At 62.5% G+C, this 57,671-nt stretch carries 53 protein-coding genes (2 of these 53 only partly in view); 20 read left to right on the top strand and 33 right to left on the bottom strand.

Going from position 1 to position 57,671, the window contains the following annotated elements:
* Positions 1 to 844 carry the 5' portion of an aminotransferase class V-fold PLP-dependent enzyme gene (locus V7650_RS13955; protein ID WP_335656841.1) on the bottom strand. Its footprint begins 455 nt before the window's first position, so only the first 844 of its 1,299 coding nucleotides appear in the window; it begins with the start codon at positions 842 to 844; its stop codon lies off the left edge, out of view.
* Positions 845 to 862: 18 nt separating this feature from the next.
* Positions 863 to 3,250 (bottom strand): TonB-dependent receptor plug domain-containing protein, encoded by a 2,388-nt coding sequence (locus V7650_RS13950; protein WP_335656840.1) that lies wholly within the window; start codon positions 3,248 to 3,250, stop codon positions 863 to 865.
* 148 nt (positions 3,251 to 3,398) lie between these two features.
* Between V7650_RS13950 and V7650_RS13945 the strand changes: the two genes are divergently transcribed.
* From V7650_RS13945 to V7650_RS13930, 4 genes are all read left to right on the top strand, one after another.
* Positions 3,399 to 3,836: a hypothetical protein gene (locus tag V7650_RS13945; protein WP_335656839.1), complete on the top strand. Its 438-nt coding sequence runs from the start codon at positions 3,399 to 3,401 to the stop codon at positions 3,834 to 3,836.
* Positions 3,837 to 3,968: 132 nt separating this feature from the next.
* On the top strand, positions 3,969 to 6,032 hold the full coding sequence (locus V7650_RS13940; RefSeq protein WP_335656838.1) for a TonB-dependent receptor: 2,064 nt from the start codon (positions 3,969 to 3,971) through the stop codon (positions 6,030 to 6,032).
* Positions 6,032 to 7,168 carry a PepSY-associated TM helix domain-containing protein gene (locus tag V7650_RS13935; protein WP_335656837.1) on the top strand — a complete coding sequence of 379 codons (1,137 nt, stop codon included), beginning with the start codon at positions 6,032 to 6,034 and terminating at the stop codon, positions 7,166 to 7,168. Before V7650_RS13940 ends, V7650_RS13935 begins: the two co-directional genes overlap by 1 nt.
* Positions 7,169 to 7,511: 343 nt before the next feature.
* Entirely contained in the window at positions 7,512 to 8,324 is an 813-nt protein-coding gene (locus V7650_RS13930) for a CPBP family intramembrane glutamic endopeptidase (RefSeq protein WP_335656836.1), read from the top strand.
* A gap of 120 nt (positions 8,325 to 8,444) precedes the next feature.
* On the opposite strand, the gene V7650_RS13925 is transcribed toward V7650_RS13930, so the two are convergent.
* From V7650_RS13925 to V7650_RS13915, 3 genes are read right to left on the bottom strand one after another with little or no spacing between them, the layout of a single operon-like run.
* Positions 8,445 to 10,238, bottom strand: coding sequence for a serine hydrolase (locus tag V7650_RS13925; protein ID WP_335656835.1), 1,794 nt, complete (start codon positions 10,236 to 10,238; stop codon positions 8,445 to 8,447).
* A 40-nt stretch (positions 10,239 to 10,278) separates the two neighbouring features.
* Complete coding sequence (locus V7650_RS13920) at positions 10,279 to 11,025, bottom strand: CPBP family intramembrane glutamic endopeptidase (protein ID WP_335656834.1); 747 nt, start codon at positions 11,023 to 11,025, stop codon at positions 10,279 to 10,281.
* Positions 11,022 to 11,543, bottom strand: a complete 522-nt coding sequence (locus tag V7650_RS13915) for a MarR family winged helix-turn-helix transcriptional regulator (protein ID WP_335656833.1) — start codon at positions 11,541 to 11,543, stop codon at positions 11,022 to 11,024. The genes V7650_RS13920 and V7650_RS13915 overlap by 4 nt, the downstream gene beginning before the upstream one ends.
* A 568-nt stretch (positions 11,544 to 12,111) precedes the next feature.
* Here V7650_RS13915 and V7650_RS13910 point away from each other — a divergent pair.
* Positions 12,112 to 13,635 (top strand): fumarate hydratase, encoded by a 1,524-nt coding sequence (locus V7650_RS13910; RefSeq protein WP_335656832.1) that lies wholly within the window; start codon positions 12,112 to 12,114, stop codon positions 13,633 to 13,635.
* An 86-nt stretch (positions 13,636 to 13,721) separates the two neighbouring features.
* Here V7650_RS13910 and V7650_RS13905 read toward each other — a convergent pair whose 3' ends face one another.
* Positions 13,722 to 13,946, bottom strand: a complete 225-nt coding sequence (locus V7650_RS13905; protein ID WP_335656831.1) for a hypothetical protein — start codon at positions 13,944 to 13,946, stop codon at positions 13,722 to 13,724.
* 332 nt (positions 13,947 to 14,278) lie between these two features.
* On the opposite strand from V7650_RS13905, the gene V7650_RS13900 reads away from it, so the two are divergent.
* Complete coding sequence (locus V7650_RS13900; protein ID WP_335656852.1) at positions 14,279 to 14,470, top strand: hypothetical protein; 192 nt, start codon at positions 14,279 to 14,281, stop codon at positions 14,468 to 14,470.
* A gap of 29 nt (positions 14,471 to 14,499) precedes the next feature.
* Here the strand turns inward: V7650_RS13900 and V7650_RS13895 are convergent, their stop codons facing one another.
* The gene (locus tag V7650_RS13895; RefSeq protein WP_335656830.1) at positions 14,500 to 14,637 is read right to left on the bottom strand and encodes a DUF2256 domain-containing protein; all 138 of its coding nucleotides are present in this window, start codon (positions 14,635 to 14,637) and stop codon (positions 14,500 to 14,502) included.
* A gap of 144 nt (positions 14,638 to 14,781) precedes the next feature.
* Here V7650_RS13895 and V7650_RS13890 point away from each other — a divergent pair, with 144 nt between their 5' ends.
* The 8 genes from V7650_RS13890 to V7650_RS13855 all read left to right on the top strand — a co-directional run bounded on the left by V7650_RS13890 (position 14,782) and on the right by V7650_RS13855 (position 25,267).
* On the top strand, positions 14,782 to 15,051 hold the full coding sequence (locus tag V7650_RS13890) for a hypothetical protein (RefSeq protein WP_335656829.1): 270 nt from the start codon (positions 14,782 to 14,784) through the stop codon (positions 15,049 to 15,051).
* 133 nt (positions 15,052 to 15,184) lie between these two features.
* On the top strand, positions 15,185 to 17,269 hold the full coding sequence (locus V7650_RS13885; RefSeq protein ID WP_335656828.1) for a TonB-dependent receptor plug domain-containing protein: 2,085 nt from the start codon (positions 15,185 to 15,187) through the stop codon (positions 17,267 to 17,269).
* 79 nt (positions 17,270 to 17,348) lie between these two features.
* Positions 17,349 to 19,157 (top strand): ABCB family ABC transporter ATP-binding protein/permease, encoded by a 1,809-nt coding sequence (locus tag V7650_RS13880; RefSeq protein ID WP_335656827.1) that lies wholly within the window; start codon positions 17,349 to 17,351, stop codon positions 19,155 to 19,157.
* Positions 19,158 to 19,236: 79 nt separating this feature from the next.
* Positions 19,237 to 21,021: a DNA helicase RecQ gene (gene recQ, locus V7650_RS13875; RefSeq protein ID WP_335656826.1), complete on the top strand. Its 1,785-nt coding sequence runs from the start codon at positions 19,237 to 19,239 to the stop codon at positions 21,019 to 21,021.
* A gap of 92 nt (positions 21,022 to 21,113) precedes the next feature.
* Positions 21,114 to 21,539, top strand: coding sequence for a TIGR01244 family sulfur transferase (locus tag V7650_RS13870; protein WP_335656825.1), 426 nt, complete (start codon positions 21,114 to 21,116; stop codon positions 21,537 to 21,539).
* Between the two features lie 48 nt (positions 21,540 to 21,587).
* The gene (locus tag V7650_RS13865; protein WP_335656824.1) at positions 21,588 to 22,487 is read left to right on the top strand and encodes a sterol desaturase family protein; all 900 of its coding nucleotides are present in this window, start codon (positions 21,588 to 21,590) and stop codon (positions 22,485 to 22,487) included.
* 210 nt (positions 22,488 to 22,697) lie between these two features.
* Entirely contained in the window at positions 22,698 to 23,744 is a 1,047-nt protein-coding gene (locus V7650_RS13860; protein WP_335656823.1) for a phosphatase PAP2 family protein, read from the top strand.
* A complete protein-coding gene (locus tag V7650_RS13855) occupies positions 23,678 to 25,267 on the top strand; it encodes a GMC family oxidoreductase (protein ID WP_335656822.1) in 1,590 nt (529 codons plus the stop codon). The genes V7650_RS13860 and V7650_RS13855 overlap by 67 nt, the downstream gene beginning before the upstream one ends.
* A gap of 16 nt (positions 25,268 to 25,283) precedes the next feature.
* Here the strand turns inward: V7650_RS13855 and V7650_RS13850 are convergent, their stop codons facing one another.
* The 12 genes from V7650_RS13850 to V7650_RS13795 form a co-directional block, all read right to left on the bottom strand.
* Complete coding sequence (locus V7650_RS13850) at positions 25,284 to 26,882, bottom strand: sodium:solute symporter family transporter (RefSeq protein WP_335656821.1); 1,599 nt, start codon at positions 26,880 to 26,882, stop codon at positions 25,284 to 25,286.
* 142 nt (positions 26,883 to 27,024) lie between these two features.
* Positions 27,025 to 28,317, bottom strand: a complete 1,293-nt coding sequence (locus V7650_RS13845; RefSeq protein ID WP_442955302.1) for an ammonium transporter — start codon at positions 28,315 to 28,317, stop codon at positions 27,025 to 27,027.
* 48 nt (positions 28,318 to 28,365) lie between these two features.
* Positions 28,366 to 28,704, bottom strand: a complete 339-nt coding sequence (locus tag V7650_RS13840) for a P-II family nitrogen regulator (RefSeq protein WP_335656819.1) — start codon at positions 28,702 to 28,704, stop codon at positions 28,366 to 28,368.
* Between the two features lie 142 nt (positions 28,705 to 28,846).
* The gene (locus tag V7650_RS13835; RefSeq protein ID WP_335656818.1) at positions 28,847 to 29,677 is read right to left on the bottom strand and encodes a patatin-like phospholipase family protein; all 831 of its coding nucleotides are present in this window, start codon (positions 29,675 to 29,677) and stop codon (positions 28,847 to 28,849) included.
* Entirely contained in the window at positions 29,674 to 29,886 is a 213-nt protein-coding gene (locus V7650_RS13830) for a putative signal transducing protein (RefSeq protein ID WP_335652069.1), read from the bottom strand. Before V7650_RS13830 ends, V7650_RS13835 begins: the two co-directional genes overlap by 4 nt.
* Before the next feature lie 6 nt (positions 29,887 to 29,892).
* On the bottom strand, positions 29,893 to 30,447 hold the full coding sequence (locus V7650_RS13825) for a pyridoxamine 5'-phosphate oxidase family protein (RefSeq protein ID WP_335656817.1): 555 nt from the start codon (positions 30,445 to 30,447) through the stop codon (positions 29,893 to 29,895).
* Between the two features lie 3 nt (positions 30,448 to 30,450).
* Positions 30,451 to 30,966 (bottom strand): CPBP family glutamic-type intramembrane protease, encoded by a 516-nt coding sequence (locus V7650_RS13820; protein ID WP_335656816.1) that lies wholly within the window; start codon positions 30,964 to 30,966, stop codon positions 30,451 to 30,453.
* Between the two features lie 5 nt (positions 30,967 to 30,971).
* On the bottom strand, positions 30,972 to 31,526 hold the full coding sequence (locus V7650_RS13815) for a DUF924 family protein (RefSeq protein ID WP_335656851.1): 555 nt from the start codon (positions 31,524 to 31,526) through the stop codon (positions 30,972 to 30,974).
* 2 nt (positions 31,527 to 31,528) lie between these two features.
* Complete coding sequence (gene tldD / locus V7650_RS13810) at positions 31,529 to 32,956, bottom strand: metalloprotease TldD (RefSeq protein ID WP_335656815.1); 1,428 nt, start codon at positions 32,954 to 32,956, stop codon at positions 31,529 to 31,531.
* Positions 32,957 to 33,004: 48 nt separating this feature from the next.
* Entirely contained in the window at positions 33,005 to 33,214 is a 210-nt protein-coding gene (locus tag V7650_RS13805) for a zinc-finger domain-containing protein (RefSeq protein WP_335656814.1), read from the bottom strand.
* A 47-nt stretch (positions 33,215 to 33,261) separates the two neighbouring features.
* Positions 33,262 to 33,807 (bottom strand): DUF4402 domain-containing protein, encoded by a 546-nt coding sequence (locus V7650_RS13800; protein ID WP_335656813.1) that lies wholly within the window; start codon positions 33,805 to 33,807, stop codon positions 33,262 to 33,264.
* An 87-nt stretch (positions 33,808 to 33,894) separates the two neighbouring features.
* On the bottom strand, positions 33,895 to 34,398 hold the full coding sequence (locus V7650_RS13795; RefSeq protein WP_335656812.1) for a DUF4402 domain-containing protein: 504 nt from the start codon (positions 34,396 to 34,398) through the stop codon (positions 33,895 to 33,897).
* Positions 34,399 to 34,628: 230 nt separating this feature from the next.
* Between V7650_RS13795 and V7650_RS13790 the strand changes: the two genes are divergently transcribed.
* Entirely contained in the window at positions 34,629 to 35,567 is a 939-nt protein-coding gene (locus V7650_RS13790; RefSeq protein WP_335656811.1) for an ABC transporter ATP-binding protein, read from the top strand.
* Between the two features lie 103 nt (positions 35,568 to 35,670).
* Positions 35,671 to 37,263 carry an L-aspartate oxidase gene (nadB, locus tag V7650_RS13785; RefSeq protein ID WP_335656810.1) on the top strand — a complete coding sequence of 531 codons (1,593 nt, stop codon included), beginning with the start codon at positions 35,671 to 35,673 and terminating at the stop codon, positions 37,261 to 37,263.
* Positions 37,264 to 37,267: 4 nt separating this feature from the next.
* Here the strand turns inward: nadB and V7650_RS13780 are convergent, their stop codons facing one another.
* The 3 genes from V7650_RS13780 to V7650_RS13770 form a co-directional block, all read right to left on the bottom strand.
* Positions 37,268 to 37,600 (bottom strand): hypothetical protein, encoded by a 333-nt coding sequence (locus V7650_RS13780; protein WP_335656809.1) that lies wholly within the window; start codon positions 37,598 to 37,600, stop codon positions 37,268 to 37,270.
* Positions 37,590 to 37,766, bottom strand: coding sequence for a hypothetical protein (locus tag V7650_RS13775; RefSeq protein ID WP_335656808.1), 177 nt, complete (start codon positions 37,764 to 37,766; stop codon positions 37,590 to 37,592). The genes V7650_RS13780 and V7650_RS13775 overlap by 11 nt, the downstream gene beginning before the upstream one ends.
* A gap of 109 nt (positions 37,767 to 37,875) precedes the next feature.
* Positions 37,876 to 40,080, bottom strand: coding sequence for a penicillin acylase family protein (locus tag V7650_RS13770; RefSeq protein WP_335656807.1), 2,205 nt, complete (start codon positions 40,078 to 40,080; stop codon positions 37,876 to 37,878).
* Positions 40,081 to 40,241: 161 nt separating this feature from the next.
* Between V7650_RS13770 and clpB the strand changes: the two genes are divergently transcribed.
* Positions 40,242 to 42,824: an ATP-dependent chaperone ClpB gene (gene clpB / locus V7650_RS13765; RefSeq protein WP_335656806.1), complete on the top strand. Its 2,583-nt coding sequence runs from the start codon at positions 40,242 to 40,244 to the stop codon at positions 42,822 to 42,824.
* A 58-nt stretch (positions 42,825 to 42,882) separates the two neighbouring features.
* Here clpB and V7650_RS13760 read toward each other — a convergent pair whose 3' ends face one another.
* Entirely contained in the window at positions 42,883 to 43,155 is a 273-nt protein-coding gene (locus V7650_RS13760) for a hypothetical protein (protein WP_335656805.1), read from the bottom strand.
* A 120-nt stretch (positions 43,156 to 43,275) separates the two neighbouring features.
* Between V7650_RS13760 and V7650_RS13755 the strand changes: the two genes are divergently transcribed.
* Positions 43,276 to 44,304: a hypothetical protein gene (locus tag V7650_RS13755; protein WP_335656804.1), complete on the top strand. Its 1,029-nt coding sequence runs from the start codon at positions 43,276 to 43,278 to the stop codon at positions 44,302 to 44,304.
* 92 nt (positions 44,305 to 44,396) lie between these two features.
* Here the strand turns inward: V7650_RS13755 and V7650_RS13750 are convergent, their stop codons facing one another.
* On the bottom strand, positions 44,397 to 47,417 hold the full coding sequence (locus tag V7650_RS13750) for a TonB-dependent receptor domain-containing protein (RefSeq protein WP_335656850.1): 3,021 nt from the start codon (positions 47,415 to 47,417) through the stop codon (positions 44,397 to 44,399).
* A 517-nt stretch (positions 47,418 to 47,934) separates the two neighbouring features.
* Between V7650_RS13750 and V7650_RS13745 the strand changes: the two genes are divergently transcribed.
* Entirely contained in the window at positions 47,935 to 48,336 is a 402-nt protein-coding gene (locus V7650_RS13745) for a hypothetical protein (protein ID WP_335656803.1), read from the top strand.
* A 36-nt stretch (positions 48,337 to 48,372) separates the two neighbouring features.
* Here V7650_RS13745 and V7650_RS13740 read toward each other — a convergent pair whose 3' ends face one another.
* The 3 genes from V7650_RS13740 to xseA form a co-directional block, all read right to left on the bottom strand.
* Positions 48,373 to 49,245, bottom strand: a complete 873-nt coding sequence (locus V7650_RS13740) for a M23 family metallopeptidase (protein ID WP_335656802.1) — start codon at positions 49,243 to 49,245, stop codon at positions 48,373 to 48,375.
* Positions 49,242 to 49,451 (bottom strand): DUF2093 domain-containing protein, encoded by a 210-nt coding sequence (locus V7650_RS13735; RefSeq protein ID WP_335656801.1) that lies wholly within the window; start codon positions 49,449 to 49,451, stop codon positions 49,242 to 49,244. The genes V7650_RS13740 and V7650_RS13735 overlap by 4 nt, the downstream gene beginning before the upstream one ends.
* Positions 49,452 to 49,535: 84 nt before the next feature.
* Complete coding sequence (gene xseA, locus V7650_RS13730) at positions 49,536 to 51,002, bottom strand: exodeoxyribonuclease VII large subunit (RefSeq protein ID WP_335656800.1); 1,467 nt, start codon at positions 51,000 to 51,002, stop codon at positions 49,536 to 49,538.
* On the opposite strand from xseA, the gene purD reads away from it, so the two are divergent.
* On the top strand, positions 51,001 to 52,281 hold the full coding sequence (gene purD, locus V7650_RS13725) for a phosphoribosylamine--glycine ligase (protein WP_335656799.1): 1,281 nt from the start codon (positions 51,001 to 51,003) through the stop codon (positions 52,279 to 52,281). The genes xseA and purD overlap by 2 nt on opposite strands.
* A gap of 709 nt (positions 52,282 to 52,990) precedes the next feature.
* Here the strand turns inward: purD and V7650_RS13720 are convergent.
* The 6 genes from V7650_RS13720 to V7650_RS13695 all read right to left on the bottom strand — a co-directional run.
* Positions 52,991 to 53,125 (bottom strand): hypothetical protein, encoded by a 135-nt coding sequence (locus tag V7650_RS13720; RefSeq protein ID WP_335656798.1) that lies wholly within the window; start codon positions 53,123 to 53,125, stop codon positions 52,991 to 52,993.
* 139 nt (positions 53,126 to 53,264) lie between these two features.
* Positions 53,265 to 53,447, bottom strand: coding sequence for a CcdB family protein (locus V7650_RS13715; RefSeq protein WP_442955298.1), 183 nt, complete (start codon positions 53,445 to 53,447; stop codon positions 53,265 to 53,267).
* 30 nt (positions 53,448 to 53,477) lie between these two features.
* Positions 53,478 to 53,633, bottom strand: coding sequence for a hypothetical protein (locus tag V7650_RS13710; protein WP_335656796.1), 156 nt, complete (start codon positions 53,631 to 53,633; stop codon positions 53,478 to 53,480).
* A gap of 2 nt (positions 53,634 to 53,635) precedes the next feature.
* Entirely contained in the window at positions 53,636 to 55,624 is a 1,989-nt protein-coding gene (locus V7650_RS13705) for a BCCT family transporter (RefSeq protein ID WP_335656795.1), read from the bottom strand.
* A gap of 110 nt (positions 55,625 to 55,734) precedes the next feature.
* Entirely contained in the window at positions 55,735 to 57,213 is a 1,479-nt protein-coding gene (locus tag V7650_RS13700; RefSeq protein WP_335656794.1) for a UdgX family uracil-DNA binding protein, read from the bottom strand.
* A gap of 4 nt (positions 57,214 to 57,217) precedes the next feature.
* Positions 57,218 to 57,671, bottom strand: partial view of a putative DNA modification/repair radical SAM protein gene (locus V7650_RS13695; RefSeq protein WP_335656793.1) — the final stretch only. Its footprint extends 788 nt past the window's final position; only the last 454 of its 1,242 coding nucleotides appear in the window; the start codon falls outside the window, past its right edge; its stop codon occupies positions 57,218 to 57,220.

Raw genomic sequence — 57,671 nt, 5'->3', positions numbered from 1 at the left:
CAATGTCTGGATCAATCGCCGAGACCCGGCCCTTGCGGATATAGGCGGCGCCAACGCCGAGCGGAGCGCCCATCCATTTGTGCAGGTTCAGACCGACGAAATCGGCACCCAGGCCCGCAATATCGAAATCCACCTGCCCCAAGCTGTGCGCAGCATCGACGATCACATCGATCCCTCGCGCGCGGGCCAGCGCCGCGACCTCGCGCACCGGCAGCTGAAGCCCGGTCCGGTGACTGATATGGGTCAACAGCACCAGCCGAATCTCCGGATGATTTTCAAAGGCCTCGGCATAGGCGTCGATGACATTCTGGTGGCTGGCCGGCTCCGGCAAGGCAATCCTGATCGTCCGAGCCCCGCGCCGCGCCATGCTGGCCTCCAGACTGGCCTGCATGCTGCCATAGTCGAGGTCGGCATAGAGCGCCGCCTGCCCCGGCTTGATCCGGTTATAGCCACCGATCAGCGCCTTCAGCGCCTCGGTCGCATTGCGCGTCAGGACGATTTCATCCTGATCCACGCCGAGAAAGGCGGCAAGCCTGTCGACTACCGAGCGCATGTCGGCGCCCATGCCGCGGCGGGCATAAAAGCTGGTGTCCCGGTTCACCCTTGCCACGGCGTCCTGGTAGGCGGCCAGTACCGGTCGGGACATCATGCCCCAGTTGCCGTTCTCCAGCTGGATTACCGCGTCGGTCACGTCATATTGGGCGGCGATGCGCGCCCAATGGGCTTCATCGCCGGCCAGCGCCCTTCCCTCGATCGGTCCATCCAGGGGTGCCGGCCGCAGGGCGGTGGCGGGGAGCATCGCTGCCCCCGCCACCGCGCCCTGCAGGACGGCCCTGCGGTTCATCCCTGTCCCGCCCGACATTCAGAACTGCACGCCAAGGCGAGCGAAATACTGGCCGCCGTCGGTGTCATAGGGGGCGTTGCGTGAATAGATCAGGCCGCGGCTGGCCTGGAAGGTCGCCTCGTCCGGATAGGTGTCGAACAGATTCTCCGCGCCGACCGTCAGGTTGACATGTTCGCTGAACCGGTAACCGACGGAGAGATCGAACAGCACCGTGGCGCCAAATTCCTGGAAGATGTCCCCCGTGGCGTTGCCGCTGCTGTCGGTCCACGCACCGTAATAGCGGCTGTGCAGCGTCAGGTCGAAATCACCCAGCTGATAGCCCAGCGTTGCCGTGGCATTGTTCTGCGGCAGGCGTTCCTCGAATATCCGCCGCTGGGTTTCGTTGCCGATCGTGCTGCTGGCGCCGCCGGTGACCTTGGTCTTGTTGTAATTATAGGCAATGCTGGCGCTCAGCTTGCCCGGCCCGACCGGTCCGCGATAGGCCAGCACGGCATCGATACCCCGGGTACGGGTGTCGAAGTCGTTGGTAAAATAGCTGACGCTGGTGAACCGGTTGGGGTTCGCGACACCTGCCGGAACGGCGAAGGACGCGGACTGGCCGAAACGGCTATCCACCTTGATCTGGTACAGATCGATGCTGGCGGAAATGCCATTGTCGCCCTGATAGGCGAAGCCGGCGGTGAGGCTTTCCGATTCCTCCGGCCTGAGCGGCTGGGCACCGAGCAGAACGGCCAGCGGATCGCTGGGCGAGAGACGGCCGCGGGTAAACACCTGCAGGGTCACCGTATCGAGGCCCTGACTGGTGTTGGCGGTGTTGAGCTGTGCCGGAGTCGGCGCGCGGAAGCCCGTCGAATAGGTGGCCCGCAGGGCAAAGCCGTCGACCGGCTCGACCCGTCCGGAAAGCTTGTAGTTGAACGTGTCGCCGAATTCGGAATAGTCTTCGTAGCGGGCAGCGGCACCGATGGTCAGCATTTCGACCGGCTGCCATTCGAGATCGAGATAGCCGGCATAGCTGGTCTGGTCGAACGTGCCCGCCTGGATCGGACTGAAACCGGGGAAGCCGTTGGAATTGGGCGCCAGCCCTTCCGCTGCGCCGGGTCCGATGGCGTAGGAGGCCGGATCGCCGGCACCGACCTCGTAGGTCTCCTTGCGGCGTTCGGCGCCGAAGGCGACGTTGACCGGCCGGAAGCCGCCCAGGTCCAGCTGGTAGACGAAATCGGCGTTGAGGTTGAACTCGCGCTGTTCGAGCCGGCCGAGATAGAAGCTCGTCGGGCTGTCGGGGCCGAGCGAGGCATTGAGCGATTCGCTCATATTATATTCGATCCGGCTGCGCCCGGCCGAGGCGCTGAGGTCGTAGGTGAAGCCGCCATCGGCGAGGTCGCCGCGCAGTCCGCCAACGGCCTGCAGATCGCTGAACTCGGTTCCGAAGCGCGGGGTGAAGCCGGTGGGATAGATGCTGAGGAAATTGAAGCCCGGGAAGACCGTGGTATCCTTGAACACGCTGCCGGTGCCGACCGGGTTGCGCCAGTTGAAATCGGTCACGCCATCGCCGTCGGCGCCGGTGCCGAACGCGTAGAATTCGAGGCCGTCGGACAGCTCATATTTCATGTTGAAGGCGCCGCGGATGGTCTGCGTGTCCGGCTGGCCCCAGCGCTGGACCGGGTTGGGGATGGCGAGATCGGGCCGGGCCTCCTGAAGCGCGATGGCGTCGGGGCGCTGGCGGGTTCTGGAGGTCGCCGCGCCGTCGGAAAATTCCGCGGTCACCACCAGGCTGCCGCGGTCGCCCAGCGCCACGCCACCTTGCAGGCCGACCTGATAGCTGTCGCCGTCGTTTTCGTAATATTGCGAATATTGACCGAACATCTGCAGGCCCGGCGTGTCGTCGAGAATGAAGTTGATCACACCGGCGATCGCATCGGACCCATATTGCGCCGAAGCGCCGTCGCGCAGCACTTCGACCTGCTTGACGGCAAGGCCAGGGAATGTGTTGAGATCGGGGGCCTGCGCACCGCGCGAACCGAGCAGGGCGGAACGGTGGTAGCGCTTGCCGTTCACCATCACCAGCGTGTGATCCGGCGACAGGCCGCGCAGGCTGGCCGGGCGGACAAAGGCCTGGCCATCGGCAGCGGGCAGACGCTGGACATTGAAGGAGGGCAATTGCCGGGCGAGCACCGTCGCCAGGTCGGACGAGACAACCGAATCGATCGCGTCGGAGGAAATGATGTCGACCGGCGCGGCGGTGTCGAACTGGGTGCGCCCGATATCGCGGGTTCCGGTCACGATGATCACCTGGCCCGACGCGTCGGAATCGTCGGTCACCGCCGCATCGCCGGCGGACTGTGCATATAGGGGCGAAACGAACGCGGCATTGAGCGCCAGATAGGCGCAACCAGTAAGAAATTTCATGATTTTCTCCAGATTTTGATTGATTGGTCGACCGGCGATCTAGGAGCGCACCGAGACCGGCAGATGACCCTACGAGGTCAGTTTTGTTGCAATGCAAAATAAACTGCGCGCACCGATCGGGAGGGGAAGCCGAGCCGCGATCATAGCGATGGCATTTTGCCGAAAGCCGCATTATGGCGCGGCGATGGATTCGATCCGCGCCCTGATCCGCAACCATGTCGCGCTTGCAGCCGTGCTGCTGGCGGCGGCGCTGCTGCTGAAGATCCTGGTGCCGAACGGCTATATGGTTTCGACCCAGAACATGGTCCTGACCGTCACCATCTGCGCCGATTCCACCGGCGAGCAGATCGAGCGCCGGATATCGATCCCGATGGAGGACAGCGACGGCCAGCACCAGAGCAGCGCCAAGGGGGAATGTCCCTATACGGCGCTGACGATGAGCGGCGTGACCGGTCCCGGCATGGCGCTGCTGGCGCTGGCGATCGCCTATATTCTTGCGCGCGGGCTGGCCCCGCTGCAGCTGGGCACGCTGCTCGAGACAGCGCGGCTGCGGCCGCCGCTGCGGGGACCACCCGAGGCTGCCTGACGCAGCCGGACGGTCCATCGCCCTGCCTGCCATCGGCCGCGGTTCTCCGCGCCGATAGCCGACTGGCATTCGATCCGAAACGGCTGCGCGTCACCGCCCAGCCCCATTCATTTCCGGATCAGGAATTCCATCATGAAAATATCTTCTCTTGCGCTTGCCGCAGGCCTGTTAGGCACCCTCACCTCCACCCCGGCCTTCGCCGGCGCGCCCGACCCGTTGGCCAGCACAGCGACCCCGAAACCCAGGCCAGCCGCCCAGCAGGCCGATACCAGCTTTTCCGTCGGCGAGATCGTCGTCACCGCCAGAGGCATGGCGGGCAGCAGCGACAATGTGCTGACCTCGGTCGACCGGATGGGCGGCGATGTCGCGCAGCGCGCCGACGTCGACAATGTCTACGAGCTGATCGGCCAGATGCCGGGCATCCAGGTCACCGATTTCAACCAGGGCACGACGAGCGGGAAATTCTCGATGCGCGGCTTCAACGGCGAGGGCAATATCAACGCCGTCAAGCTGCTGATCGACGGCATTCCGTCGAACAGCAATGACGGCAACATGCCCTATATCGACGTCGCCTTCCCGCTCAACATTGCCGCGATCGAGGTGGTGCGCGGGACCTCGGACCCGCGCCATGGCCTGCACGCGATCGCCGGCAGCGCCAATATCCTGACCCGTTCCGGCGGCAGCTATGTCGATGCGCGCGCGTCCGTCGGCAGCTATGACACGCTCGAGGGGCAGCTGGTCGCGGGCCTGGAGCGCGGCGCGGTGAGCCAGAATTACCAGATCGCCTACCGCGACAGCGACGGCTATCGCGACCACAGCAGCAGCCAGCGGCTCAGCCTGTCGGGACGCTGGGGGCTGGCGCTGGGCGAGGACGTCCGGCTCGGCGCGATCGCGCGCTATTATGAGGCGGATGCCGAGGAACCGGGCTATCTGACCTTCGCCGACAGCCGCGCCGATCCGCGGATGACCAACGATTATAACATATCCGACGGCGACAGCCGCACGATCCAGCAATATGCGGTGACCCTCGATGCGTCCTTTTCCGACCGGCTCGACTGGTCGGCGATGGCCTATCACAACCGCTTTCGCGACGATCGCTATGTCAAATTCTCCGCCGCCGCGTCGCAGCAGCGCCGGCTGACCGCGGAGGACCATTTCGGCCTGTCGACGGCGCTGCACTGGCACGGCTATCTGTCGGAGATACCGCTGATGCTGGAGGCGGGCGGCAATGTCGAGTGGCAGGACAACCGCTCGGCCCGCTGGCTGTCGGTCGAGCGGGTGCCGACCAGCCAGACCCGCGACCAGCAGTTCGACCTGACGGTCGGCGGCGTCTATGTCCAGGCGATCCTGGAGCCGGCGGCGTGGCTGCGGATCACGCCGGCCTACCGGATCGACCGGGTCGGCGGCGATTTCAGCAACCGGCTGAACGGCAGCGCGGCGCCGATCAACGATTATGGCAGCATCGAGCAGCCGAAGCTTTCGGTCGCGATCCTGCCGGCGGAGGGCGTGACGCTGTACGGCAACTGGGGCAGGACCTTCCAGATCGGGCTGGGATCGGGCGCCTATCTGATCCCGCCGCGGCAGCAGGACCTGGCGCCGTCGATCAACACCGGCTGGGAGCTGGGCGCGAAATATCGGCTGGGCGAAACGGTCGAAGCGCGGGTGGCCTATTGGGAGCAGAGCGCGACCGGCGAAATCGCCCGCAAGCTCAACGACCCGCTGGGCGATTTCGAGAATGTCGGCGCGACCGACCGCAGGGGCGTTGACGTGCAGCTGGGCGTGAAGCCCGCCAGTGGCCTGTCGCTCTGGGCCGCGGTGGCGTGGCAGGAAGCGACGATCGCGCAGCCGCCGGCGGACTCGCCGCAACTGGTCGGCAATGCCATCAACCACACGCCGCGCTGGCTGTGGTCGGGCGGCGCCGAATATGCCCCGTCCGAATCGCTGAGCCTGTCGCTGACCGGGCGCGGGCAATCGTCCTACCACCTGACCACCGCCAACGCCGAGGGCAAGTGGGGAGAGCTGGCGGTGTTCGACGCCGCCGCGCGGTTCCGGGTGAACGAGCGGCTGGAACTCGGGCTGGCGGTGAAGAATCTGGGCGACCGCTATTATGAATATGTCTGGTGGGACGGCAGCCAGACGCTGCACAGCCCGGCCAATGGCCGCAACGTCACCGCCAGCGCCAGGCTGCGCTTCTGATGCGGGTCCGGGGAGACCGGCTGCGGGGCGCGGTCCGCACCGTCCATCTGTGGCTCGGCCTGACGATCGGCGGGCTGCTGGCGCTGCTCGGTCTCACCGGGTCGGTGCTGGTCTTCTACCCGGAGATCGACACGCTCCTGCACCCGGAGATCCAGGTCGCCGGGCCGCAGCATCCGGGAGCGGCACCGGACTGGGACCGGGCGCTGGCAACGGTGCGCGCCGCCTATCCCGGCAAGTCCGGGCCCTGGCGGTTCGAGGTCACCGGAGAGCCGGGCGCGGTTCCGGCCCGCTATTATGATCCGCCCGAGCGCGCCGGCCATGGCTTCCGGCCGATGATGGTCTGGCTGGCGCCGGACGGATCGCGGGTGCTGCGCCGCGACTATTGGGGCGAATATGCGATGACCCTTGTCTACGACCTGCACTATCGCCTGCTGCTCGGAACCACCGGCGGTCAAATCCTGGGCTGGCTGGGATTTGCCATGCTGGCGTTGCTGCTGAGCGGCCTGTGGGCCTGGTGGCCGCGCGGATCGTGGGGCAAGGCGTTGCGGCTGAAACTGCGCGGGCATCCGCAGCGCCGGCTGCGCGACTGGCACAAGCTGACCGGCCTGTCGGGCGGGCTGTTGCTGGTGATCCTGACGGTGACGGGAATCATGCTGGAACTGCCGGAGGAAAGCGATGCCGCGCTCGCCGCCGCCGGGCTGCCGGTCGACCCGATGCCCCACGTCCACCGCCCCCCCGAGCCGTCGGGGCCGCCCCGGCCGATCGCGCAAATTCTGGCCGCCGGCCGCGCCGCCCTGCCCGGTGCCCGGCTGGCCTGGATCGAAACCCCGCCGGCCGGGGGCGGCATGTTTCGGCTGCGGATGCAGGTGGCGGGCGATCCCAGCCACCGCTTTCCGCACAGCTATGTCTGGGTGGACAGCGCCAGCGGCCGCGTCCTGGCCGTGCACGATGCGCAGGCGGCGCGGAGCGGGAGCGTGGTCAACAACTGGATCCACCCGCTGCACGAAGGGTCGGCGGGCGGACTGGCGGGCCGGATTCTGGTCGCGATCTGCGGATTGCTGCCAACGCTATTGCTGGTGACGGGCCTGCTGCGCTGGCGTGGCCGGCGTGGGCGGCTTGGGGCCGCCGGGTTTTGAGAGCGTCGGAATGTTTCGGAACTATGTCCGTTTTGCGCCTTCATTGTCGTCATTACCCATGTCGAAATTTGTTGCTGAAAGTCGACATTCGGCGCGTACTCTTTTGCTCGCGCTCGAATGGCAGCAACTGGGTGGGAAGCTGTCGGTCAGATTTTAGGTCGCGTTCGGCAATGTCTGACACTGTGCAGCAGTTATTGTCAGTCAGCTTTGTCGCCATTTCCAAGCTTACAGGCCGGTCCTGCGGAGCTTGAAACGTAACAAGCAAATAGCACTCGACAGGAGCTATGTTAGTCTAGTAATACACCCAATGACAAAAATCTTAGCAGAACGGCGAGAAGCTTGGATGACAATTTCCATCTTTATTGCCTTATTGTGCGGCCTTAGCGGCCTTGCGCATTTCGCGATCGTCCAACTTAATCCGGCAAGCATCTATGCCGGTGCGCTCATGTGGTGCCCGGCTCTGGCGGCCCTTATTACTTTGAGCATAAGGGGGCGGGCATGGTCTACGCTGCCCTGGAAATGGGGGCACTGGCGCTTCTATTGGCAGAGCTACCTGATACCAGTCTTATATGTCTCCGTTGCTTATGGACTGATCTGGGCGCTTGGATTAGGCGGGGGGCCGAACCGCGAAACCGTAGCGGAATGGACGACCGAGCTTGGTTTTGAGCCCGGAAGCGTATGGGCCCCGCTTCTGGTCATGACCGGCCTTTTGGCGACGGTGCAGCTGATCAAGTCGCTCGGGTCGATCATTGGCGAGGAAATCGGATGGCGCGGGTTTTTCATCTGGGAGCTTCGCAAAGTATTGCCATTTGGCGGTGTCTCCTTGGTCAGCGGCCTCATATGGGCCGCTTGGCACTTCCCGATAATCATTGCCTATGGTGGCGGTGATCCAGCGAGTCAGTTGGGTTGCTTTACCCTGATGATCGTAAGCATGTCAGTCATCATGACTTATTTTACGTTCCGATCGGAGAGCCTCTGGCCTGCCGTCTTCTTCCACGCCGGCCATAATATATTCATCCAAAAAATCTTCACGCCATTGACTGAGCAGAACGAGACAACTGGATTGTGGATCGACGAATATGGCCTGATGGTTCCGATCATAGTGACATTCGCGGCGCTTTTCTATTGGCGGAAAGCCAAAGTAGAAGGCATGTAGCTCAGCGCGGCATTCCATGACATAAAGTCGATATTCGTATTCTTGCGGCATAAGGCAAGCCCCTCGAAACAACCATTCAGCCACTTTATATGAACCACGCGATCGGAAGCCATCCCCTGCTTATCGGGCAGGTTGAGGTATGGCGCGCTGTCCCGATTGAAAGGTCAGCCCCCCATCGCTGTCGATAGCGGCCGACACGTCGGAGTCGCCATGGAGAAAGCCATCGATCCAGAGGTTCCCCTCGGCGGTAACCCATGCGCGCAGGCGAGTAGCCGGCATTTCGACTTCTTGTCCCACGGGTTGTAGCCCGTTGATTTGACCCCCGTCGTCGTAAACGATCCCGATGTCCATTGACCCTCGATCAAAATCGATGCGAACCTCCGCAAAGTCGTCGGTGACGGAATAGACGTGGTGGCGACGATACGCCCCGAACTGCTCGATGAATTGGCTCCAAGTAGCATCCATTGCTCCGGCAGGCACATTGGCAGCCATTTTCTGGCTGAAGTGCTCCGCAAGCCCGGTGTGACCGTTCTTCGCCCAATCAGTAATGGCTTCGGCGGCATCTTCCGCGAGTGGCCCATCTGCGTGAACGAGTTTTGGCAATTGCAAGACCGACCAGCTTCCGTCGGTTTCAAGCCAGATCTGCCCCATAGCATCGGTTTGGAGCGTAAAGATGCGGTCTTCCGGTAGCCGGTAGGGCCCCTCCAGCGTCTGGCCCGTCAGCGACGGAGCAAGGGCCGGGACGGTCGCTGGCGCGTTGCCCGCGACAACGGATGAAACCAACTGTCGCAAATAGGCTTCGCTGTCCGTGATATGATCAAGGTCAAGAGTGCGATTAAGATCTCCGAACACCGCACGATGTTCTGCCGGAGTCAGGACCAGATAGCTGACGGTGCCCGGCATTGTGCCGTCATGGGCGACCTGGCGCACACCGTCGACGTCCCGGACAAGCCAGCCAAGCGCGAAAGATTCGCCGGGATTGCGGGTCGGGGCCACCGGCGTCCACATTCGCTCAAGAGACTCCGGCGCGAGGATGCGGCCCGCCATCAGGGCTTCGCTCCATTTCAGCAGCCCCTCCGGGGTCGCCCGGACACCTGCGGCGCTGAACGTCTGCGATGGATCAATGACAGGGGCAGGCAAGAAGCTGTCACCACGCCGTTCGAACGCTGTCGCATTGGGGTAACCAGATAGGTCTCGGCAAAGGCAAAATTCCTTGGACACCCCGGCCGGTGCCAGCACGAGCGCGTCCAGTGCAGAATAATAGGGCATGCCGGTTGCAACCTCGATGATGCGACCCAGCAGAATATAGCCGGAATTCGAATAGCTGTAGCGTGCGCCGGGTTCGAACAGCAGCGGTGCGGCTGAAAACTGGTCGATCAGGGCGCTTGTGCTGGTCGGCAATGCGAGAACATTGAAATCGAGCGGCTCGTCGCCAAGCCCCTGATCGTTCTTAAGAAGACTGGGCACGCCGCCTGTATGGCTAAGAAGTTGAGCAATCGTCACCCCGGCGAAGGGCCGGTCCGCATATTCCGGGAGATAGTTCGCTACGGTATCCGTCAGATCGATACGGCCGTCCTCGACCAGCCGCATGACCGTCGTAGCGGTCAGGACCTTTGTCACCGATGCCAGTGGGTAGGCAACCTGGGCACCATTGACGATATCGCTTCCGGCTGCCGCAGCGCCGCGCGCGTCGACAACATGCACGATGCCGCGTTCAGCAGTGGCGACAACGCCGGAAAAGCGTCCAACCCGGGCATCGTCCGCGAGATCCGCAGCCGATTCTGCGGCAGCCTGACCCGTTATGCCGGCAGCGAGCAAGATCGCTGAGATGAGAAGGGTAGCCGATCGGCGCAAACGACTCTTTCCCGATGGCAAGCAAGGGGCGCGCTCGGGCAATAAAGGAATGTATTTCATGGAAGATCTCGATGTTTAGATAGGGACAGGAAAGCGGGGGTCAGGTGGCCGGCTGAAGGCCGGTATAAATCAGTGTCAGGCCGACAGTGTTGGCCAAGCCGTGCGACAGGGTGAGTGGCCATAAATTTCGTTTGAAAAACACATAAAGAATGCCAGAAACCAATGCGACGCCGCCAGTCGCGAAAGCACCGCCAATCCCCTGATAATAATAATGCTGCTGCCCGAACAGGACAGCCGGCATGATGATCGCGATGACCAAACCGAATGGTATGCGCGTAAACAGCGTCTCAAACCGTGTAATCAGCAGACCGCGAAACAGCAATTCTTCGGTAAAACCGCCAATGATCCAGGCCACGGCCAGCCAATAGACGAAAGCGGCTGTGTTTCCGGGAAGGCCCGCAAATCTGCCGCTCTTGCTGGGCGCAGCCTGCGCTGCAACATCCCCCAGTGCGCTGCTAATGACGGATTCTAACAAGATGCCGGCAGCGGTGGTTAAGACCAGTGCCACGAATGTCCATACTAGCGTTTTTCGCCAGCTTGGAAGTTGTTTTAGGCCAAGGTCAACCCAGCTCTCACCACTTTTCCGCAGGCGCCAACTCGCAACGGCGAGCGCTGATAACAAGGATATCGGACCTGCATAGGTCCACAGCGTTTCAACGCTCAACAAAGCATATTTCAGGATCAACATTGTCCCAAGGACAAGACCTATATCGATTGCCGCTTTTTGCGCGGCCTTGTCTACCGTGTCGTTGGGAAGCTGCTTTGTTCTGGAAGAGGCGATTTTCATGATATTTCCAGATTGTCTGGATTATTCACAATGCGCGAGGATCGCCGGGAATTGATACGTTCAAGGATAGGCGATCGCTCGAGTGCCTCGATGGCCCGCATCGCCATGGCGGCGAGATCGCATTCGATCTCCTCAAACAAGGCAGCGAAAACGTCTGCGACCTGAACCATAAGCTCGGTCAATCGAGTGAACTGATCCGTTCCTTTGGCTGTTAGAACCAGTATTTTTCTGCGGCCATCGTGAGGATCGCTTCTGCGCTTGATCAGCCCTAACTCGATCAGCACGTCTGTGCGCTGTGTGACCAGCTGATGAGGTTGTTCCAACCAGTTGGCGATGTCCGCTGCCGATATCTCACCATGCTCCCCAACCAGTAGCACAATCGAAACCGCTCGTGATGGAACATCTATATTCGCATCGCGGAGCATATCCTCCCCTTGGCTGGCTATAACATCAGTCAAGCGCGTAAACTTGTTGGAAATAAATGCACCGTGAAGCGGATGGGTATCAAGATAAGCCATTTTCGATTTGATCCCTATATATACAATCAATTGTGCAATAGTTTGTATATATAGGGATGTCAATGCACTTCTGCCGGCATTTTCGGCGCTTCCCATATGCCATGTGGCTTTTCCATACTGTCGGCAGCGTCGACTGCTCGCTTGGCAGAGCTAGCTTGTGGAGAAGGCATCATCCGCCAGCATATGAGTTTTCGCAAGACCGACCGATTGGCTGCTTCAGGTTTCAGGAAACGAAGTTACCGTCGGGAATGACCACATATGGGGCGGAAGCAGCCATTGCAAGAAGCTCGATGTTTGTTGGCTGCTTACTGGATTGACGGCCCCATAAGCAGACAGTCGGCAAACGGCCCACTTCGCGCTAACAGATTTCACCCACCCGGGCCCTTGCATAATGCAATGCTGCGGGCCCACTCCATCGGGCAGGATCCGCACCGCAGGATGAACGGACGGAGGCCGGTCGCACAACCCCATTGGCCGGACGCGCGATTTCGCCACAAAAACTTGCCCGGACCGGCCCGATCCGGCAAAGACCCTTTCGACAGCCTTTCGCCGATATTCTGGAGCAACCATGACCACGACCATCAAGACCGCCGACCTGATCGAGAGCGTCGCCGACGCGCTGCAGTTCATTTCCTATTATCATCCGATGGATTATATAAGAGCGCTCGGAAAGGCCTATGAGGCGGAGAAATCGCCGGCGGCGAAGGATGCGATTGCGCAGATCCTGACCAACAGCCGGATGTGCGCCGAGGGGCACCGGCCGATCTGCCAGGATACCGGGATCGTCAATGTCTTTGTCAAATGGGGCATGGACTGCCGGCTCGACGACACGTCGCAGTCGATGCAGGAGATTGTCGACGAGGGCGTGCGCCGCGCCTATCTGCATCCGGAGAACAAGCTGCGCGCGTCGATCCTGACCGACCCTGCCTTCACCCGGCGCAACACCAAGGACAACACGCCGTCGGTGCTGCATGTCGAGATGGTGCCGGGCGATCGCGTCTCGGTGGATGTCGCGGCCAAGGGCGGCGGCAGCGAGAACAAGTCGAAATTCAAGATGATGAACCCGAGCGACAATATCGTCGACTGGGTGCTGGAGATGATCCCGCAAATGGGTGCCGGCTGGTGCCCGCCCGGGATGCTCGGCATCGGTATCGGCGGGACGGCGGAGCGCTGCGTGCTGCTCGCCAAGCAGTCGCTGATGGACCCGATCGACATGGGCCAGTTGAAAGAGCGCGGACCGCAGAGCGATATCGAGGAAATGCGGATCGAGATTTTCGACAAGGTCAACGCGCTCGGCATCGGCGCGCAGGGGCTTGGCGGGCTGTCGACGATCCTCGACGTCAAGATCAGTGACTGGCCCTGCCACGCGGCGGGCAAGCCGGTGGCGATGATCCCCAATTGCGCGGCGACACGGCACGCGCATTTCACGCTGGATGGCAGCGGGCCCGCCTATCTCGAGCCGCCGAAGCTGGAGGAATGGCCGGACGTCAACTGGACGCCGTCATCGGAAGCCAAAAGGGTGCATCTCGACCAGCTGGACGCGGCGGAAGTGGCGACCTGGAAACATGGCGACCGGTTGCTGCTCAACGGCAAGATGCTGACCGGCCGCGATGCGGCGCACAAGAAGATCAAGGATATGCTGGACGCCGGCGAGGAGCTGCCGGTCGAATTCCGGGGGCGGGTGATCTATTATGTCGGGCCGGTTGATCCGGTCGGCGAGGAAGTGGTGGGACCGGCCGGTCCGACGACGGCGACTCGGATGGACAAGTTCACCGACATGATGCTCGAACAGGGCCTGCTGGCGATGGTCGGCAAGGCCGAGCGCGGGCTGGACACGGTGGCCTCGATCAAGAAGCACAGGAGCGCCTATCTGATGGCGGTCGGCGGCAGCGCCTATCTGGTGTCGCGGGCGATCAAGGGATCGAAAGTCGTCGGATTCGAGGAGCTCGGCATGGAGGCGATCTACGAGTTCGAGGTGCAGGAAATGCCGGTGACGGTGGCGGTCGACGCCGAGGGGCAGAGCGTGCACCATCTGGCGCCGCTGGTCTGGCAGGAGAAGATCCGCAAGGAGGGGTTGCTGGAAAAGGCCTGATGGCGCGCACCAGCGGCGCGGCTACCCGGTGCGGAGCATAGAAACGGGCGCTGCCGGCGGGAGCCGGGACAGCGCCCGATCTCTGTTCAGATTTCGCGCCGCGTGGTCGTGGTCGTGGTTTCGCCGACCGGAGCGTCGGGCGATACGTCGCGCGAGCGGGTGCGGTTGGTGGCCGACATCAGGCCGATGCCGATGAGAATGACCGCGCCCACCGCGATATAGGTCGGAGGTGCGCCGAGCAAGAATGCGCCATAGGCAAGGCCGCCGACAAACACGAAAAAGCCGATCATATAAAGCGAAAAAGACGACATCGAAGATACTCCTGTTGCACCAGATTTGGGCCTGGTATCAGACATACGTCTGGCGCAGTCCGAGGTTGCACTAGCCGTGAATCCTTAACAGACCGTCTTTCCATCTGCGGAGCGGCGACAGGGCGGGCACCCCCTGCCCCCGGCCAGCGGGCGCGTGGAAAAGGACCACCGGTACAGTCGCGATCGAACGCCCGTTGCGGCTCCGTGCAACCTTTTGCCGGATCAGCGATTGATCCAAGACTCCGGCAGGGAGTCTTTCTGTAAAGGACGTTCATGTGTTCACGCAGCTCAATCCGCCCATTCCGCTGAAGGTGATCGGCAAGGGTGACGGCATGGCATTTGCAGTGATCGACTATGGCACCGAGCATAATCTGCTCTGGGTCACCGCGATCGATGCGACTGGCGAAATATGGTGTGCACCCAATCCGAAAGTGCGGATGCAGAGCAACTGGAGCCTCGGCCGGTCAGCGCCGGCGGAGTCCCGCGGCGAAGCACCGTCGTCGCCGGAGCTGAAGGCGATCTAGGCCGGGAGCGGCCGCCATGGCCGACGCCGCTATTTGGCAGACCGGCGGCACCGCTCCGAACAATAGAGGACGTTGTCCCAGTCACGGGCCCATTTCTTGCGCCAGGCGAAGGGCCGCTGGCAGACCGGGCAGATTTTTTCGGGCAGGCGGCTCTTATGATGCGCCATTGTTCACCTCGCGCGGCCGCGACCCCGGCAGGATCGGCCTGCATGTCTTGTCAGCCAGATCCATGGGCCGCTCCTTCATCCGTCGGCGGATGATTATTGTTCTGATCAAATGACAATGGCAGCAAATGCGCTTATATCAATGCCATGTATATTTTTATCATATTCGTCTGCGGCATCGCCAATTTCGCGATGCACAAGGCGATGCTGGAGAGCAACCACCCGCTGATCGCCGAGGCCCGCGGCAGCTTCCGCCGGATGCTTGGGCCGCATGGCAGCTATTTTCTCGAGTTTTTCATGCTGGTGGCGGCGATGATCTTCGCCAATATGGACATGCTGAGTGCGGTCATATTCTATTTTGTCTATACCCTCGCCAATTGTGCGGCGGCCTGGGTGCTGTTTTCAAACAAGCGTTGATATGGAAGGGCTTGCCGGAAACTGACCGGACGCCGTTCGTCCGATTACAAATGTAGTTTATCGAAAGCCGGTATCAGCTGATATTTTCGCGCCCTAGCGCCCATGACAGAAAACGAACGGGGAGTATGAGGGCGTGATCAGCAGACGAGCGTTGACAGCAGGCCTGGTTGCCGCGCTGCATTGTTGGCCAGTCGCGGCCCTGGCACAGGATGCGGCGGTCTCGAGCCTTCAGCCGCGGGTCGAAAACGGGCGGCAGGTCTATCTGGCCGAGCAGTTCGCCCGCTTCAATCCGCGCACGGCGCTGGATATGGTGACCCAGGTCCCCGGCTTCACCATCGACACCGGCGACGAGGATGCCCGCGGCCTGGGCCAGGCCGACGAGAATGTGCTGATCAACGGCGCGCGCATCTCCGGCAAGAATATCGACGCCTTCACCTTTCTCGGCCGGATCTCGGCCAGCAATGTTCTGCGGATCGAGATTGTCGACGGGGCGACGCTGAGCATTTCCGGGCTTTCTGGCCAGGTGCTCAACCTCGTGACCAAGGCCTACGAGGGTGCGGGGCTGAACGGCAATTTCAAATGGGATCCGCGCTGGCGGCGCTCGGGCAGCAACTGGTTTGCCGGCGAGGCATCGGTCAGCGGCAAGCTGGGCAAGGGTGATTTCACCCTGTCGGTTGAAAATGATGCGCAACGCAGCGGGGTCGAGGGGCCGGAACGGATCACCGACCGGTTCGGCGGCCTGCTGTTCGAACGCGACGAGGTCGCCCGGTACCGCCAGGACCAGCCCAAGATCAGCGGTGCCTACAGCCGCACCAGCGAGGGGGGAGCGGTCTTCAATGCCAATGCCGCCTACCAGATCTACCGCAAGCGGGAAACGGTCGCGACGGATCGCACGCAAGCCGGGCAGCCGGATATTTTCGAATTTTATTCGAGCAACGAGGACGAGTGGAATGGCGAATTCAGCACGGATTATGAATTTGGCCTGGGCGGCGGCCGGCTGAAGCTGATCGGCCTGCAGCGCTTTGAACATAGTCCGGTCAGCAATTTTTTCGGGCAGACGTTTTTCGATGGCAGCACCCCGCCCAACGGCAGCCGGTTCGACCAGACAACGGATGAGGGCGAGTCCATCCTGCGCGCGGAATATGGCTGGAAAACCGCAGGGGGATCGGACTGGGGCATCAGCGTCGAGGGCGCTTATAATTTTCTCGACAACAAGGGCGCGCTGGCGGAACTCGATGCCCAAGGCGTGTTTCAGCCGGTTCCGCTGACCAATGCCAACAGCAAGGTCACCGAATATCGCGGCGAGGTCATCACGTCTTACGGCCGCCCGCTGTCGGACGCGGTCACCCTTCAGGCGACGCTGGGCGGCGAGTACAGCAAGATCAGCCAGACCGGCGCGAGGGGCGAGAGCCGCTCGTTCGTGCGACCGAAGGGATCGGTCTCGCTGGCGTGGAAGCCGCAGCCGGATCTGGACATCAGCCTGAAGGTCGAACGGCTGGTCGGCCAGCTGAATTTCTTCGATTTCGTCGAATCGGTCGATGTCTCGCAGAACAACGGCAATGCGGGCAATCCCGCGCTGGTACCGCCGCAAAGCTGGCGGGCCGAACTGGAGACGACGCGGAAGCTGGGACCATGGGGGTCGTTGACGGTCAATATCTATGGCGAGCAGTTCAGCGATATCGTCGATTCCATCCCGATCACCGCGACGACCGAGGCGCGGGGCAATCTCGACAGCGCGACCAGCTATGGCGTGGAGCTGACGTCCAGCATATTGTTCGATCCGATCAGCTGGCGGGGCGCGAAGCTCGATTTCACCGGGGAAGTGCGGAAAAGTTCGCTGCGCGACCCGCTTACCGGCATCCACCGGCGGATCAGCGACGACAAGATCTTCACCTATGAAGCGACCTTGCGTCACGATATTCCCGGCAGCGACTGGGCCTGGGGCGCCGGCGTCGAGGACAGGCGCTATTCCGACTTCCTGCGGCTCGACCAGATCACCCGCTTCCGCACCGGAGCGCCCTACAGCTGGATCTTTGTCGAGCACAAGGACGTGATGGGGCTGACCGTCCAGGCCAATCTCGGCAACCTGTTTGGCCACAGCGAGAATTTCACCCGCACCGTCTATGCCAACCGGCGTGACGGACCGATCGCCTTCATCGAGGATCGCAGCCGGCAGTTCGGCCTGATCTACCGGCTCACCGTCAGCGGCAGTTTCTAGGGCCAGGACCCAAGCGTACCGCGCCGTTGCACCAATAGGCGCATGGACTTTCATCGCCGGCATCCCTACATCGGCAGCCATGCCACCTGATTATGCCACCGAGGGCCAGATCGACCCTCCGATGATCCCTACGCTCAAGCGCTTTCTGCCTTATCTCTGGCCCAAGGACGAGCCGGGCCTCAGGATGCGGATCATCGTCGCCGGACTGCTGGTGCTGTGCGCCAAGGCGGCGATCCTGACGATGCCGTTCCTGTACAAGGCGGTGATCGACGGCATGTCGGACGATGCGCTGGGTACCGAGCTGACCGTGTTATTGGCGCTGGTCGCGGCTTACGGCGTGGCCCGCTTCGGGCAGGTGCTGTTCGACAATATGCGCAACATCGTGTTCGAGAAGGTCGGTCAGGAAGCGGCCCGGCGGCTGGCGACCAATGTCTTCACCCATTTGCACAGCCTGTCGCTGCGTTTCCATCTCGGCCGGCGCACCGGCGAGGTGACCAAGGTGATCGAGCGCGGCACCAAGAGCATCGACGTGATGCTCTATTTCCTGCTGTTCAACATCGCGCCGACGGTGGTCGAACTGGCCGCGGTGCTGATCATCTTCCAGATCAAGTTCGGCTTTGGCCTGGTCGCGGCAACCTCGGCGATGGTCGCGATCTACATCATCTTTACCCGCAAGGTGACCGACTGGCGCAACGCGCTCCGGGCGCGGATGAACGACATGGACACGCGGGTAATCGGCCGTTCGGTCGACGCCCTGCTGAACTACGAGACGGTCAAATATTTCACCGCCGAACGGCGCGAGAGCGATCGCTATGACCAGGCGATGCGCGACTGGGCCAATGCTGCGGTCAAGTCGGAGAATTCGCTGGGCCTGCTCAATATCGGCCAGTCGATCATTACCAACCTGACCATGGTCGGGGCGATGGCGTTCAGCGTCTATGGCTGGCAGCAGGGCGACCTGACCGTGGGCGACCTGGTGCTGGTCAACGCGCTACTGATGCAGCTGTTCCGGCCGCTCGACATGCTCGGCATGGTCTATCGCACGATCCGCCAGGGCCTGGTCGACATGGACGCGATGTTCAAGCTGATCGATACCAGGCAGGAGGTCGTCGACAAGCCCGGAGCCAAGCCGCTGCAGGTGTCGGACGGCACGGTGCGGTTCGAGAATGTCGTGTTCAACTATGACGACGACCGCCGCATCCTGCACGGGCTGGATTTCGAGGTGCCGCCCGACGGGACGCTGGCCATTGTCGGGCCTTCCGGTGCCGGCAAGTCGACGATCGCGCGGCTATTGTTCCGCTTCTACGATCCGCAGGCGGGGCGCATCCTGATCGATGGCCAGGACATAGCCGAAGTCACCCAGCACAGCCTGCGCGGTGCGATCGGCATCGTGCCGCAGGACAGCGTCCTGTTCAACGACAGTATCGGCTATAATATCGGCTATGGCCGCGAGGGCGCGACCCAGGCGGAGATCGAGGAAGCGGCGCGCGGCGCGGCGCTCGACGGCTTTATCGCCAAGCTGCCCGACGGCTATGACACGCAGGTCGGCGAACGCGGGCTGAAACTGTCCGGTGGCGAGAAGCAGCGGGTGGCGATTGCCCGGACGCTGCTGAAAAATCCACCGATCCTGATATTGGACGAAGCGACCTCTGCGCTGGACAGCCGCACCGAAGATGAAATCCAGGCGACTCTGGCCAAAATATCGGAGCGGCGCACGACGCTGATCATCGCTCACCGGCTGTCGACCATCACCCATGCCGACGAGATTATCGTGCTCGACAACGGGCGGATTGCCGAGCGCGGCAGCCACCGGCAGCTGCTGGTCAAGCGCGGGCTCTATGCCGACATGTGGAAGCGGCAGGCGGAGGACCAGCGCGAAGTGGCGTGACGGCCAAAGCGGATTACATTTTCGGTCATCGCCGTTTTTCCGGTTTCGCAGGCGGCCATGTCTGGCTAGGGAACAGGGCATGACCGATGCCCTGCTCCCCCTGCTCAAATCCACCTTCGGCTTCGGCGCGTTCCGCGGCATGCAGGCGGCGGTGCTGGAGCGGGTGATGGCGGGGCAGAACACGCTGGCAGTGATGCCGACAGGCTCAGGCAAGTCGCTCTGCTACCAGCTGCCAGCGCTGGCCAACACGGGCACGACAATCGTGATCTCGCCGCTGATCGCGCTGATGCACGACCAGTTGCGCAGTGCCGAGGCGGTAGGAATCCGGGCGGCCACCCTCACCTCCGCCGACGACAATCGGGCCGAGACCATCGCCCGGCTGAAGGCGGGCGAGCTGGACCTGCTCTACGCCGCGCCGGAACGGGCGTCGCAGCCGCATTTTCGCGAATTGCTGGAACAGGCCGACATATCGCTGTTCGCCATTGATGAAGCGCATTGCGTGTCCGAATGGGGCCATGATTTCCGGCCCGACTACCGCCTGCTGCGGCCGCTGCTGGACCATTTCGGGTCGGTGCCGCGGCTGGCGCTGACGGCCACCGCCGACGCCCATACGCGCGAGGATATTCTGGTGCAGCTGGGGATCCCCGCAGAGGGCATGATCCTTGCCGGCTTCGACCGGCCCAATATCCGTTACGGTATCAGTCCGCGGTCAGGGCTGGCGCGGCAGATTGGCGATCTGGTCGCGCGCACGCCGGGGCCGGGCATCGTCTATGCCCAGACACGCGCGGCGACCGAGAAGATGGCCAGCCAGATCGCTGCCACCGGCCGCAGCGCGCGCGCCTATCATGCCGGGCTGCCGCCGGAGGTGCGGCAGAAGAACCAGCATGATTTCGTCGCCTCCGAAGACATGGTGATGGTCGCCACGATTGCCTTCGGCATGGGCATCGACAAGCCGGACGTGCGCTTCGTCGCCCATGCCGGGCTGCCCAAGTCGATCGAGGCCTATTATCAGGAAACCGGGCGTGCGGGGCGCGATGGCGACCCTGCCGAAGCCCATATGTTCTGGGGCGCGGAGGATTTTGCCAAGGCGCGGCAGCGGCTCGGCGAGGTTGACCAGAGCCGGCTGGACAGCGAGCGGACCCGGCTGGCGGCGCTGGGCGGCCTGGTCGAAACCGCCGGATGCCGCCGCGCGGTCTTGCTGCGGCATTTCGGCGAGAACCCGCCGGAGACCTGCGGCAATTGCGACAATTGCCTGAACGCGCCGGAAACCCGCAATGTCACCGAGCTGGCGCGCAAGTTCCTCTCGGCGGTGTATCGCACCGGCCAGAGTTTCGGCGTCACTCATCTCGAGGCGGTGCTGACCGGGCGGCAGGAGGAGAAAATCCTGTCGCGCGGCCATGACAAGCTGTCGGTGTTCGATATTGTCGACGAAGAGGAAGCACCGCTGATCAAGGCGGTGGCGCGGTCGCTGCTGCTGCGCGACGCGCTGCGCAACACCGAGCATGGCGGGCTGATGTTCGGGCCAGACGCGCGCAAGATCCTGAAGGGCGAGCAGGAAATCGCCATCGTCGAGCCGCCGAAGCGGCTATCGCGCAAGGGGCGCGGCGGCGGACCTTCGCTCAATCCCTTTGGCGACCCCCTGTTCGAGGCGCTGCGCAAGAAGCGGATGGAACTTGCCACCGAACTGGGCGTGCCACCTTATGTCATCTTCCACGACAGCGTGCTGCGTGATATGACCGGTTTCAAGCCGCGCAGCCTGTCGGCGCTCGGCGAGCTTCCGGGGATCGGTGCCGCGAAGCTGGAGAAACATGGCGAAGCCTTTCTGGCGGTGATCCAAGAGGTGACCGAAGCGCAGCAGACATGAAATTTTCAGCCGCCCTGTTGTTGCTGGTTTTGTCTGGCTGCAGCGCGGCCACAGCGACCGACACAGACATTCCGACAGAGGAGATCACGAACATGTTCCGGAAAATCAACGACACAATCAGCGTAGCCCCCCAGATAGACCTGGATGATATCGCCGCGGCGAAAGCGGAAGGGGTGACGCTGATCATCAACAACCGGCCCGATGGCGAGGACCCCGCTGCGCCGCAAAGCGCGGATATCGAGGCGGCGGCGCGCGAGGCGGGGATGAAATATATCGCGATACCAATCACCCACAGCGGCTTTTCCGGTCCGCAGGTCGATGCGATGGTCGCGGCGCTCGCCGATGGCGACAAGACCCTCGCCTATTGCCGCTCGGGCACTCGCTCGACGCTGCTCTGGTCGCTGGCGCAGGCGAAACAGGGCTTCGATCCCGACGAGATTTCCCGGCTGGCCGGCAATGCCGGCTATGACATCACGCCGGTGCGGGCGATGGTCGACGCGCTAGCGGCGGGGAACTAATCGCGGCATCTGGACAGGAACTGACATTCGTGTCAATAGTCCGCTATTATGGAAAGCCTGCCATCCCCGACCGACTGGGCGGTCCCGTTCTTCATCATCACCGTCGCCATGGAATGGTGGTGGAGCCGCAAGAACAAAAAGATCCGCTACGAGACCAGGGATGCGCTGACCTCGCTGGCGCTGGGGACGGGCAGCGTGGTCGCCGGTATCCTGACCGGCGGCTTGGTCCTGGCCCTCAGCCTGTGGGTCTATGAATATCGGCTGCTCGATTTCGAGATCAGCTGGGCCAATGCCCTGTGGCTGGTGCCGCTCGCCTTTGTCCTCGACGATCTCGCCTATTACTGGTTTCACCGCACCGCGCACCGGGTCCGCTGGTTCTGGGCGGCGCATGTCATCCATCACAGCAGCCAGCATTATAATCTGACGACGGCGCTGAGGCAGACCTGGACCGGATTTTTCGCGCTCGGCTTCCTGTTCCGGCTGCCGCTGTTCCTGATCGGTTTTCCGCCGGCGCTGATCTTCTTCCTCGCCGGACTGAACCTCGTCTACCAATATTGGATCCATACCGAGGCGATCGACCGGATGCCGCGCTGGTTCGAGGCGGTGATGAACACCCCGTCGCACCACCGGGTGCATCACGCGACCAACCCGCGCTATCTCGACCGCAATTATGCCGGGGTGTTCATCGTCTGGGACAAGCTGTTCGGAACTTATGAGCCGGAGACGGAAGAAGAGGATATCCGCTATGGCATCATCAAGAATCTGGACAGCCACAACCTGCTGTGGGCCGCGTTTCACGAATGGATCGGCATCGGCCGGGACCTGTGGTCGGCACCGTGGCGGTACAAGTGGAACTATCTGGTCAAGCCGCCGGGCTGGAGCCATGACGGCAGCCGCGAAAGCAGCGAGATGATCAAGGAGCGCTGGCAACAGGGCCGCGAGAGCTGAGGATAGCAGAGATTACATTTTTGTGACTATCCTTTCCCCTGAAAAAGGCGCAAGCGCGACATAGAGGGTTGGGACCCCTCCAGACGTGCAAGGGTCGCACGCGGGTCGGGGCATTGGAATCATCTTGAAATTTTCAGACAGCTGCGGCCGCTCCGTGCGTGCGCAGACGATTTGCGGCATCGCCAATGCCTCCTGCGCAGGGCGCGGCTGATGGACATGAGCGACACCCGGGACATCCACATCGACCGCCCGGTGCTGCGGGACCGGATCGTGCCGACCGCCTGGATATTGGGCCTGCTCGGCGGCAGCCTGCTGATCGTCGTTGCGATGATGGACCGGGCCGGCCTCGGCATGGATTTCCTGAAGCCCAGCAATGCAAAATATCTGCTGGCGCTGCTGCTGCTGGCGACGATCCGCTTTAGACTGCGGAATCGGTCGACGGGCCGCGAACGGGTCGCCCGGGACTTTTGCGAATATGTCGGCCTGTTCCTGTTCATCAGCCTGCTGGGGGCGACCGCGACCTATCCCGCGGCCGCTGCGACCAGCGGTTTTGCCGACGCCGCGCTGGCGCGGATCGACGCGCTGATCGGCTTCGACTGGATCCGGTGGTATATGCTGGTGGTCGACAATCCCTGGCTGCAGACCGTCGGCCGCCTGGCCTATGCCAATATCTACATGTCGCCGGTGCTGCTGCTCGGCGGGCTGGCGCTGAGCGGGGAGCGCGCGCGGGCGCAGCTGTTCCTGGTCAGTTTCTGGCTGGCCGCGCTGGTCACCATGCTGCTGTTCCTCGCCATGCCGGCGGTCGGGCCGCTGGCCTATGTGTGGCAGGGGCCGGTTCCCTATATGCCGACCAGCGCGCTCTATCAGGCTGAACTGCTGCCGATGCTGCGCGAGAACAGGCTGGGCGCGGTCGATCTGGGCGCGCTGCAGGGGCTGGTCTGTGCACCGAGTTTCCATACGGCGGCTGCGGTCATCTATATCGCGATTGCCTGGCAATGCCGCTTTCTGCGCTGGCCGCTGCTGCTGATCAACTGCGCGATGCTGCTGTCGACACCGGTCGAGGGCACCCATTATCTTATCGACATGATTGCGGGCGCCATGGTCGGTTTATTTGCACTGTGCACGACCGGTGCAATACAATATAGCCTCCCCAGATTGCGACAAAAGCAACGGTGGAGAGAGACAGAAATATGGCAGAATTTGACATCATCGTCATCGGCGGCGGCTCCGCCGGCAGCGCCGTCGCGGGACGGCTGAGCGAGGATGGCAAGCGCACGGTCTGCCTGATCGAGGCGGGTGGCCGGAACAATAATTTTCTCGTCAAGACGCCGGGGATGATGCCGTTCCTGCTGAAAAATGCCAACTGGCGGTTCGACACCGTGCCGCAGAAGGGCCTGAACGGCCGCACCGGCTACCAGCCACGCGGTCGAGGGATGGGCGGGTCGAGCGCGATCAACGCGATGGTCTATATCCGCGGCAACCGCTGGGATTATGACAATTGGGCGGCGATGGGCTGCGCCGGCTGGTCCTATGACGACGTCCTGCCCTATTTCAGGAAATCAGAAGGCAACGAGCGCGGCGGTGATGCCTATCATGGCGGCGACGGCCCGCTGTCGGTGTCCGACCAGAAATGGCTCAATCCCGGAAGCCTCGCCTTTGTCGAGGCGGCGCGCAACCTGCAGCTGCCGATTCTCGACGATTTCAACGGCGAGAAGCAGGAGGGCATGGGCATCTATCAGGTCACCCAGAAGGACGGCGAACGCTGGTCCGCCGCGCGCGCCTATGTCGAGCCGGCGCGGGGTCGGCCGAACCTGACGATCCGCACCAAGTCGCTGGTCGAGAAGCTGATCGTCGAGGACGGCCGGGTCACCGGCGTGCAGATCAGGCGCGGGGCCGGCCGCGAGACGATCCGGGCGCGCGGCGCGGTGGTGCTGTCTGCGGGGGCTTTCGGTTCGCCGCATATCCTGCAGCTGTCCGGCATCGGACCGGCGGCGCATCTGCGGGACAAGGGTGTGGATGTGGTGCTCGACAAGCCAGAGGTTGGCGAGAATCTCAAGGACCATATCGACTTTGTCTCCGGCTACCAGACCGAATCGCGCGAGCTGATCGGGGATTCGCTGGCCGGCACGGTGCGCATGGCACGGGCAATCCTGCAGCACCGGATGAAGCGGACCGGGATCATGACGACGCCCTATGCCGAGGCGGGCGGGTTCTGGAGCAGCGGGCCCGAGGTGCCGGCGCCCGATATCCAGTATCATTTCGTTCCGGCGATGCTGGAGGATCATGGCCGCGAGGCGGTCAAGGGTCACGGCTTCAGCTGCCATGCCTGTGTGCTCAGGCCGCACAGCAAGGGCCATGTGCGGCTGAACAGCGACGATCCGACAGCGCCGCCTTCGATTGACCCGAATTTCCTCAATGACGACCGCGATATCGCGACGCTGCGCAAGGGCGTCCGGCACATGAAGCGGATCCTGGAAACGCCGCCGCTGACCGAATTTTCGCCGACCGACCGGCACCCAATCGACATCAACAGCGATGCCGAGCTGGACGCGCTGATCCGGCAGCGCGCCGACACCGTCTATCACCCGGTCGGCACCTGCCGGATGGGTTCGGACGAGGCGGCGGTGGTCGATCCGAGGCTGAAATTCCGGGGGCTGGAAGGGCTTTATATCGCCGATGCGTCGATCATGCCGGAGATCATCAGCGGCAACACCAATGCGCCGAGCATCATGATCGGCGAGCGGGCGGCGGAATTCATCCGGGCGGATCTGGCGGGCTGAGCGGGATCCCCTGCCCTCAGATTTGGAAGAATTGGATGCTTTCAAAGGCGAGTGAAATCAGGATGATAGCCAGCGTGAACAGCGCCAGGCCGGCGGAGACCAGCAGCACGTAGGAGGGCGGCACCTTCCGGGTCTGCAGGGCAACCGTCGCGGCGGCGAGCGGCATCTTGCCGGACAGCAGGGACAGCGCCACGGAGACCGCGAGCGTGACCACCAGTCCGATCAGGTTCCACCACATCCAGAACAGGCCGGGCTGGAACTGCCAGAAGTACAAATTGAGCAGCAGGCCGGCGAGAAAGCCGATATTGGTGCTGAGCACGGTGCGGCGGCGCCACAGGATGGCGATCAGGAAGACCCCGAGCACGGGGCCGTAAAGGGCCGAGCCGACCTTGTTGATCGCCTCGATCACCGTCGCCGATATGTCGCCGGAGTAGAGCGAGAAGAACAGGATCACCGCTCCCCACAGCAGCGCCAGCAGCCGCGCCCAGAGCAGCTCGCGGCGGTCATCGCGGGCGTGGACACCGAAGCTCTTCAGATCCTCGATGGTCACCGCCGACAGCGAATTGACCGCGGAGCTGAGCGTCGACATCGCCGCCGACATGATCGCCACCAGCAGCAGGCCGATCACGCCATTGGGCAGATATTCGATGATGAAATAGGGCATCAGATGGTCGGGGCTGTCCGCGGGAATGCGCGCCATAAAGTCGCTGTTGGCCGCGGCGATCACACCGACCGCCAGACCGGTGATGCAATAGAGCAAGGTCACCGGAAAGCGCAGCAGAGCGTTGGCGACGAGCAATTTGCGGATGTCCCCAAGGCTCCTTGCCGACAGCGACCGCTGTGCCTGGGTCTGGTCGCAGGCATAATAGGAGACATAGAGCACGAAACCGCCGAACAGCATCGGCAGCAGCGCGAATTCGTCGGTGACCAGACCGGCATAGCTCCATTCGACGACCTGCAGGCGCGCCGGATCGATGCTCGACCAGAATGGCTGCCAGCCGCCGATGACCGAGATGGCCGAGGCCAGGCAGACCAGCAGGCCGAGAACGATCAGCACCATCTGGATCGCGTCGGCATAGACCACGGCGCGGATGCCACCGAGAAAGGAATAGAGGATGGTGATCAGGCTGATCGCCAGGATCGACTGGAGGAAGGGAATGCCGAGCACCGCCTCGATGATCAGACCGGTGGCGTAGACCATGATGCCGGTGCCGAAGGCGCGGACGATCTGGAAGGCAAGGCTGATGAAGAAACGGGTCGACCGGCCGATCCGCTGTTCGAGAAAGTCGAAGATGCTGATCACGCCGGAGCGATAGAGCGGCGGCATGATCACGAACATCACCAGCAGCATCGCCAGCGGCACGGCAAATTCGAAGGTCAGCCATTTCAGGCCGCCGCCCTCGCGCAGGCCGACAAAGGCCGGGGCGGAAATGAAGCTGATCGCCGAAAGCTGGGTGGCCATGGTCGACAAAGCGAGGGGAAACCAGCCGATCGCCTTGTTGCCGAGAAAATAGTCGCCTTCGTTGCTTTGCCGGCTGAGCATGATCCCGAAGACCAGCATCGCGGCCAGATAGGCGAGAATTACGAGATAGTCGAAGCCGTTCATGCCGGCCATTCATAGCCCAGTATCGGCAGAAAACCAAAAAAAGGGCCGGGATGCTTGCACATCACCGGCCATGAGTTTTTTGTTCGCAGGAGGAACAAGGTGAGGCGCCGACCGGATTTGGGAGGAGAAGGCCGGCGCCAAACTCGGAATATCAGTAGTTATAGGCGCGCTCTCCGTGTTCGCCGAGATCGAGGCCTTCGCGCTCGACTTCCTCGGTGACACGCAGCCCGGTGACCAGCTTGGCGACGAACATCGCGATCGCGGTACCGATGCCGGCCCAGCCGATCGTGACCAGCACGCCGATGATCTGGGTGACAAGCTGTGCGCCCATCGCGGTGGAACCGTCGCCGGGTCCGCCGAACATCGGCTGGTAGACAATGCCGGTGCCGATCGCACCGACCATGCCGCCGACGCCGTGGATGCCGAAGGCGTCCAGCGAGTCGTCATAGCCGAGCTTGGGTTTCAGGAAGGACACCGCATAATAGCAGACCAGCGAGGCGACCGCGCCAAGGATGATGGCGCCGAACGGTCCGCTGTTGCCGGCGGCGGGAGTGACCGCAACCAGGCCGGCAATCACGCCCGAGCAGAAGCCCAGAGCCGAACCCTTGTGGCCGCTCAGCTTTTCGGCCAGCATCCAGAACAGGGCACCGGAGGCGGTGGCAACGAAGGTGTTGATCATCGCCAGGCCAGCCGTGCCGTCCGCTTCCAGCTCGGAACCGGCGTTGAAGCCGAACCAGCCAACCCAGAGCAGGCCGGTGCCGATCATCGTCAGCGTCAGGCTGTGCGGTGCCATTGGCTCCTTCGGGTAACCCGTGCGGTTGCCGAGGATGAGAGCCGCGACCAGCGCCGAGACACCGGCGTTGATATGCACCACGGTACCACCGGCAAAGTCGAGAGCGCCCATTTCAAACAGCAGTCCGCCGCCGGCCCATACCATGTGCGCGATCGGGAAATAGACGATCGTCAGCCAGACGGCACCGAAGACCATCACCGCGGAAAATTTCATCCGCTCGACCACCGAGCCGAGGACCAGCGCGAGCGTGATCGCCGCGAAGGTCATCTGGAAGGAGATGAACACATATTCCGAGATCACTTCGTCGGAGAAGGTCGCCGCGGTGCTGGAACCGTCGACACCGGCGAGGAAGAACTTGCCCCAGCTGATGAAGGCATTGCCTTCGGGACCGAAGGCGAGGCCATAGCCGTACATGACCCAGATCAGCATCGCGAGACAGGCCGCGGCGCCGATTTGCGTCATCGTCGAGAGCATGTTCTTGGTGCGGGTCAGGCCGCCGTAGAACAGCGCGAGACCGGGAAGGATCATCAGCAGCACCAATATGGTCGCCGTCATCATCCAGGCGTTATTCCCCGGATTGGGCACGGCCGCGGCCGCCTCGACGGCCTCTTGCGCAAAGGCGGGAACGGACATGCCGGCAATCGCCGCCATCCCCGTCACTTTTGTCAAAATTTTTCTCATGAGTATCTGCTTCCCCGATTATATTGCTGTGTCGCCGGTTTCACCGGTGCGGATGCGGACGGCGTCTTCGAGACCGAGCGTGAATATCTTGCCATCACCGATCGATTCCGTACCCGCCGCGGCCTGGATCGCCTCGACCGCCTGAGCCGCGACAGCGCTGCTGCAGGCCACCTCGATCTTCAGTTTCGGCACCATGTTGGTGGTATATTCCGCGCCGCGATAGACTTCCGTCTGGCCCTTTTGCCGACCGAAGCCCTTGACCTCGGTTACGGTCATGCCGGTGACACCGACACCGGTCAGCGCTTCACGAACATCGTCAAGCTTGAACGGTTTGATTATGGCTATGATAAATTTCATTACGCCCCCTATTGTTGTTGCCAAGGGGCTCTTCGCAAGGCCTGTGCCAGAATCGGAAGGCGCTGGAATCAAAGGATTTTGGGAAAATCGGGGCGCTTAAGAAAGTGTAAATTTTGTGCATTGCAGCACAAGTGCTTAATTATTAGGCAGCACGCTCCGCCAGCCGGGTCAAGATTTCCGGGATGATTTTCTCCGCTTCCCGCCGTCCGATATCGATCAGTTCCTCGGCGCGGGTGAAATTCTGGATGTCGATATGGCCGACCTTGGGCGACATCGCGAAATCGGGGGGATCGAGGGCCAGCGAATAGCGGCCGAGGTTGCGCAGCGACAGGCCGATCGAGGCCTTGACGATGGCCAGGCTGTTGGGTTCGCGGTTGCCATGTTCGGCAATGCCCGCCGCAATCGAGCGGTTGAGATAGTCGTCCTGCAGGTTGACCGACAGGCACAAAGCCTCGGGTGCGAGCTCGCGCACCGGCGATACCGGTACCGGCAGCGCCGCGCCGCCGTCGACGAGCAGGCGCCCTTCATGCTGGACGGGCTTGAAAATGCCGGGCAGCGACATCGACGCGCGGATCGCCGGCACCAGATTGCCCGATTTCATCACGATCGTGTCGCCCGTGCGCAGGTCTGCGGCGACCGCAGCGAGCGGAAAGGGCAGATCCTCGAACCGCAGTTCGCCGAATTCGGCCTCCAGCTCCTTTTCGATATTGCGCGCGCCCATCACCGCGCCGCGCTTGAAATGCGGGTCCATGAAGCGCAGCATGTTGCGGAAATTGACGTTGCGGGCCATGTCCTCGAGATAGTCGAGCTTGCCCACCGCATAGCTGGCGCCGGTGATCGCGCCGATCGAGGTGCCGGCGATCGCGGCGATTTCCAGCGGGCTATCGTCGATTGCCCGCAGCACGCCGATATGGGTCCAGCCAAGGCCGGCACCTCCGCCCAGCGCCAGCGAGATCTTGCCGGCGCCGCTCACAGCGAGACGTCCTCTGCCAATATCGCTTTCGCTTCTGCCAGATCCTCGGCCAGCACCATCACCCGGGCGGGCAAAGCGATGCCGGCGCCTTCGACGATGTTCACGCCGCTGTCGAAACAGACCGCGCCGATGCCGGCGGCCTCCAGCCGGCCACGGATGATTTCGGCCTCGACGCCGTGCATGTGGCGGGACAGTTCTACCAGACTCATGACCGCCTATCCGCCAAAATAGCGGTCGGTGGCGCGGGTCGGCAGGCCGTCGATGCTGGTCAATCTTTTGGCCATTTTTTCCCTCCAGGCGTCGGGATCGGCCTGGCGGTGATATTTGACCAGGGTCTGACGCTCGGCTTTCATGTCCATTTGCGGCACGCCCCAGCCGCAGCTGGTCTGCACGCTCTCGATCTGGATGTCGAAAATCTGGCGGGTGCCGGGGAGGATGTCGAAATACCGGGCGAGTTCGTCCCAGCCGGCATCCTGCGGCAGCACCGGCCTGCCGGTGCCGTAGAGCCGCATGATCAGCGCCGGATTGGCGAAATTGTTGAACATGATGGTGATCCGGCCGTCGGCGACCAGATGGGCGTGGGTCTCGTTGCCGGAACCGCCGAGATCGAGATAGGCGACCCGGTCGGGACCGAGCACGCGGAAGGCATCATAGCCCTTGGGCGACAGGTTGATCCGGCCGTCGGACGCCGCGGTGGCGACAAAGAACATCGGCTGCCCGGCGATGAAGGCGACGTGATCGTCGGTCAGTGTCTCAAAAAAATCCGCCATGTGTCACCCTTCCCAGTAAAATGGCCCGCCAAGCAGAAGCTTCCAGACCACGACCAGAAGCCAGTGGATCAGTATCACAGGCCACAGGGACTGCGACTGAATCCTGACATGGGTCAATACAATGCCGAGGATGAACGTAGCAAACAGAAACGACGGCTGCAGGAAAATCGCGGACCAGGGCGGACCGAAGGCCAGCGCCTGAAACGGATGCCAGAGCACGAACAGGGCAATCGACAGCCAGTTGCCCGCGCGTTGCGAAAAGGCCGCGAACCAGGAAAGGAGCAAGCCGCGGAAGACCAGTTCCTCGGCCAGCGCCGGGAGGAAGAACAGGAGGACGGCGGCGGTCAGGGCGGCGGGGATGTCGGTGACTGGATCGAGCGAGAGCCAGCCGCCGAGATATCCCGACAGGGCGACGATCGCCACGGCGGGCAGGACGACCATCGATGCCGATGTCCAGCGGGCGCGGTCCGGCCAGACCGTGAGCGCGCGCCATGTCTGCCGCGCCGCGATGACAGCCATCGTGCCTACCAGCTGGCGCCGTCGTCGATCGCGGCCTGCTCGTCGGCCCGCGTCTGCCGCCCCAGCACCGCGTTGCGGTGCGGGAAGCGGCCGAATTCCGCGATCACGTCGCGATGCTCGTTGGCATATGTCTCGTTGCGGCCGAGCCTGGTGAACAGGGCAACCGACCGGGTCTGCAGCTGCAGATCCTCGGCGTGCATGAAGGGCATGTAGAGAAAGGCGCGCTGCTCCTCGGGAAGCTGTTCATCCAGTTCCAGGGCCACCGCCCGTTCGGCGATCTGCTGCGCCAGATGGTCGGTGGCATAGGCATCGGCGTTGTCCCGGAACATGTTGCGGGGAAACTGGTCGAACAGGATGACCGCGGCGAGCGCGGTTGCCGGCGAGCCGAGAAAGGCATCGGCGGTTTTCGATTTCTCGTCCTGCCAGAGCTCGAGGAAACGTTCTTCGATCTCGCTGTCGACGGCGTCGTTCTTCGTCCACCAGTCATCCGAATTCAGTTCGTCGAACCAGTAGGACAGGATTTCCGCGGTCCAGCTCGTGGGCGCTTCCGGTGCTGTCATGCTCAAGCGGTCCCTCCGACGGTCAGACCTTTTACCAGCAGCGTCGGCTGGCCGACGCCGGCGGGCACGGACTGGCCACCCTTGCCGCACATGCCGATGCCCTCGTCGAGCGCCATGTCGTTGCCAATGCCGGCGACCTTGGTCAGCACGGTGGGGCCGTCGCCGATCAGCGTGGCGCCCTTGATCGGGGCGCCGAGCTTGCCGTTCTCGATCTTGTAGGCCTCGGTGCAGGAGAAGACGAACTTGCCGGAGACGATATCGACCTGGCCGCCGCCGAAGCTTTTCGCGTAGATGCCGTTCTTGACCCGGCTCATCAGTTCCGCCGGATCATCCTTGCCGCCGCGCATGAAGGTGTTGGTCATCCGCGGCATCGGCGCATGGGCGTAGCTTTCGCGGCGGCCGTTGCCGGTGGCCGGCACGCCCATCAGCCGCGCGTTGAGCCGGTCCTGCATGTAGCATTTGAGGATGCCGTCCTCGATCAGGACATTTTCCTGGGTCGGCGTGCCCTCGTCGTCGATGCTGAGCGAGCCGCGCCGTTCGCGGATCGAGCCGTCGTCGACGACGGTGACGCCGGGAGCGGCAACGCGCTGGCCGATCTTGCCGGAAAAGGCGCTGGTGCCCTTGCGGTTGAAATCGCCCTCGAGGCCGTGGCCGATGGCTTCGTGGAGGATGATGCCGGGCCAGCCAGGGCCGAGCAGCACGGTCTGTTCGCCGGCGGGGGCGTCGACGCTTTCCAGATTGACCAGCGCCTGCGCGAGCGCCTCGTCGACGGCGCGGTTCCAGCGCGCTTCCTCGAACAGGTCGTCGTAGAGATAGCGGCCGCCCATGCCGAAGCTGCCGCTTTCGCGGCGGCCGTTCTGCTCGGCGACGATCGACACGTTGAGCCGGACCAGCGGGCGGACATCGGTGGCGACAAAGCCGTCGGGACGGACGATCTCGACGACGCTCCAGCTGCCGGACAGGCCGACGGAGACCTGGGCGACGCGGGGATCGCGGGCGCGGGCGGCGGCGTCGATCTGCTGGCAGAGCGCGACCTTCCTGGCGAAGGGAATGGCTTCCAGCGGATTGGCCTCGCCGTAGAGATGGCGGTTGTTGCCGCGCGGCGGCGGGGCCTTTTCGCCCTTCGCCGGATCGAGCAATTGCAGGGTCTGGGCGGCGCGGCGGATGGCTGCCTCGCTGATCTCGTTGCTGTGCGAGAAGCCGGTCATCTCGCCGGAGACGCCGCGCAGGCCGAAGCCGCTGTCGGTGCTGTAGTCGGCGGTCTTCAGGCGGCCGTCGTCGAAGCCGAAACTCTCCACCGCGCTATACTGGAGATAGAGTTCGCCATCGTCACAGGCCGACAGGCTGCCGGCGACCAGCGCCTTGGCGCGTTCGGGGTCGAGGCCATCGGGACGGTAGAGAAAGGAGCGGGGGTCAAGGGTGTCTATCATCCATTCCATATAGAAATGAATCGGGGGCCTTGCACCCCCTATGTCGGATTATTCTTCCGGCTGTCCGGGCGCAACGTCGGCGGGGCCGCCAATCAGCACGAAGCGCCGGTCGCAATAGCCGCAGTCGACATAGCCCTTTTCGTCAATCTCCAGCCAGACGCGGGGATGGCCGAGCGCGACGCCGCCCGGAATGTCGGTGGCACCATCGCAGGCGTTGCGCTTCTTGGCGGTTCTGAAAATTTCCGGGGCGTCGATCATGGAGCAGCGATTAGCAACGGATCGGGTGCCGCGCAATCCTGGAAATGTCAGTAATAGTTCATCGTGATCGGAAAGCTGCCTTCATAGGCGCCGCCGCGCTGGTTGGCGGCAACGTCGAGCGTGGCGCCGAGCCGCAGCGTGATCACGTTGGTCGAGGCTATGCGGAACAGGCCGGGGAGAAACAGCGGCGTGAGATTGTCGGCCTGAAGGGTGAGCGCGCGCATCGTCATGTTGCCGCCGCCGCCGATGCGGTTCAGCGTGTAGCTGTTCGAGGGGGTGCTGATATAGACCAGCCGATTGCGCGTGCCAAAGCCGCGGAATTCGGCGTTGGAGACGGTGCCGCCCGCCGCCACGACCGAGCCGGTGACGGACCGCGTTCCGGCCGTGCTGACCACCGCGGTTCCGCCCGAGGCGCCGGGAATCAGGTTGCCGAAACTGAGATCCGCAACCGGAACCAGGGACAGCGGGCTGACGACGACGGCGTCGGTGTCGCCGCTGTCGGTCTGCGCGATGGCAACCGGCGCGATCGCCAGCAGCACAAGCAGGAACATCAGGCCGCCAATCAGGCGCGGAAAAATCTGGTCTCTGGTCATCGCAAAAAATTCCTAGATAGAACCTTGTAATTTAACATGTACGCGCTTGGTTAATTTCCCGGTAACGCAGAAAAGGCCGTCGCCGGGCTATTGATAGTCGATACTGATGTTGAAACTGCCGACATAGGCGCCGCCGGCCTGGTTGGGACCGATCGTCAGCCTGCCGCCGAGCTTGTAGACCGCCGACCCGCTGGCACCGAGCGTGCGGTTGCGGGTGCCGTTGCCGCCATCGAGCCGGAACTGATCGACCCGCATCGTGTCGCTGCCGTTGATCCGGGTCAGGTCGATCTGGTTCTCGCTCACCGTCAGCCGGACGGTTTCGAAGGGGGTGCCCTGGGCGATGAAGGTTGCGACCGAGCGGGTTCCGCCCAGCGACGTGGCATTGCCGTTCAGCCGGACGATGGCACCGGTGACCGCGTCGATCCGGAACCGGCTCTGCGTCGTGCCGGCGGCAAAGTCGCCAAATTGCAGGTCGGCATTCTTGCTGATATTGACGCCCTTGTTGAGGACGGTCCTCGTCTGGGCGCTACCGGTGGACGCTTCGGCGGCGGACGCGGGGAAGACAGCTGCAGCGGCACAGCACAGGATCACCGCGCAGCGGTTCCCGAACCCAAAAGCTCGCCTGGAAGAATATCCCTTTTTCACCACTGGGCGTGTAACGGTGAAACCCCTAAATTAAATTGAATATCAGGGTTAACGCGTCGTTTACCGATGCTGACCGGCTTTCCGCCAATCCGTGCAGAGATGGAGATATTCCCCATCATCGGGCCAGGCACAGCAAAGCCTTTGATTGTGCCCGACAAGATGGTTATGCGAGGCGCATGACACATGCAGCCATATCGATCCAGAATCTCTCGAAAACCTATGCCGGAGGCAAGCAGGCGCTGGACGATGTCAGCTTCGACGTGCCGCGCGGATCGATCTTCGGGCTTCTGGGCCCCAATGGCGCGGGCAAGTCGACGCTGATCAACATATTGTCCGGCATGGTGCGCAAGACCGGTGGCAGCGCCGGCATCTGGGGTTTTGATATCGACGACAGCCCGCGCAACGCCAAGGCCTCGATCGGGATCGTGCCGCAGGAGATTATTTTCGACCCGTTTTTCACGCCCTTTGAAGCGCTGGAAGTGCAGGCCGGGCTCTATGGCGTCGCCAAGGCCAAGCGGCGGACGATGGAACTGTTGCGCGCGGTGCATCTGGAGGACAAGGCCGATGCCTATGCCCGGACCCTGTCGGGCGGGATGAAACGCCGGCTGCTGGTGGCCAAGGCGATGGTCCATTCGCCGCCGATCCTGGTGCTCGACGAGCCGACGGCGGGCGTCGATATCGATCTGAGGCAGCAGCTGTGGGAATATGTGCTGGACCTCAACAAGGCCGGCGTGACGATCGTGCTCACCACCCATTATCTCGAGGAAGCGGAAAATCTCTGCGACCGCATCGCCATCATCAACCATGGCAAGCTGATCGCCAACAAGCCGACCCCCGAACTGGTCGACATGGCGCGCGAGAAGCTGGTCGAGCTGACGCTGGACCGCGACATCAGCGAGGCGCAGGACGCGGTGTCCTTTGCCAATGACCTGTTCGAGAAAGCCGAGATCATCGGGCCGCGCACCGTGGCCGTCACCTACAACAAGGACCGCACCAACGCCGGCGGCGTGATGGCCGCGATCCAGAAACGGGGCTTTGCCATCGTCGATGTCACCACCAGGGAAGCGGATCTCGAGGATGTGTTTCTCAACCTGACCCGCGCCAAAGCGGCGTGAAACGGATGCACTGCCTTCAATCCGTTAGTGGTGAGCCTGTCGAACCACGCCTATCGAACGAGAGCCGTCCTTCGACAGGCTCAGGACTAACGGAAATGATCAATTGAAACACGACGTCATCATTGTCGGGTCCGGTGCCGCCGGGCTGACCGCCGCGATCACCCTCGCCCGCACCCACAAGGTGCTGGTGCTGGCCAAGGGCGAACTGACCAGTGGCTCGACGTCCTGGGCGCAGGGCGGGATCGCCGCGGTGCTCGACGCGGGCGATACCTTTGCCAATCATATCGACGACACGATGGTTGCGGGTGCCGGCCTCAACCGGCGCGAAACCGTGGAATTCGTGGTCGAGAATGCACCGGCAGCGATTGCGCGGCTGGAGGACATGGGCGTTCCCTTCAACAAGGAAGCGGAAGTCCTGCATCTCACCCGCGAAGGCGGCCACAGCCACCGGCGGATCGTCCATGTCGATGACGCGACCGGCTGGGCGGTGCAGGAGGCGCTGCAGAACACCGCCGCGGCGCATCCGAATATCACGCTCCGGCCGCATATGGTGGCGATCGACCTGATCGTGGACCGCCATGCGGAAAGCCCGACCGGTGCCCGCAATGTCTGGGGCGTCTATGCACTCGACAATGCGACCGGCCATGTCGAGACGCTGACCGCCCGGGCGACGATCATGGCCAGCGGCGGTGCCGGGCGCACCTATCTGTTCTCGACCGCGCCGCGGGGCGCGACCGGCGACGGCATTGCCATGGCCTGGCGCGCCGGGGCGCGGGTGTCGAACATGGAGATGATGCAGTTCCACCCGACCTGCCTCTACAATCTGGAGGTCAAGAATTTCCTGATCACCGAGGCGGTGCGCGGCGAAGGCGGGCATCTCAAGCTGCCGGAAGATGCCGATGACGAGGCGGGCGATCGCTTCATGACCCGCTTCGATCCGGAACGCATGGAACTGGCACCGCGCGATATCGTGGCGCGCGCCATCGACCACGAGATCAAGCGGCTCGGCCTGGACTATGTCCATCTCGACATTTCCCACCGCGACCCGGAATTCGTCAAGGGCCATTTCCCGAACATCTACGAGAAGCTGATGGGTCTGGGCATCGACATGACCAGGGAGCCGATCCCGGTGGTGCCGGCGCAGCATTATACCTGCGGCGGGATCCTGATCGACCTGGCGGGGCGGGCCGACCTGCCCGGCCTTTATGCGGCGGGCGAGTCGAGCGAAAGCGGCCTGCACGGGGCCAACCGGCTGGCGTCGAACAGCCTGCTCGAATGTTTCGTCTTTGGCGACGCGGCGGCGCGCGATATTGCCGAGCACTGGGACGAGTTGGCCGAACCGCCTGCCATCCGCCCCTGGGACGAAAGCCGCGTCACCGACAGCGACGAGGAAGTGGTGATCAAGCAGACCTGGACCGAAATCCGCCGCTTCATGTGGAATTATGTCGGCATCGTCCGCACCACCAAGCGGCTCGAACGCGCGCAGCACCGGATTGACCTGCTGCGCGGCGAAGTCGAGGAATATTACGGCAATTTCCGGGTGACCCAGGATCTGATAGAATTGCGCAATCTGATCGAGGTGGCGGACCTGATCGTGCAGTCGGCGCTGGCGAGGAAGGAGAGTCGGGGGTTGCATTTTATTACCGACTATCCGGATTTGGCGGAAGAGGCGGTGGATACGGTTTTGGCGCCGTGAGTTTCTACCTCAGATCCAGGGATCGCGCCGGGCGATTTTCCGTGTAATCCACGCTTTCGCCAACAAAAGAGCGCTTCACAATAGCTGTAGAATCGTCGGCTATACTGCCTTTCAAATAGTCCACGCCATCTTCTTCAGAATTGCTGCGGATTCGGGCACCCTCGTGTGGATCATTCATGAAGCGATCCCAGCCCAATACCACCGCGACGAGAAATATCATTGACGGCGCGAACCAGTCGACCTTGAACGCAGCCACTGCAAAGAACAGCACCGAGCCCGAAATCAAAAGTGAACCGAAAAAAATTGACCGTGCCAACATTTCAGAATTATTCTTCATCGCGCTTACCATCACTTTTCAATCCCAAACTTGTTGCAACCAATGCGCCGCCGGCAATCCAAAATTGCGGTGCGGTTGCAAATGCGAACGGGTTAATCGCTGCGTCAACGACTCCCAGCGCAATCAACCCAAGACCTGAAGCAAATGTTAGCGCATTTTTCGACAAATTGCATCTCTCATAAAATCGAGAAATAGTTACTCAAGATCAGATATTTGCAACTCTTTTGCAGGATGATGGCCGTGTTTGGTAAGGAATTTGCCCAACGATGGGGCTATTATTTGGATCCTACTCTGTAATCTCGCACTTTGTGCTTCTCCAATTCTGCCGGATCAAACCATACCGGCTTCAGCTTCTTGTCGACAAACAGCTGCATCTGGTCGGTATAATGTTTCGAATCCGGGCGGGTCGTTGCGGAGCCGAAGGGCTGGATCGAGCGGGAGCTGACCTGCCCCGCCCTGTTCCATTCGATGAACATGATGTAGCTGTCGCCGTGGCGCACGGACAAACGTCCATCCTCATCAACATCCCACAGCGTCGAGGCGCGGATCGTGTCGTTGCCGCCGTCGACCGGGAGGTCGACATTGCCCTGGCGCAAGCGCAGCACGTCGAGCATCGGCGGATCGATCCGGCCGAAATACTGCGTCAGATGGTCGACGGTTTCCTGCAATATCTGGCGCGGGTCGGGCATTTTGTCGCGCTGATAATGCGACTTGTTGGCCGGGCGCAGCGCCATCAGCGCGAGCGCGTCCGCCGCACCCTTGCCGTCGAGATTCCAGTCCCATTCGGCCAGCAGCTTCTGCGCCTTCAGCAGTTTTGCGCTGTCGCTCAGGTCGAGCGCGGCGATCCGGTCGAGCCAGTCCTTTGCATAGCCGGCCTTCTCGTAGCCCGTGTCATATTTGATCGCCCACAGTTCGGCATCGGTGATCGTGCCGTCGCTGTTCGCCTTTTCCAGCAAGGCAATCGACCGGCGCGACCGGTTGGTTTCATCATCCTCGATGCCGAGCAGCGGCGAGAAATTGTCGGGCTTCAGTTCGGCCCCCGGTCCCGCCGCGATATAGGGCGTGTTGTTGGCGTTCATGACATAGCCGGAGGCGGGGTTGACCAGCGCCGGGACGCGCGTGAACGGCAGGGTTTTCTGCCACAGGGCCTTTGACGTGTCACCGGGCAGCAGCGTCCGCCAGTCAAAGCCCTCGGGCCGGTCCGGGAACATCGCGTTATAGTAGAGCCCGATATTGCCCTTGGCATCGGCATAGATGAAATTGGTCGCGGGAACGCCCTGCCCTGCCATCGCCGCCTGCCATTCGTCGAGGTTGGTCGCCTTGTTGATCCGGTAATATTGGGTCAGCATGTCGAGCTGGTCGATGCCGGCATAGCGGAGCGCATAGGCGCCGCCATCGTTCATGATCACCGGGCCGTGGATCGAGCGATAGGCGATCTGCGGATAGGGGATGACGAACGGACCGAACTTGATCTTCAGCCAGACGCGCTTCTTTTCCAGCGGCTTCCATTCGCCGTCGAAACGATAGGCGTCCTTCTGATCGTTCAGCGTCAGCTTGTAGATGTCCACCAGATCGGGCCGGTTGACGGTGTTGGTCCAGCCGAGATATTTGTTGTGGCCGAGAAACGGAAAGGGCGAGCCGGGGAAATTGGCGCCGGCAAAGTCCCAGCCCTGCTCGCTGTGCACGACCAGTTCGTACCAGGCGACGTTGCCGCGCAGCGGCTGGTGCGAGTTGGAGATCAGCCGGGTCTTGCCCTCGGGCGAAAGTTCGGGAGCCAGGGCATAGGCATTGGACCCGTTTTCGTCCGGATCGGGACCAACGGGAGTGGTCACTTCTTCCTCGATCATCTTGTCGGGGCTGAGCGGGTGGACCGAGGTCTTGACCGGTTCTTCCGACAGGCGCGGGCCGCCCTCGCGCGGCAACGGCTTGTTCTGCACCAGCGCCTCGATCGGGTTGTTCAGGCCGAAAAAGAAAGGCGAGCGCAGCACGAAGCCGGCGGCGATATCCTGGCCGTTGACGGGGAACAGCCTTGCCAGCTTGACCTCTTCGGGATGATCGGCAGCATAGGCATTGAGGCCAGAGGCATAGCCATCGAGCAGGGCGCGGACATCCGCCGGCAGGTCGCCATATTGGCGGGTCACGGTGCCGCGGACGTCGAGCAGGGCGGCGATATAGTCGATCGGTGCGCTGTCGGCGCCGTTGAGGGTGGCCATGCGGCCGCGAGTCATCGCGGTGACTTCCTGAAGCGTCGCGAAATCATCCTCGGAATGGGCATAGGCGACGCCATAGGCGACGTCGGGATCGGTCTTGCCGAAGATATGCGGCACTCCGAATTCGTCACGGACGATCCGCGCCTCATAGGCCCGTTCGGGCGGCGGCGCGGACCCGCTGATGCTCAGCGGCTCCCAGATCGCCAGGCCAATGGCGACCAGCGCCACAAGGATCAACAGCCCGACGCCTGCCCGCTTAAGTGTTTTCACGTATGTGTTCCTCCCGGCCAGTCGGTTAGGCTGGCAAATGCTCTTTTGCTACCGGTAGCGCCTACCATATAAATCCGCAGGAAAAAGTGACAATGCGCTTGTGTTGCCCGACTACCACACCATATTCATGACAAGATATTGAGATTGAACAGGACCAACCTATGAACCTCGAAAAATTCACCGACCGCGCAAAAGGCTTCCTGCAGTCGGCGCAGACCGTCGCGATCCGCATGAACCACCAGCAGATTACCGCCGCGCATATCGCCAAGGCGCTGCTCGAGGACGATCAGGGCATGGCTGCGGGGCTGATCACCCGCGCCGGCGGCGACGCCAAGCAGGCGCATCGGGAAATCGATGCGGTGCTGGCGAAGATTCCGGCGGTATCGGGCAGCGGTGCGCAGCAGACGCCGGGCCTGAACAATGACGCGGTGCGGGCGCTGGACCAGGCCGAGCAGATCGCGGACAAGGCCGGCGACAGCTATGTCACCGTCGAGCGCTTGCTGCTGGCGCTGCTACTCGCCAAGGAGACGGCAGCGGGCAAGGCGCTGGCCGCTTCCGGGGTGACCGCTGAAGCGCTGAACAGCGCGATCAACGAGCTGCGCGGCGGCCGATCGGCGGACAGCGCCTCGGCCGAGGAAAGCTACGAAGCGATGAAGAAATATACCCGCGACCTGACCCAGGCGGCGCGCGACGGCAAGCTCGACCCGGTGATCGGCCGCGACGAGGAAATCCGCCGGACGATCCAGATCCTGGCGCGGCGGACCAAGAACAACCCGGTGCTGATCGGCGAGCCCGGCGTCGGCAAGACCGCGATCGCCGAGGGCATGGCGCTGCGCATCGCCAATGGCGACGTGCCCGACAGCCTGAAGGACCGGCGGCTGATGGCGCTCGACATGGGCGCGCTGATCGCCGGGGCGAAATATCGCGGCGAATTCGAGGAACGGCTGAAAAGCGTGCTCGACGAGGTGCGCGGCGCCGAGGGCGAGATCATCCTGTTCGTCGACGAGATGCACACCTTGATCGGTGCCGGCGCGTCGGAGGGATCGATGGATGCTTCCAACCTGCTGAAGCCGGCGCTGGCCCGCGGCGAGCTCCACTGTATCGGTGCCACGACGCTCAACGAATATCAGAAATATGTCGAGAAGGACGCCGCGCTGCAGCGCCGGTTCCAGCCGGTGTTCATCGGCGAGCCGACGGTCGAGGACACGATCTCGATCCTGCGCGGGCTGAAGGAAAAATATGAACTGCACCACGGGGTGCGGATCACCGATGGCGCGATTGTCGCTGCCGCGACCCTGTCCAACCGCTATATTTCCGACCGCTTCCTGCCCGACAAGGCGATCGACCTGATGGACGAGGCGGCGTCGCGCATCCGCATGGAGGTCGAATCCAAGCCGGAAGAGATCGAGACGCTCGACCGGCGGATCATCCAGCTCAAGATCGAGCGCGAAGCCTTGTCCAAGGAAAGCGACGACGCCTCCAAGGGGCGGCTGGAAACACTCAAGAAGGAACTGGCCGAACTCGAACAGCAGAGCGCCGAACTGACCACGCGCTGGCAGGGCGAGAAGGACAAGATCAACGCCGAGGCGCAGCTCAAGGAAAAGCTGGACCATGCGCGGCTGGAGCTGGAGCAGGCGGAACGGGCCGGCGACCTCGCCAAGGCCGGCGAGCTGAGCTATGGCACCATCCCCAATCTGGTCCGGGCGCTGGAGGAAGCCGCGGGAGCGAGCGAAGGCGCGATGCTGCGCGAAGAGGTGATGTCCGAGGATATTGCCGCCGTCGTCTCCAAATGGACCGGCATCCCGATCGACAAGATGCTGGAAGGCGAGCGCGAGAAGCTGCTGGCGATGGAAGAGCTGATCGGCAAGCGGGTGATCGGGCAGAAGGACGCCGTTGCCGCGGTATCCGCCGCTGTCCGCCGGAGCCGCGCCGGCCTGCAGGATCCCAACCGGCCGCTGGGCAGCTTCCTGTTCCTCGGCCCCACCGGCGTCGGCAAGACCGAGCTGACCAAGGCGCTCGCCGGATTCCTGTTCGACGATGACCAGGCGATGGTCCGCATCGACATGTCCGAATTCATGGAGAAGCACAGCGTCTCCCGCCTGATCGGTGCCCCTCCAGGCTATGTCGGCTATGACGAGGGCGGCGTACTGACCGAGGCGGTACGGCGGCGGCCCTATCAGGTGATCCTGTTCGACGAGGTCGAGAAGGCGCATGGCGACGTGTTCAACGTGCTGTTGCAGGTGCTCGACGACGGCCGGCTGACCGATGGCCATGGCCGGGTCGTGGATTTTTCCAACACGCTGATCATCCTGACCTCGAACCTCGGCAGCCAGTATATGGCGAACATGAAGGAGGACGAGACGGTCAAGGACGTCGAACCGCAGGTGATGGAAGTCGTTCGCGCACATTTCCGCCCGGAATTCATCAACCGGCTGGACGAGATCATCCTGTTCCACCGGCTTGGCGAGGAGCATATGGCGCCGATTGTCGACCTGCAGGTGCTAAGGGTGCAGAAGCTGCTCAAGGACCGGAAGATCGAGCTCGACCTGACCGATGCCGCACGCCGCTGGCTGGGACGGGTCGGCTATGATCCGGTCTATGGTGCCCGGCCGCTGAAACGCGCGATCCAGAAATATCTGCAGGACCCGCTGGCGGATTTGATCCTGCGCGGCGAGGTGCCGGATGGCAGCACGGTCAAGATTGACGAAGGGGACGGGGCGCTGGTGATGGAGCCGGTGGCGTAGTGATGTTGGTCAGCGCCGGCGAGGGGCTGACCGATTTCAACATGCCCGCTGCCGGCCTTCAATTTCCGCGAGTATGGCCCTGATTGGCCTGATCCACGATATCATTGGCCTGCTTGTTGCCATTTCGTCCAATATCAGCCCATTGCGCCAAGGTCCGGCAGACTTTCTGGCGCTTAACAAGCGAACCGGTCACGGCCAGCCTCCGGCATTTTATTTTCTGCATGGGATCGTCCGCATTGCCCGTTTCCGCGGTTTCGGCGGTATTTTCCGACTGCGCGGATAAGGGAGCTGCAAGGACCAATGCTGGAACCAGTAAAAAATAGCGTTTCATATATCCATTTCCCTCGTTTGCCGTCGGCCATCGAATCTGGCATGACCGAAATATTGTCAGCGCGCTTTAAACGCGTCGGCCCAAAAACTTATTATAACGAGTGTCGAACGGAAAACAACGGTGACCAATCAACAGATTGCAGAAATTATCGGCGAGCCAGAGTATCTCCTTCATCGCTACGACGAAGCCGGCGATCAATTTCAGTTCCTGCACGTTCCGCGAGAAACGCATCGATCCTCAACATTCCTAACTTCGGACTATCTCCCGCCGGATCTCCGCGCCGTCTATTTGAATCGTCAGTCTGTATTGGCAACTGATCCAAAACCTGGACCGATCCACTTCATTTTTCATTCCGCCTATTGCTGCTCCACGATGCTCGCCAGAGCATTTGACATAGAGGGCGTTTCGATGGGTCTTAAGGAGCCGGTCGTGCTGAATGACATGATCGGGTGGCGTCGGCGCGGAGGCCATCCGGCCAAGATTGGTGAGGTTCTCCATCAGTCACTGGATTTGCTGGCCCGGCCTTTTCGTCCGGGCGAGGTGATGGTCGTCAAGCCATCAAATATTGTAAATTCGCTCGCCGATGCCATGCTGGCCATGAGACCGGGCGCATCGGCCCTCCTTCTGTACGCACCGCTACGTTCCTATCTGATCTCGATCGTGAAAAAGGGCTTGTGGGGGCGGCTATGGGTCCGGGAACTTCTAGTGGGTCTTCTCAAGGACGGCGCTCTGCATATGCAGCTTTCCACCGAAGAGTTGCTCGGCCTTACGGACATCCAGATTGCCGCAGTCGGCTGGCTGTCACAGCACCGCGCGTTTGCGGACCTTCTCACAAAATACGGTAATGCCCGGATCAAGACGTTAAACAGTGAAGTACTGCTGACCCGCTCCGCCGATTGCATCGCGGCATTGGCAGCGCATTATCGTCTTGAGCTGGCCGATGAGCAGATACAAGCCGTCATCGATGGGCCTGCCTTTGGCAGGCACTCGAAATTTGATGGCAATTTCGATGCCGAATCGCGCGCGCAAGAGCAGGAAGAAGCGGCACGATTGCACCATGATGAAATCGAGAAAGTGACCATATGGGCAGAGGCACTCGCCAGTTCCCAAGGCATTTCAATGATGATCGAAGGTGCGCTCCTTTCCTAGCCCATCGCACCGGTCCGTCGGGACCGCCGTTGCTTCAGACCAAAAAAAAGGCGGGCACCAAGGCCCGCCTTCTTTTTTATATCAGCCTCTTTTTAGAAGGTGATTTTCGCCGACACACCATAACGACGTCCGAGGGAGTCGTAGGTGGAAGGATAGGTGTTACCGCTGTTGAACGACGTCGAACCGATATCGTTACCAACAACAGGTGGCGTCTTGTCGAACAGATTCTGCACGTTGAAGGTCAACTGCAGGTGGTCCATCACATCCCAGCGAGCCGTCAGGTCGAAGTAATGTGCGGCCTTGATCGAACGGAACGCTGGTTCAACCAAACATCCGCCGGCATCAACGCCCTGTGGATCTGGGCAATCCGGATCACCGAGAGCGGCAGCGAGGTCATCAGCGAACTGCTGTGGCTCATACTGAACACCATCGATATATTTCCAGAGAAGGGAAATATCCACCGTTTCAAAGCTCAGCGTAGTGCGCTGCGTGAATGCGAACTCAGGCTGAATGGATGCACAGTTCGGGCTGTAGTAGCCAACACATTCGCGGTCCAGCGAACCAGGTGCTGCCTGGAAGGTAGACGAATTCGTCCAGTTTCCGTTCAGACCCAGGCTCAACTCTGCGAAACCGAGATCGGTCTTGTAGTTGACGCTGACGTCAATACCGTCGGTAGCGATCGTGCCCAAGTTCGACAGCGCCAGGAACAGTCCAGGAGTGGTTGCCGGATCACCGCTCAGGCTACCATCTGCCGGGTTACGGCCGATTGCAGTACAAGCAGGGTCGGTTGCACTTGCGGCGGTAATGTTACCGAAGCAGGCAGCAATCGCATCACCAGGGGTCGGGGTCGTAATGGCACCCTTGACCTTGATGTTGTAATAGTCTGCCGAGAACACCAGACCTGGCACGAATTCAGGCTGCCAGACCATGCCAACCGTATAGGTATCAGCCGTTTCCGGTCCGACGTTGGGGTTACCACCGCCAGTCGCGTTGGCCTGACCCGCAACCGGGTTGGTGATCGCACCGATCGTGAACGAAGGAGCACCCTGAGCAATACAAACAGCGGTCAGCGCAGCATTGCCAACCGGCGCAGCACCGGCACAAGGATCAACACCGAGGTTCGTCAGGCCGGTCGACACTGGCGAGAACAGTTCGCCAATATTCGGTGCACGCACCGCCCGGTTGAAACCACCACGGAACTTCAGTCCGGCGACTGGGGTCCAGTTACCAGCGACCTTCCAGGTCGTGGTGTTGTAGCCTGGGCTGCCAGCCGTATCGACGGTATATTTCGAGTAGCGGATACCGGCTTCCAGCGTCAGGTCTTCGAAAAATGGCTTGTCCTGAATGAGCGGAACAACCAATTCGCCAAAGCCTTCGTAGACATCATAGCCACCAGCGATGTTCGGAGCAGCACCGCCGGCGCCACCGAGTTCACCAGGCTGCTGCGCCAGAGCATCAGCGGCCTGTGTAGCGGAGTATCTACGATACTCGCCGCCGACTGCGAAGCCGATCGGATCCACGCCACCGAGAGGAGATACCAGTCCGATATCGCCATTCAGTGTTGCACGAGCCTGGGCCAGCGAAGCGCGGCGAGCTGTGGTCGAGGTACCGCGAACAAAGGCGGCCATGTCTGGAGTGATGCTGCCTTCAGGACCGAAAAGATTGATCGGCACACAACCGGCAGGCGAACCTGGGCGGCAGGTCGTGGCATCATCGGCCAGAATTGCTGGAGCTAGGCGCGAGTTCAGAACGTAGTTGTCCTGAGTCAGCAACCGGTCGCTTTCGCCATAGGAACCATAGACATCCCAGTCGATGCTGTCGGTCAGACGTCCGCGGAAGCCCACCTTATAGTCGAACATCTGCGTGGTGTAGTCACCAAGGCGCGGTCCAACTTCCGTTGTACGACGACGAACGTTGGTTGTGAACGTCCGATAGTTGGGGTCCGATGGGCCCGTAGCAGCTGCTGCTGCATCGCACTGCGCCTGGGTCAGCGTCTGGATACCCGCCGTTGCAGGATCAAAGTCGTTGTTGGCACAGAACTGGTTACGCAGACCGGTAGGCAGGAACGGATTGTTCACGTTGATCGTCTGGCTGGCACCGAACGAACCGGATGGTGCAATAATCGTCGACACGAAGTTCTTCGAGAAGAGGCCGCGCGAGTAGACTTCGATTGCATCGGTGATTTCGTAACGACCAGCAGCGTAAATATTGAAACGCTCAAACGGGGTCTGCAGGATGTTGAACGGGTTGAAGTTGAAGAGGCCGAAATTGTTAAGATCAGCTGCGCCGGCCACTGGATCGACCTGCTTGTTACCCGAGAAGTTAACGCCATTCTGTGGGCAAGGGTTCAAGCCTGCGCAGGAGAATGAAAATGCCGAAGGAACAGTCGTCGTGGAACCGCCAACCAGTCCGTCAAACGAACCAATCGAGGAATTCGAGAATGCTCTTGCACCCTGATACACGGGGTCACGCTCTTGATATCCGAGAGCGAGAACAACGTTACCGCGACCGTCATCGAAATTCGCACCGATCGTGACGTCAGCGCGGAAAATGTTTCCGTCGCCTTCTTCGGTCAGCTGCTCGGAAAGCTCTGCTTCAAAACCGGCAAAATCCTGCTTGGTGATGAAGTTGACCACGCCGGAGATTGCGTCGGCACCATAAGTTGTCGAAGCACCACCGGTCAGAACGTCAACGCGCTCGACAAGCGAGAGAGGGATGTTGTTCAAGTCGAAACGACCGGCAAGGTCGGTTGGAACAATGCGGTTGCCGTCAAGCAATGTCAGGTTGCGGTTCGATCCGATACCACGAAGGTTCAGGAACGAAGCGCCGCCGTTGCCGTTGTTTACGTTGGAACCGATGCTCGGGACCAGACCTGGAACTTCGCGGATGAGTTCTTCCGCGCTGCTCGAAAGCTTCAGCTCGATTTCATCTTCGCTGGTCACGTTAACCGGCGACGAACGCTCAAGGTTCGGGTTCGAAATCAAAGAACCCGTAACAACGATGACATTTTCATCCGCTGTCGTCTCATCCTGCGCAAATGCCGGCGTAGAAACCATGGCAAGTCCGAGCACCATTGGTGCAACAGATGCCTTCAGGTTTGAATATTTTTTCATGTAATCCAGTCCCTTATTCTGGAGAGGTTGACCGTTGTAGCCAATCCCCGGTTGTTGACCGATGGCCATCTGCACGCCCCAAACGCACGGATTCGACCATCGAGTTGAGGGTCAATTGCAACAGGACCGTTGGCCTGTAAAGCTTCTGTTCAGGAAAACCCGCTGATTTTGTAGACGTTGTAACTATTTTGTCACAGTTAAACCCGCGCTGGTCAGGCCGGATTTGCACCGCTGTCTGATTCGGTTGGAATGGCCGAGGCAATGATACGACCCGAGGCAAACTATGAATTGCCTCCACTCACGAGTCTGCTTATGTTCGGGCCAGACACAGCAATCAGATAATGGGAAAAGCAGAATGGCTCGTTCCGAATGGATATTTCCTGCCTTGTTGGCGACAGCATTTGCCGCGACATTTGCAGCTCCGGCAATTGCCCAGGAGACAGAACCCAGCAGGGCCTTGACGGCCCCTCCGGCGATTTACACGGAGCTGGTTGCTTGCAAGGATATTGCGGACGCCATGGCCAGGCTGGCCTGTTATGACGAAAGGATCACGGCGCTACAGACGGCCCAATCGACCAACCAGGTGGTGATTGCCGACCGCGAACAGGTTCGCGAAGCCCGACGCGGTCTTTTCGGTCTAACCCTCCCCCGGATCAAGCTATTTGGCGACGACACCGATGAGAGCGATGGGGTGAGCGAGTTGTCATCCACCGTTCAAAGCGCTCAGAGAATGGGCAACAGCAAGTGGTTCTTCGTTCTGGAAGACGGCGCGAAATGGGTGCAAACCGACAACACCAAAATATACCCCTATCCGAAATCGGGCAGCGGCATTGTCATCAAACGGGCCGCGCTCGGCAGCTATACCGCGCAGGTCGGCGGCGGCGGCCGCAATTTTAAACTCAAGCGGGTTATGGAATGACAGCCCAGCAAACCGGACTTTAGCGCCGATTTCCCCCTAGTCCATCGGCCCGGTCAGCAGGATCGGGTCGATCCGGGCGTCGTTCCATTTCATCGACCAGTGCAGATGCGGGCCGGTGGCGCTGCCGGTGGCGCCGATGCGGCCGATCGGGTCGCCGCGCTTTACCTGCTGGCCTTCCCTGACCAATATTTCCGAGCTGTGCAGAAAGGCGCTGTTCAGGCCCATGCCGTGGTCGATCATCAGCAGATTGCCCTCCAGCGTGAACGGGCTGGATGCGGCCAGCGTCACCACGCCGTCGGCGGGCGCGACATAATAGGTGCCGGTCGGGGCGGCGATGTCGACGCCGCTGTGATAGCTGCCGGGATCGCCGTTATAGATGCGCTGCGATCCGAACATCCCGGAAATCCGGCCCTTTGCCGGCCAGATGAACGACTGGCGCCAGCCGTTGCTGCCGCTGTGTATCGAGCGGGCCGCGCCGATCTGTTCCAGTTCGGGGCCGCGCAGCGCCAGGAAGGCGGCGCTCCGCGTGGTCGCGCGGCGGTTGATCGCGACATGCTCGATCTTCCAGTTGCGCGGGGCGATGTTGATGAACTTGCGGACCGTCTGGCCATTGTCGAGCGTAGCGACCAGATTGGCCGCCTGCCCCGCGTCGCGGTTGAAGGCGATGATGAACTTGCCGTCCTCGTCGACCGGGACGGGAACGCCCTCGAAGGTCAGGCTGCGGGTACCGGCGGGGGCGTCGCCAATCATCACGCCGCCCTGGATCGCTTCGCCGCTGAAGCCGAATTTTACCGCTTCGCGAAAGGCCGATTTTTCGGCGTCATCGGTCTCCGCAGAGACGATAGTAGCGGGCACAGAGGTGGCCGTGATCGCCAGCAGGGAAAGAGCGAATTTGAACCTGTTGCTCACTGTTCGCCTTCGGGTAGATGGGCGTGCGCGGAAATCTGTGCGGTGGCATAGGGTTCCTGCTTCTCGACGCTCCAGTAGCGCAGCTCGTCGAGCGGGATCGCCTCGCCGGTCACCGCGCACAACACATGGTCGCCGGCGGTCAGCGGCCGGAAGCCGTTCGGCATATAGTGCAGCTTGGCCACCTTGTTGCGATGAGACATTAACATGGGACGCTTTTACTCCTTCAAGCCTTTACCTGCGATTTACCGGGCGGTGGAATGTCGGCCCGGAGCAATATATCGCGGATCGCCCTAGAATAAATCCTGCTGCCTGTCATCCGCCGGTTTTTTGTTGCGGCTCGACGGGCTTTTGGGCGCGGCCTTGGCGACCGTCCGCGACTCGGTGACCTGCGCGCCGATCGTGCCGTCGGTGAAATGCAGGTTGAGGCTGCCGGCCGCGGCGGCGGCCTTGCGGCTGCCGACCAGCGCACCGTCGGCGGTGGAGACGCGGGCATAGCCGCGCTTCAGCGGGCCGTCGGGAGAGACCTGCTGCGCCAGTCGCCACAACGCATCCAGCCGCTGCTGCGCCTCGGTCAGCGGGCGGCGGACCAGCGAGACCGGCAGTTCGAGCCGCCGGAACCGTTCCTGCGACCGCGCCAGCCGCTGGCTCAGGATCGACGGGCGGAGCGCGCCGGCGCTGCTGGCGAAGCGGCTGCGGGCGTGGCCGATATTCTGGCTCATGCCATATTTCATCCGCTCGGAGATCTCATCGACTCGTTGCTGGTGCGGGCGCAGCAGGTCGGCGAGCGCGGGCATTACCCGGCGCTGCGTCTCCAGCCGTTCCTGCGCCGTCAGCAGGCCGCGCTGCACCGCGCGGGCCATGCGCGATCTGGTCTCGCCCAGCGAAACCAGCCAGTCGGTCCGCACCGGCACCGCCATTTCCGCCGCAGCGGTCGGCGTCGGCGCGCGCAGGTCGGCGGCGAAGTCGGCGAGGCTGGTGTCGGTTTCATGGCCGACCGCCGAGATGATCGGGATCGTGCAATCGGCCACAGCCCGGACCACGATCTCCTCGTTGAAGCTCCACAGGTCCTCGATCGACCCGCCGCCGCGGGTGACGATCACCAGGTCGGGCCGCGGCACCGGGCCGCCCGGCTGGATGTCGGAGAAGCCGCGAATGGCATGCGCAATCTGTTTCGCCGCGCCCTCGCCCTGGACCAGCACCGGCCAGACGATGACATGGCTGGGGAAGCGGTCGGCGAGCCGGTGGAGGATGTCGCGGATCACCGAACCGGTCGGCGAGGTGACCACGCCGATGGTCTTCGGCAGGAAGGGAATCGGCTTCTTGCGGTCCTGGTCGAACAGGCCCTCGGCGAGCAGCTTGGCCTTGAGCTTCTCGAACAGCGCCATCAGCGCGCCTTCGCCGGCCAGTTCCATGCTGTCGATCACGACCTGATATTTCGAGCGGCCGGGATAGGTGGTGAGCTTGCCCGAGACCACGACCTCGATGCCGTCCTCCGGCCGGAACGGCAGCCGCCCGGCATTGCCCTTCCACATCACCCCGTCGATCACCGCCTTGTCGTCCTTCAGCGCCAGATAGACATGGCCCGAGGCGGCGCGCTTGAAGCCCGATATTTCGCCGCGGATCCGGACATAGCCGAAGCGGTCCTCGACCACCCGCTTGAGCGCGCCGGAAATTTCCGAAACCGACAAAGGCGGGGCGTTGTCACCCTGCCCGCTCTCGGCTAGGAGCTTCGCGTCCAGTGAAAGGGAATCGTCCATGAATATCCTGTTGATCGGTTCGGGTGGCCGCGAACATGCCTTGGCGTGGAAGCTGGCGCAATCCCCTTCGCTCGAGAAACTCTATGCGACGCCGGGCAATCCCGGCATCGCCCAGCATGCCGAACTGGTCGAACTGGATATCACCGACCATGGCGAAGTGATCCTGTTCTGCGGTGACAAGGACATCGACCTGGTCGTTGTCGGGCCGGAAGCGCCCCTGGTCGACGGGCTGGCGGAAAGCCTGCGCACCGCCGAGATTTTCGTGTTCGGTCCGGACAAGGCCGCGGCGCAGCTCGAGGGCTCGAAAGGCTTTACCAAGGACCTGTGCGCCCGCGCCGATATCCCGACCGCCGGCTATGTCCGTGCCACCAGCGCGGCGGACGCGCTGGCCGCGCTCGATGATTTTTCCATTCCGGTGGTGATCAAGGCCGATGGCCTGGCCGCCGGCAAGGGCGTGATCATCGCCGAAACCCGGGCGGAAGCCGAGGCCGCGATCGCCGACATGTTCGACGGCGGCTTTGGCGAGGCCGGGGCCGAAGTGGTGATCGAGGAGTTTCTGACCGGCGAGGAAGCGAGCTTCTTCGCGATCACCGACGGCGAGAATGTCGTTCCGTTCGGCACCGCGCAGGACCACAAGCGCGTCGGCGACGGCGATGTCGGGCCGAATACCGGCGGCATGGGCGCCTATAGCCCTGCCCCCGTCCTGACCGCCGAATTGCAGCAGCGGGTGATGGACGAGATCATCAAGCCGACCGTCGCCGCGATGGCCGCCGACGGCATGCCCTATAGCGGCGTATTGTTTGCCGGGCTGATGCTGACCGAGAGCGGACCGCAGCTGATCGAGTATAACGCCCGTTTCGGCGATCCGGAATGCCAGGTGCTGATGATGCGGCTGGAGGATGATCTCGCCAAGCTGATGATGCGCACCGCGCGCGGCGACCTCGCCCAGACCAGCGCCCCGGCCTTTTCCGCCGAGACCGCGCTGACCGTGGTGATGGCGGCGAAGGGCTATCCGGCGACCCCCGAGAAAGGCGGCAAGATCCGGAATCTGGCGCGCGCCGAGCGCGAGGGCGCCAAGATTTTCCACGCCGGCACCGCCGAGGTCGAGGACGCGCTGGTCGCCAGCGGCGGCCGGGTGCTGAATGTCACCGCGCTGGGTGCCAATGCCACCGAGGCGCAGGCCCGGGCTTACGCGGCGGTCGACCAGATCGAATTCGAGAGCGGCTTTTGCCGGCGCGATATCGGCTGGCGCGAGGTGGCGCGGGAGGCGGGGGAGTAGGCGCGCCCCGGCTTTTCAAAATTTGTTGAAGTTGGGACCCAGCAGCGGTTTTTGGCGCGTCCGGTTGCGGGAGCAAAATATTGGACTCGCGCGAAGCCGCGAAGGCGCGAAGCGGAAGACGCGAAGATAATTTATGCAGTCTTCCGGCCCCGGTCGCTTTCCGTCTTTGTGCGAGTGAGAACTTTACAAAAACGCGCGGTCTTATTTTCTGTGACCTTTGCCCCAGAGCCTCAGATTTCCAGCCTCTGTTGGACAGCAGCCGGGCGTCGAGTGTGACCTTCGGGCGGCGCGCGCCCGGTCCGGTAATATTATGCGAACAGCTTATTCAGATTGTCAAAGAGCCTGCCCCGCGCCGATCGCGGGAGCGGTGGAGATTATAGGCTATTGGGGTGGCTGTAGGACAGCGGTTTTTGGGATGAATTAGGGGACTCTTGCATCCGTCAACGGAATCGTTGGCTAAAGCGATGGATTGTATAAATTGCAAACAGACCTAGTCGGTGGGCGGTTTCCGGGAAAACCATTTCGGCGGATGCAGATGGAGCGAGAGCATAGCGGCCGGTATACCAAGGATTGTGAACACGAAGAATAGAAGCACTCCCCAACCACCTTCTGCGTAGCCCGGCCGCAGCAGCGTGACCAACACGCAAACTAAGGCACCAACTGCCAGCGCCCAGCGGATTAACTCGAGTTTGCGCCGCGACACCCTGCGCTATTCCGGCTTCTCAAGCTTCGGTTCCGTCTTCACGACCTTTTTCAGTCGCTCTTTGAAGCGTTCCTCGTCGTCGTCGCATTCAACTTCGCGGGCTACGCGTCTGAATTTCTCTGATTGGGTTTCTTGGTCCATATCGCCTCCTTATCATAGGGCGGGGAGCCATGCGACCCCCAGCCGACCTTTTTGGAAGGTCGGCTATGGTTTATAGCCCTCCTTGATCAGGAATCACGGTGGCAGTGCACTCAATTATTCCACCACATCCACCCCAGCCTCAAAACCCCTGAAACAGAAAATCCAACGCCTCGACAATCACCGCTCGATATTGCTCCTCCACATTCACCACCGGCTTTCCCAATGAAGCCCGACGCAACGGGCCGATGTCGGTTGTCATCAGGCAATGGGCTTGCCCCTTGATGATGATTTCGGGCTTCAGCTTGCGCATCGATTCGGTCATGACGTTGTCCGCCGGGCCCTTCTGCACGGTTCAACGCATCGATATCAAATCGCTATTATCGTCGGCCCAGTCGGGGACCAGCAGCGGTCCGAACTCGGCGACACGTTGATTATGTGCAGCGGTTGCCGCCTGATTGTCGGCCACCAAATTGTCTTCCCGCATCTGCGTGATCGCTGTGCTGTCCACCCTCACGACAGCCGCCTCGTATGGCGGAACAGGGCATAGCGGTTGAGCAGGTCGTTGATCAGCTGGTCGCAGGTGAAGCCGGTGATGTCGTGCGGATGGTCGCCTTCGGACGTATGGGCCATCGCCCGGAAATGCCGCGGTTCCGATTCCAGGGCCTTGCGGCTTTCCGCCCAGACGAAGCTGGGCAGCCGAAACGGGCGGCTGCGGATCGTATACTGGAAGCTGCCGCGCTCGCCATGGGGAACGGTGAGACGGAGGCCTTGGCTATCCTCGGCCAGTTCGGGCGCGAAGCCGCTGCCGCGCATCTCCTCGGAAAAGGCCTCCAGCGCCGGGCGCGCGGTTGCGGTGATGAAATTTTCGATATCGGACCGGCCAAAATGATGCACGATTGATGTCAGCCGCTGCTGCCAGCTGCGCTCCGGCTCGGGCGGCGGGGCTTCGGCCATCGACAGGTCGGTTGCAAGACCCCGCCGCTCCATCTGCAGCGCCCGGAACAGGCCGTAGCAGATGAAGATCAGGATCACCGTGAACGGCAGCGCGCTGGTGATGACGGCGGCCTGCAACGCTTCCAGTCCGCCGGCGACCAGCAGCACGGCGGCGATGCCGCCGGCGCATACCGCCCAGAAAATCCGCTGCCATACCGGCGGATTTTCCGCTGCGCCGGAGGTGATCATGTCGATCACCAGCGCGCCGGAATCGGCCGAGGTGATGAAGAAGGTGATGACCAGCAGCGTCGCGATGAGCGAGGTGATGGTGCCGAAGGGAAGCGCCGCCAGCGTCTCGAACAGCGCGACGGGCAGGTTGTTCGCCACGGTCTGCGCGATCGGGGCAACGCCGGTCATGTCGAGATCGATGGCGGTGTTGCCGAAGACGGTCATCCACAGGAAGGTGAACAGCACCGGCACCAGCAGCACGCCGCCGACAAATTCGCGAATGGTCCGCCCGCGCGAGATGCGGGCGATGAACATGCCGACGAACGGCGACCAGGCGACCCACCAGCCCCAGTAGAACAGGGTCCAGTCGGCCAGCCACGGATTGGGTTCATAGGCATACATGCGGAAGGTGCGGCTGACGACCGAGCCGAGATAGGTGCCGACATTCTGGACGAACGCCTGCAGCAGGAAGACGGTGGAGCCGGCAAACAGCACGAAGCCGAGCAGCAGGATGGCCAATATGATATTGAGCTCGGAGAGCCGCTTCACCCCCCGGTCGAGCCCGAGAAACACCGACAGGGTTGCCAGCAGGGTGATCGACGCGATCAGCATCAGCTGCACCGCCGTGTTGACCGGCGCGCCGAACAGATAGCTGAACCCGGCATTCACCTGCAGCACGCCCAGGCCGAGCGAGGTGGCGACACCGAACATCGTGCCGAGCACCGCGAAAATGTCGATCGCATGGCCGATCGGACCGTAGATGCGCTTGCCGATCAGCGGATAGAGCGCCGAACGGATGGTCAGCGGCAGGCCGCGGCGGAAGGAAAAATAGGCCAGCGACAGGCCGACGACGATGTAGATCGCCCAGGCGTGCAGGCCCCAGTGGAAGAAGGTCAGCGTCATCGCGCGGCGCGCCGCGTCGGCCGTGCCGCCCGCACCGACCGGCGGGCTGGCATAATGCTGGATCGGTTCGGCGACGCCGAAGAAGACCAGTCCGATGCCCATGCCGGCGCTGAACAGCATCGCGAACCAGGAGATATAGCTGTAGTCCGGCTCGCTGTCGTCCGGCCCCAGCTTGATGTCGCCGTGCCGGCTGAGCATCAGATAGAGGACGAACAGCAGAAAGCCGGCCACCGCGGCGACATAGAGCCAGCCGAAATCCCGGACCACAACGGCCTGGATCTGGCCGAAGACCTGCCCTGCCTGCTGCGGGAGCAGCGCCCCGAACAGGGCGAAGGCAAGGATCAGCCCGGCTGACACGAAAAACACCGGCGGATTGACCTTGATGCGCGCGCTGTCCTCGGCCGCGGCGGCCTCCGTCAGGACGGGATCGGACAATGGAGACTCCTGTTTTTTTTGCGTACCGGCTGCATAACAGCATCGCGGAGCGGGGGGCAACCGGTTGCAAGAAGCGGGACCGGCGGCGGGAGGCGCGATCCGCTGGCTTTTCAGCCCGAGCCTGGCCGGGATGCATAGCCGGCCACCATTTCCAGATCCCGCACGAATTTCGCATATTCCACCTGCCGGCCCTGCTCGTCCGGGATCCGCAGCAGGTAGGACGGATGCACGGTGATCAGCAGCGCGCGGGTGTCGGCGAAGGGCAGGATCGTGCCGCGGCGGCGGGCGATGGTGACCGGCTTTCCGGTCAGGCTGCGGGCGGCGGTGGCGCCGAGGGCGATGATGATCCGCGGGTCGACCAGCCGGATTTCCTGTTCAACCCACCAGCGGTAATAGGCGATCTCCCCGGCATTCGGGGTTTCGTGGATGCGGCGCTTGCCGCTCTGCCTGAACTTGAAACGCTTGACGGCGTTGGTCAGGAACAGCTGCCGGCGGTCGAGCCCGGCCCCGGCGAGCGCGCGGTCGAGCAGCTGGCCGGCGGGGCCGACGAACGGCCTGCCCTGCCGGTCCTCCTGGTCGCCCGGCTGTTCGCCGATGATCATGATCCGGGCGTCCGGCGGGCCCGAGCCGCGCACCAGCCGGTCGGAGAAATTCTCGCGCGGCGCGTCCCTCGCCTGCTCGAGCCGGTCGTAGAGCTGGTCGAGCGAGGCCGGCGGTTCGGCTGCGGACCGGGTTTCGGGACCGGCCAGCGGCAGGGCTTCCTGCTGCCGGGCGACCATGGCATCGACTCGCCCGGACGCGCGTTCGAGCATGGCCGGGATAAGATCGGCTTCGGGCAGGTTCTTCCAGTATTTCACCGGCATTTCCGACTTCATCGCGGCGACCTTGACCCGCGCGGGGTTGAAGATATGGGCGTAATAGCTGCGCCATTCCGCCTCGACGCCGTCTTGCTGCGGCAGGTCGTGCTTGTTGCCGCCGGGGCCGAACGAGAGCCGCTCGCCATCCCAGGCGATGCTCGCCTCCGGCGTCAGGATCAGCCAGTCCATGCCGGTGAAGCGCTTGCGGAAGAAAGGCGCTACCGCTTCGGTGATATGATGGTCGGGCTCGAACCAGGCGACAAATTGCTCGCGCCCCGCGCGCTCGCCGGTTTTGCGGAAGCGGACGAAGGCGTGCATCTTGTGGATGTCGCGGCGGATCGCCTTGGCATGGTGGCTCAGCTTCAGCACGTCCGGATCGGCGGGGTTGCGGTGGAGATCCCGGACCGTCTGCGCGCGGTATACCGTCCGGTAGGCCAGATCGAAGCGGTCGGGATTGCGGTGGAGCAGCGCGCTGTCGATCAGCGCCAGCAGCGGCGCGGCGATGCGGATCGCCGGAGCGGGAGGGGCGCTGGCTTCGGGCAGTGCGACCGGGGCGGACAGGGACAGTTCCGCGTCGCGGGTACGGCCGTCGACCGTCCAGCTCAGCCGATCGGGCGCAACGCCGCGCTGCAGCAGCGCCCGTGCCTGGTCGCGCCAGCCCGCCCGGTCGGTCTCGCTGGCGAGCGTGATCCGGTGGTGGCCGACGGCAGCGGTGCGGGCGGGAGTGAGCACGAGGCTAGGCGGGAAACAGGCTGAGCTGTTCCGGCGGCGGCTTCAGCCGGTCGTAGAGGCTGAGCGAGTCCAGCTGCCTGCCCGGATGCCAGTCGACGGCGGTGATGAAGGGCAGCAGCTTGCGCAGCGACTGGCAGATGCGCTCGAGATCGGCGAGGCGCAATCCGGAGAAGCGGCGCGCCTGCAGGATCTTGGCGACGCCCTTGCCGCCGAGGCCGGGGATGCGCAGCAGGCTCTCCTTGTCGGCGCGGTTGATGTCGATCGGGAAGCGGGCGCGGTTCTGCAACGCCCAGGCGAGTTTCGGGTCGATGGTCAGGTCGAGCTGGCCGCCGGTGCCGCCCTGCATGATCTCGCTGACCGAGAAGCCGTAGAAGCGCAGCAGCCAGTCGGCCTGGTAGAGGCGGTGCTCGCGGAGCAGCGGCGGTGCCTGTGCGGGGAGCGTGCTGCTGGCGTCCGGG

The organism is Parasphingorhabdus sp. (genome assembly GCF_036964565.1).
Classification (GTDB): Bacteria; Pseudomonadota; Alphaproteobacteria; order Sphingomonadales; family Sphingomonadaceae; genus Parasphingorhabdus.
The sequence above is the reverse complement of the archived record's forward strand: the minus strand, read 5'-3'. Positions and strand labels throughout refer to the sequence as shown.

Bases quoted from the DNA above. Each gene is read 5' to 3' on its own strand.
- V7650_RS13950 (WP_335656840.1), bottom strand. From the start codon at position 3,250: ATGAAATTTCTTACTGGTTGCGCCTATCTGGCGCTCAATGCCGCGTTC.
- V7650_RS13945 (WP_335656839.1), top strand. From the start codon at position 3,399: ATGGCATTTTGCCGAAAGCCGCATTATGGCGCGGCGATGGATTCGATC.
- V7650_RS13940 (WP_335656838.1), top strand. From the start codon at position 3,969: ATGAAAATATCTTCTCTTGCGCTTGCCGCAGGCCTGTTAGGCACCCTC.
- V7650_RS13935 (WP_335656837.1), top strand. From the start codon at position 6,032: ATGCGGGTCCGGGGAGACCGGCTGCGGGGCGCGGTCCGCACCGTCCAT.
- V7650_RS13930 (WP_335656836.1), top strand. From the start codon at position 7,512: ATGACAATTTCCATCTTTATTGCCTTATTGTGCGGCCTTAGCGGCCTT.
- V7650_RS13925 (WP_335656835.1), bottom strand. From the start codon at position 10,238: ATGAAATACATTCCTTTATTGCCCGAGCGCGCCCCTTGCTTGCCATCG.
- V7650_RS13920 (WP_335656834.1), bottom strand. From the start codon at position 11,025: ATGAAAATCGCCTCTTCCAGAACAAAGCAGCTTCCCAACGACACGGTA.
- V7650_RS13915 (WP_335656833.1), bottom strand. From the start codon at position 11,543: ATGGCTTATCTTGATACCCATCCGCTTCACGGTGCATTTATTTCCAAC.
- V7650_RS13910 (WP_335656832.1), top strand. From the start codon at position 12,112: ATGACCACGACCATCAAGACCGCCGACCTGATCGAGAGCGTCGCCGAC.
- V7650_RS13905 (WP_335656831.1), bottom strand. From the start codon at position 13,946: ATGTCGTCTTTTTCGCTTTATATGATCGGCTTTTTCGTGTTTGTCGGC.
- V7650_RS13900 (WP_335656852.1), top strand. From the start codon at position 14,279: ATGGCATTTGCAGTGATCGACTATGGCACCGAGCATAATCTGCTCTGG.
- V7650_RS13895 (WP_335656830.1), bottom strand. From the start codon at position 14,637: ATGGCGCATCATAAGAGCCGCCTGCCCGAAAAAATCTGCCCGGTCTGC.
- V7650_RS13890 (WP_335656829.1), top strand. From the start codon at position 14,782: ATGTATATTTTTATCATATTCGTCTGCGGCATCGCCAATTTCGCGATG.
- V7650_RS13880 (WP_335656827.1), top strand. From the start codon at position 17,349: ATGCCACCTGATTATGCCACCGAGGGCCAGATCGACCCTCCGATGATC.
- recQ (WP_335656826.1), top strand. From the start codon at position 19,237: ATGACCGATGCCCTGCTCCCCCTGCTCAAATCCACCTTCGGCTTCGGC.
- V7650_RS13870 (WP_335656825.1), top strand. From the start codon at position 21,114: ATGTTCCGGAAAATCAACGACACAATCAGCGTAGCCCCCCAGATAGAC.
- V7650_RS13865 (WP_335656824.1), top strand. From the start codon at position 21,588: ATGGAAAGCCTGCCATCCCCGACCGACTGGGCGGTCCCGTTCTTCATC.
- V7650_RS13860 (WP_335656823.1), top strand. From the start codon at position 22,698: ATGGACATGAGCGACACCCGGGACATCCACATCGACCGCCCGGTGCTG.
- V7650_RS13855 (WP_335656822.1), top strand. From the start codon at position 23,678: ATGGCAGAATTTGACATCATCGTCATCGGCGGCGGCTCCGCCGGCAGC.
- V7650_RS13850 (WP_335656821.1), bottom strand. From the start codon at position 26,882: ATGGCCGGCATGAACGGCTTCGACTATCTCGTAATTCTCGCCTATCTG.
- V7650_RS13845 (WP_442955302.1), bottom strand. From the start codon at position 28,317: ATGGCGGCGATTGCCGGCATGTCCGTTCCCGCCTTTGCGCAAGAGGCC.
- V7650_RS13840 (WP_335656819.1), bottom strand. From the start codon at position 28,704: ATGAAATTTATCATAGCCATAATCAAACCGTTCAAGCTTGACGATGTT.
- V7650_RS13830 (WP_335652069.1), bottom strand. From the start codon at position 29,886: ATGAGTCTGGTAGAACTGTCCCGCCACATGCACGGCGTCGAGGCCGAA.
- V7650_RS13825 (WP_335656817.1), bottom strand. From the start codon at position 30,447: ATGGCGGATTTTTTTGAGACACTGACCGACGATCACGTCGCCTTCATC.
- V7650_RS13820 (WP_335656816.1), bottom strand. From the start codon at position 30,966: ATGGCTGTCATCGCGGCGCGGCAGACATGGCGCGCGCTCACGGTCTGG.
- V7650_RS13815 (WP_335656851.1), bottom strand. From the start codon at position 31,526: ATGACAGCACCGGAAGCGCCCACGAGCTGGACCGCGGAAATCCTGTCC.
- tldD (WP_335656815.1), bottom strand. From the start codon at position 32,956: ATGATAGACACCCTTGACCCCCGCTCCTTTCTCTACCGTCCCGATGGC.
- V7650_RS13805 (WP_335656814.1), bottom strand. From the start codon at position 33,214: ATGATCGACGCCCCGGAAATTTTCAGAACCGCCAAGAAGCGCAACGCC.
- V7650_RS13800 (WP_335656813.1), bottom strand. From the start codon at position 33,807: ATGACCAGAGACCAGATTTTTCCGCGCCTGATTGGCGGCCTGATGTTC.
- V7650_RS13790 (WP_335656811.1), top strand. From the start codon at position 34,629: ATGACACATGCAGCCATATCGATCCAGAATCTCTCGAAAACCTATGCC.
- V7650_RS13780 (WP_335656809.1), bottom strand. From the start codon at position 37,600: ATGAAGAATAATTCTGAAATGTTGGCACGGTCAATTTTTTTCGGTTCA.
- clpB (WP_335656806.1), top strand. From the start codon at position 40,242: ATGAACCTCGAAAAATTCACCGACCGCGCAAAAGGCTTCCTGCAGTCG.
- V7650_RS13760 (WP_335656805.1), bottom strand. From the start codon at position 43,155: ATGAAACGCTATTTTTTACTGGTTCCAGCATTGGTCCTTGCAGCTCCC.
- V7650_RS13750 (WP_335656850.1), bottom strand. From the start codon at position 47,417: ATGAAAAAATATTCAAACCTGAAGGCATCTGTTGCACCAATGGTGCTC.
- V7650_RS13745 (WP_335656803.1), top strand. From the start codon at position 47,935: ATGGCCAGGCTGGCCTGTTATGACGAAAGGATCACGGCGCTACAGACG.
- V7650_RS13735 (WP_335656801.1), bottom strand. From the start codon at position 49,451: ATGTTAATGTCTCATCGCAACAAGGTGGCCAAGCTGCACTATATGCCG.
- purD (WP_335656799.1), top strand. From the start codon at position 51,001: ATGAATATCCTGTTGATCGGTTCGGGTGGCCGCGAACATGCCTTGGCG.
- xseA (WP_335656800.1), bottom strand. From the start codon at position 51,002: ATGGACGATTCCCTTTCACTGGACGCGAAGCTCCTAGCCGAGAGCGGG.
- V7650_RS13720 (WP_335656798.1), bottom strand. From the start codon at position 53,125: ATGGACCAAGAAACCCAATCAGAGAAATTCAGACGCGTAGCCCGCGAA.
- V7650_RS13715 (WP_442955298.1), bottom strand. From the start codon at position 53,447: ATGACCGAATCGATGCGCAAGCTGAAGCCCGAAATCATCATCAAGGGG.